This window comes from Desulfobotulus sp., from assembly GCF_034006065.1.
Taxonomy (GTDB): Bacteria; Desulfobacterota; Desulfobacteria; order Desulfobacterales; family ASO4-4; genus Desulfobotulus.
The window spans coordinates 1-56,927 of sequence record NZ_JAVETM010000007.1 but is presented as its reverse complement, the minus strand read 5'-3'; the positions used below and the strand labels follow the sequence as shown (position 1 = coordinate 56,927).

Genomic DNA, 56,927 nt, shown 5'->3' with positions numbered 1-56,927 from the left:
TTACGGGTTTTTTTGTTCTGCGTTCTTTGAATGGTGCCATTCTCTGGCAGCGTGAAGTGCAGGAATCGGAAGTGTATGCCGTTGGCCGGGATAAGGCGAGTACGGCAAGCAACCGGAGGGACGCCCTGGAAACCCTGGTTCTCCGCATGGCGGAGAATGTGGTGGAGCGCATGGGAGATGATTTTTAAGGCGTTGAATTTGAAAAGGATGGTTGCCTGAAGAGGTGAGGTCCGGTTGATTCCAAAAAACGGGAAAGACCTCCTTGGAAAAAAGGAGGCCTTTCCCGTTAGTTTTCATGGCATGCGCAGGATGGCAAGAAATTCTCTGGGCTTGGCCCGGAGCTTACAATCCTGTACCGGAATTTTTCAGGCGCGGACTTTATTCACAAGCTGGGCCAGACGGGAGATTTTACGGCTGGCGGTATTGCTGTGAAGTACGCCTTTTTTTGCGGCTTTGGCGATGATGGAAGTGGTTTCCTGCATGGTCTTGGCTGCGGATTCCGGATCTTTTTCAATCAGGGCGCGAAGTTTGGTGACAGCGGTTTTTACCTGGCTCTTCACACTGCGGTTCCGCATTCTGCGGACTTCGTTCTGTTTGGCGCGTTTTTTGGCGGATTTATGGTTTGCCAAAGCGATACTCCTTTTTTACTTTTTTAGATTTTCCAGGGTTATTCAAATCAGCGTAGTCTGTCCAGCATAGTCTGCATTTTTCTAAAAATGAAAAAATAGACGGGATTTGCGGAAGTGTCAATTCTTTTTTGCTCAGGATCCAGGGTGGATGGGGAAAGGGTTCAGGGTGCAAAGGGAGGGCTTTTCACGGGAAGTATTCTGGGGTAAAGAAGGTGCGGGAAAATTTCGGACTCAGGCGGGGTGCGGGTTTTATGGGCGTATCGGAAAGAAAACAGGTGGCCAGGGCTGCGGGCGTGGTGGGGGCGGCGACCCTGCTCAGCCGGATTCTGGGTTTTGTGCGGGACATGGTGATTGCCGCAATCTTCGGGGTGTCCATGGCGGCGGATGCCTTTTTTGTGGCCTTCCGCATTCCCAATCTCATGCGTCGCCTTCTCGCCGAAGGTTCCCTGTCCATGGCCTTTGTGCCGGTTTTTCATGCGGAGATGGAACAAAAGGGCAGGGAAGAAGCCTTTGCCTTTGCCCGTTCCGCCTTCCGGATTCTGGCCCTGGTGCTCCTGGCCCTCACCCTTGCGGGTGTGCTGGCGGCACCGCTCATTGTGCAGATCATTGCGCCGGGTTTTGCGGATACGCCGGAAAAGATGGAGCTGACCGTCTGGTTGACCCGCATCACCTTTCCTTACGTCTTTTTCATCTGTCTGGTGGCCCTGTCCATGGGCATGCTCAACAGCCTTGGGCATTTTGCCATTCCTGCCCTGTCACCCGTGGTGCTGAACGTGGCCATGATCCTCAGTGTCTGGCTTCTCGCCACCCGCGTGGAGCCTGCAGTGACCGCCCTTGCCATTGGCGTGCTGGGCGGCGGGGTGTTTCAGCTCTGCATGCAGTTTCCCCCTCTCTGGAAAAAGGGCTTTCGCCTGCGGGGGCGGACCCCCTGGCTGCATCCGGGCGTACGCAGGGTGGGCAGACTGATGCTGCCGACCATTTTCGGGGCGGCCGTCTACCAGCTCAGTATTGTGATTGGCACCCTCCTGGCCTCCTTTCTGGAGGCGGGCAGCGTATCCTATCTTTATTATGCGGATCGTCTTGTACAGTTTCCCCTGGCCATTTTCGGAATTTCCGCAGCCACGGCCGTGCTGCCCACCCTTTCCCGTCAGGTGGCGTCCGGCCGCATGGAAGACCTGGAAGACACCTTTGGCGAAGCCCTGCGCTGGATGCTTTTCATCAACCTGCCCGCCATGGCGGGTCTTGTGGCCCTGGCCCATCCCCTGGTGGCGCTTTTGTTCCAGAGAGGCGCCTTTGACGCGGCCAGTGTGGCGGGTACGGCCACCGCTCTGATCTATTACAGCGTGGGGCTCTCAGCCTTTGCCTGTGTGCGCATTGTGGTTTCGGTCTTCTATGCCATGCAGGACACCCGGACGCCGGTGATCATGGGAGCGGTCTCCTTAGGGGCTGGTGTGGTCTTTTCCCTGATTCTCATGTATCCCATGTCTTACGGAGGTCTGGCCCTGGCCACCAGCCTTGGCTCCATGGTCAATTTCGGACTTCTGAGCTGGGCGCTTTCCCGGAAGATTCCCGGACTGTTCACCCCCCTGCTTTTAAAAAGCGCCTTTTTTTCCCTGATGAACGCCCTGATCATGGGGCTTGGGGTCTGGGGGCTTGATTCGGTCCTTGCCTCCTGGCTGGGGAGCGGAAGCCTTGCCATGGGGCTCCGGGTTTTTGTGGGGGTGGGGCTGGGCGTGGGGCTGTACACGGGGGGGGCTTTTCTTCTGAAAAGTCCGGAGCTGCACCTTGCTCTGCACTGGATCCGGAGGGGCCGGAAATGAGGGTCCTGCTTTTTTACGGTCTCTGGCTTTTTTTACTGGTGTTTGCCGGTCGCACCCTCCTGGGGCCGGATGGATTTTTGGACTATCAGGCCCTTTTGGAACAGCACAGGGCTCTGATTCAGGAAAAGGAAGCCCTTGAGCGGGAAAACCGGGATCTGGTGAGGCGGGTATGGCGTCTGCAGGAGGATTGGGCCTACATTGAAGCCGTGGCCCGGGAGCAGCTGAGCATGGTGCCGCCCAATGCGCTGATCTATCGTTTTGATGAAGCGCAGGTTTCACCCTGAATGTTCGTTCAGGTCGGTATGGGAGGAAGAACGAGCAGTTTTTTTCATGCATAAAGACCAGAGGAGGAAAAGGGGATGAAATCGGAAAGATCTTGGGGGATGCCTGGGACGGAAACCCTCGAAACTCTGCGCATGAAACAGGGTCTTCCGCCTTTGGCGCTGGCGGAAGACCCGACGGTGAAGCTTCTGACCCAGTGGCTCTCGGCCATGCTGGAAGGATGGTCTTCGGTCCGGATCCGGAAGGTCCGGTCCCGTTGTCTCGGAAAAGGGAGAAAATGGGAAAAGAGCTTTTCAGTCCGGGATCTCTGAGGGCCTTTCCAGGCCTTTGCAGCCTTTTTCATAGCAGTGGTCCCCATACCACTGGATCTGGCGGCAGATGCCCCGGAGCATCCGCACCTCCCTTGCCCGGAGAGGCATGCGGGAGATGAGATGGCGGAAATTGTCCAGCCAGTAGTCGGGGTTGTCCGGCCGCATGAAATCAATGCGGATGAGCACTTCCTGCATATGGGCGTAAAGGGCTTCCAGTTCCTGGCGCGTGGCCAGCTTGGGCGAGGGATCCTGCTGGGGAGGCGGGTCATGGGAAAAGAGGGTATAGGCGATCACCATGACAGCCTGGGCGAGATTGAGGGAGGAAAAATCCGCAGTGGGGATACGGACAAAGGCGTGGCAGAGGCGCAGATCCTCGTTTTCAAGCCCTCGGTCTTCGGGCCCGAAGAGAATCCCCACCTCGTTTTCAGGTGCAATGCGATGGACCTGCTCGGCCAGCTGCTGCGGGGTCATGAGGCTGCGCTTGCGGTTTCTTCCCAGTCGGGCCGTGGTACCCACCACATAGCCCATGTCCGCCACAGCGGTGCTGAGGTCTTCATGCCAGACCATGGCGTCTACCACATTCCGGGCCGCGTGGGTGGCCATGCGGTAGATCTTTTCCATGTCATGTTTTTCCTTTGTCACCACCACAAGGCGGGTAAGCCCCATGTTGCACATGGCCCTTGCGGCGGATCCGATATTTTCAGGGAATTTGGGATAACAGAGTACGATGCGGATTCTGTCCGCTGGAAGGGCGCTCATAGGATCAGATATACTCCCGGGTGCTGAAGAAAAAGGCAATTTCCTCCCTTGCGGTGTCTTCGGCGTCGGAACCGTGGACCACGTTTCGTTCAAGGGCCGTGGCCAGTTGTCTGCGCAGGGTGCCTTCTGCGGCCTGGGTATGATCCGTTGCACCCATGACGCTGCGCCAGTGGCGGATGGCATCTTCTTTTTCCAGCAGGAGGGCGACCAGGGGGCCTGAACTCATGAAGTTCACAAGGCTTTCAAAAAAGGGTTTTTTCTCATGCACCCTGTAAAAGGCCATGGCCTCCTTGGAGGAGAGGCGGAGCATCTTCATGGCGCGTACATGAAAACCTTCCTTTTCAATGCGCTGGAGAATGGTCCCCATGCAGCCCTGGCCAACGGCGTCGGGCTTGATGAGGGCGAGGGTCTGTTCCATGGAAAGGCCTTTCCGGATTCTTAACCTTTGGATAAGGGATCCTTTTGGGGTGTTTCCGGTCTGCTCAGGGCGGGCCGGGTTTGTATGTTGTGAAGCTGTGAGGATAGGGATGAAAAGATCCTTAACCGGGTTTTTCCTGAAAAATTTAAGTTCTTTACTGGTAAGGATCACAGCCCTGGGGCAGGGTGCCGGAAGCGGCGATCATCCTTTCCGTGTGTAGCAGAACAGCAGATGAAGGGTCAAGCAGCGTTGCCTTTTGCGTGGTTTTTCCGTACACATGGAGGGCAAACCATAACGGACTTTTTCGGATGGAGGATGGATGAAGGTCAGAATGGGAAAACAGGGCTTTACCCTGATTGAAGTCATGGTGGTCATTGTGATTCTGGGGATCCTTGCGGGATGGATCGCGCCCAAGCTTCTGGGAAGAACCGATGACGCCCGCAGGGTGAAGGCGGAAATGGACATCGCCTCCTTTAATACGGCTCTGAAATTGTATCGCCTGGACATGGGCCGTTATCCCAGCACGGAAGAAGGCCTGGAAGCCCTGGTGCGCAGGCCGGACGCAGGCGCGGATCGCTGGCGTGAAGGCGGGTATCTGGAAAGTCGGCGCGTACCCCTGGATCCCTGGGGTAATGCCTACATTTATCTTTCTCCGGGCATTCATGAAGAATACGACATTCTTTCCTACGGAGCCGATGGCGTTGCGGGTGGTGATGGTGCCAATGCGGATATCACCTCCTGGGAAAAGGAATGATTGCCGTGCTGTGCGCAAAAAGGCCCGGGGGTTTTACCCTCATGGAGCTGGTGGTGGTGCTGGCCCTGATGGCCGTGATTCTGGGTGTCAGCTTTCCAAGAATCCGCCTGGCCATGGATGCGGATCAGGAGCGCAGGCAGCTGGACGCCTTTGTGGCCATGCTGGAAGCAACGGGTCAGGAAGCCTTGGAAAGAAAAGAAGAAATTCTTCTTGAACTGCATGCGGACCATCGCAGCCTTCGGGCAGGGGGGGAAGGCGGCAAGGAATGGCGCTTTGCGCCCAGTCTCGGGGTGAACGCCCTGCGGCGCTCAGGTCGGGATCTGCCGGAAACCCGGGAAATCCGTTTTTATCCAGAAGGATATGCGGACCCTGTTTTTTTCTGGATGGAGGGAGCCATGGGTCGTAAAACCCTGGTGCTGCATCCCCTGCAGGTACGGGTGGAAATTTTAAGTGGCTTTGTGACGCCGGAGGGCTGGGATCATGGGGTCTAAGAGGCAGGATGGGGCGAGCGGCTTTACCCTTCTTGAAGTGATGATCGCCCTGAGCATCCTGGCCCTGGTTTTAACGGCTGTGCTGCGACTTCATGGTCAGAGCCTGTCCCTCCTGGAGCGTTCTTCCAACGAAATTCTGGCTCCTTCCCTGGCAGGGGAAGCGCTGAGTCAGGTGATACGGGAGCTGCCGGAACCCCGGAGCTTAAGGGGAAGTTTTGAGTCGTTTCCGGGTTTCACCTGGGAAGCGGAGGTTTCCCGGGTGGAGGGACTTGCGGGCGAGGGGGAAAACAGCCGCCTTTTCCGTGTTCATGTGCGCCTTCTGAAAAACGGGGTGAAACATTTTTCTCTGGAAACCTTCCATGGAGGTCTGCCATGAGCGGCGATGCGGAGAAACCGGGATGGGCGCGTGCGGGTTTCACCCTCATGGAAATTCTTGTTTCCCTTGTGATTCTTGCCATTGTGATGGGGGCCTCCTATGCGTCCTTTTCCGCCCTGGTGGGAACGGAGCAGGCCATGGCGCCCATGCTGCGCAGCCTCCGGGAAGGGCAGACGGCCATGACGTGGATCACAAGGGATCTGACGGCTGCGGTGGTTTCTCTGCCCCCGGCTTACCGCAGACCGGAACCCCTTGAGGATGAAAAGGACCCTTTCCGGTTTGAGGCCTGGGAAGATCTGGTGGGGAATAAAAGGGTGGCCGGGCTGCGCTTTGCCGCAGACGCCCATCTGCCCTTATACGGATCCGAGCTGAAAGGGGTGGCCCGCATCAGTTATACCGTAGGGGAAGGGCCTGGCGGAGACCTTGTGCTTTTCCGGAGTGATGATCTGCATCCCTATCCGGATCCGGATAAAGACAGAGTGCGGCGTTTTGTGGTGTGCACAGGGCTGCAGGCCTTTACCCTGGAATTTCTGGATGAAAAAGGAGACTGGCGGCGGGAATGGGATTCGGAAGACCAAAGGTGGGGATGGTCCACGCCCCAGGCGGTGCGTATCCGCCTGGAGACGGGAAAGGGTGCGGATTCACGGCGTCTGGAGACGGAAATTCTTATCCCTGTGCGTCGGGCCGCCCAGGGCGAGGTGTGATGCAGCAATCTTCCGGCATGGTGCTGGTGGCCGTTCTTGCCATGATGCTGGTGCTTGTGTCCCTGGTGACTACCTTGCATCGTCAGATGCGGGATACGGTGATTTCCGTTAGAAAGTCCGGAGATATCCAGCAGGCACGGGCTGTGGCTGCGGCGGGTGTGCAGGCGGCCATGGCCCTCCTTGCCCAGGATCGGGAGCTTACGGAAAAGGATACGCTCCAGGATGCCTGGAACGACCCTGAGCTTTTGCACACAGCTCTGACGGCCTCGGGCCTTTCCCCCCTTCCCGAAGTTTTCATTGAAGATGAATTGGGAAAAATTCAGGTGAACGCCCTTGTGAACCGGCCCAATGAGGTCAACGGCGATCAGGTGAAGCTCTGGGATCGTTTTTTAACGGCCCTTATCCTGCACGATGAAAGCCTCATTGGCAGCCGACCTTCGGCCATCATCAATCCCCTCATTGACTGGCTGGATTCCGGAGACGATGACCGCATCACAGGGTTGGATGGAGCGGAAAGGGATTATTACGCTTCCCTGGATCCACCCTATGCACCCCGCAATGGTCCGTTCACGGATTTATCGGAGCTGAGGCGGGTGCGGGGCATCACCCCGGAGCTGTGGGCCCGGGTGGGCGGGGTTGAGGGGCTTGGCCGTGTAATGACCATATGGGGGGAGGAAAGCCGGACAGGCCGGAGTGTGGGGATGAGCGGCCGCATCAATATCAATACCGCGCCGGTGGAAGTGATCGCCACCCTGATCACGGAAAATTCCAGCCTGCACATGGCCGAGGAAATTGTGGCTTTCCGGGATGAAAAAAGCGAAGGAATTTATGTCAATGACCTTGAAGGAAACTGGTATCGCCGCTGCGCAGGATGCGAAGAAGTGCCCCTGGCTGAAAATCTGATTACCCAGCGCAGTGATATTTTCCGCATCGTATCCCGTGCGGTGAAAGATGGAGGGGCTGTGAAAATCACCGCCGTGGTCCGGCGGGAGCGGGACGGGGAGGCAGGTCGTTTTTTCTGCAGGATCTTGCGCTGGCAGGAAGAATAGCCTATAAAACTTTTTCCTTAGCGCATCTTTATTTTAAGAGTTGTTTTTTTGCGCCATGCCGGATACTTCAGAACCATGCGGACACAGAATACCCTGATATTCTGATTTAAAAACCTTTTGTATCCCCGCCGGACTCAGACCGGCTTTCCCAGGTTTTCATCCAAGAAGGGTCTGTCTTTTCCATGTCCCAAGCGTTTTTTGCCCTGGAAATTTCTTCAGACGGTGTCCGGGCCTGCCGTTTTTCCCGGGAGGGAAGGCAGGGAACCCGTCTTCGTGAAATGGTCCTGCGCCCGCCCGAAGAGGACAAGCCTGTGGAAGCCCAGGCCCTTGCGGCTCTGGAAGCCCTGGGGGCGGATAAGGGGCCTGTTCATGTCTGCCTGCCTGCCTGGGACTTCATGATCCGGAACATGACCCTGCCGTTTAAAGGTACTGGAAGAATCTCCCAGATTCTGCCCATGGAAATGGGGGCGGGGCTGGGAGTCAGTCCGGATTCCTGTGAAATTGCCTTCCTGGAGACGAAAAAAAGCGCCACAGGCACGGGGGTTCTTGCCCTGGCGCTGGAAAAGGGCCGTGCGGAGGGGTTGATCCAGACCCTTGGAGAAGCCGGTTATTTTGTGGAAGCCCTTGCGGTGTCCCAGCTCGCTGCCGCCAGCGCCCTTGCGGCCATGGACAAAACCGAAGGGGCCTGGGGGCTTGTGGATACCCGAGGTGCCCTTGTGCTGATGTCGGGATCGAGGGCCCTGGGCCTGCGCGTTTTTCCGGGAGTGGATCAGGGCGAAGACCGGCTGGCTGGGACGGTGTCCACGGTATTGTCTGAAATCTGCGGACTGCGGTATCCTGAGATTACCCTGGATAAACTGCGGATCATGGGTCCTTGCGCGGACGCCCTGGCCTTGACTCTGGAGAGTCGCCTGGGCATTCCCGCCCAGGGCCTGAACCCGGCTGACTCCGAAGGTCCGGACCCGGAAAGGGTGCTGGCCGGAGATGCGGGAGGCGTTTGCGCGGTCTTTGCCTCCTGGGCCGCCATTCGGGGGAAGGCGGCTCCCAGGTTCCGGGAAAGGGGATGGCGGGTGGATCATTTTTTCGCCTCCCACGGAAAAGCCCTCATAGGATCAGGGGTGCTGACCCTTCTTGTGCTGGTGCTTTTGGGCGCTCACCTTGTGTTGGACATGCAGCGGCTTCGACGTCAGGATCGTATGCTGGATGCCGAAATCCGCAGGGTGTTTACCGCAACCCTGCCGGATGTGACCCGCATTGTGGATCCTTTGCACCAGATGCGGATACATCTGGCTGAACTGGAGCAGGCTTCCGCCTTTGCGGCCAGCGGATCCGCAGACCATCGCATGGTGGAGCTTCTCCGTGGCCTGGTCCGGAGTGCTCCGGAGGGGGCTCCCATGCACTTTACCCGCCTGGCCATCACGGGGGATCAGCTTACCCTCTCCGGAGAAACGGACACGTACAACCATGTGGATGCTTTGAAAAACCGGCTTTCGGCCCAACCCTTCTTTTCCGGTGTCACCATCACCCAGGCCACGGCGGATCAGGAAGAAGGCAGGGTGCGTTTCAATCTCCGTTCAGACCTGCGATAGGACATTATGGTTTCTTTGGTGCTTTCCCGAAGGGAAAAGAAAATTGTCATGGCGGCGGGGCTGGTGATTCTCTGTCTCATGGTGGACTGGCTGGTCCTGTCTCCGTGGCGGAACTGGCAGAGCCGCATGCACAGAAGCATTGCCGTCAAAACGGATCAGCTTAAAGAGATGGAAGCCCTTTCTGCCCGGTACCGCAGTATCCGCATGACTAACCAGGGGGCTGCGGCCTCCCTTGCGGCCCGCAGGGAGGATTTCACCCTTTTTGGTTTCCTTGAACGCGTGGCTGGGGAGACGGGGGTTAAGAGAAACATTGCCTCCATGAAACCCGGCAGTGCGGAAGACCGCGCCACGGGAATGCGTTTTTCCCTTGTGGAAATGCGCCTTGAGGATGTGAGCATGATGGACCTGACCCGGCTTCTGTTTCATCTGGAAAATGCTCCTGAAAATGTGAAGATCCGGAGTCTGTCCATCACCCGGAAGAGCGGAAGGGATCCTGCAACCCTTTCGGTGATCCTCAATGCCCAGACTGTGGCGGGATAAGGGGTGAACGTAAGGATGAAATCCTTTTTGAAAGTGAGCGCCTGGTTTCTCTATACCCTGGGAATGGTGCTGTTTTTTACTTATCTGCTTTTTCCATCGGAACCCTTCCGTTTTTTTGCGGAAAAAGAGCTTTTGCGGAGAACGGGCGCGGAAGTGCGGATGGACGGACTCTCGCTGGGTTTTCCGGCAAGCCTCACCCTGAAGGGGGTGAGGGTAGACCAGGAAAAAGGGCTGCGGTTTTTCCTGGAGCAGGTCCGTCTGAAACCCGTCTTCCTGGCCCTGATGACAGCCCAGGTGGGCGCCAGGGTGGAGGTGCAGGGACTGGGAGGGCGTGCGGAAGCTGGGCTGAAGATGCCTCCCACTTCGCCCCTGAAGGCCCGCGGATATCTGAATCTTGAAAACCTCGCCATGGAGGCTCTTACGGATCTTCTGCCCGAGCCCCCTCCTCTGGGGATTCAGGGCAGGCTTTCCGGTCGTTTTGTCTGTGCACCGGAGGAAGAAGGCTTGGGCATTTCCGGCAGCCTGAACCTTGAAGGCGGCGAGCTGGTTCTGGATTTTCCCATGATGGATGGTCTGAATCTGAAGCTTTTGACCCTGCAACTGGAAAGCCGGGTGCAGGAGAAGAACGCTGAGATTAAAAATCTGCTCCTTGCCGGCAGCTTTGGCACCTTGCAGCTTCAGGGAGCCATGGGCCTTCCGGCGGGGCCCGCATCCAGGCTGGATCTTTCCGGCGGCATACGGCCGGATCCTGCGTTTTTGCAGCAATTGACCCGTATGGGCGGGATTGGTCCTGTGATTGGCCGTTTTGTGGGGCAGCGGGAAATCCCGGTGCGTGTGGGGGGAACCCTTGAGCGTCCGCAGGTAACCCTTGCGGGCATGCGGTTGTGAGGCCTATGGTCCGCTATCTTTTTTTATTCTGGAATCTCCTGATGGTGCCTGTGGGGGCCTATGCCCTGGTTTCCCTTGGTTATGGCGTTCTTGCCGAACGCCTGGATCCTCTGGCCGGAAACAGCGTAAAAGCGCCTGTGGCTGCCCAGGTTTCCGGCGGAGAAGCCCAACGGGCCCAGAGGCCGGATGCAGGGCAGTATGCGGTGATCTATGAACGCAACCTCTTTGGCACTCTGGCAGCACCCAAGGCGGAGGAAAAAGCGCCTGCCATAGATCTTGACGCTCTGCAGCGCACCACCCTGCGCCTGAAGCTCTGGGGAACCATTGCTTCGGAAAACGTGCATGAAGCCTTTGCAGTGATTGAGGATACGGCAAAAAAGACCCAGGATCTTTACCGCGTGGGAGACCGGATTCAGGATGCCACCGTGCGCATGATTCTGCGGCAGAAGGTGGTTCTGACCCGCAGAGGCCAGGATGAGATTCTGGAAATGGATCCTGAGGAAGGCCAGAAAACCCTGGCTTCCGCCGCGCGTCTTCCCGCAGGGGCTGCAAGTCTTCAGGAAATTTCACGCCAGACCATTGATGAGTCCCTGCAGGATATCAATGAACTGATGCGTCAGATCCGCATCCGTCCTAATTTTGAGGATGGCAAACCCGCAGGCCTGCGGGTGGATCGGCTGCGTTCGGATTCCATTTTCCGGCAGCTGGGACTTGAAAACGGCGATGTCATCAAGGGTGTCAACGGAAAGGAAATCCAGTCCGTGGACGATGCCCTGACCTTTTACGACCAACTGAAAAACGCCTCTTCCGTTTCCCTTCAGGTGGAACGCAGGGGAGCGCCCCAGACCCTTTCTTACACCATCAGGAACTGAGCGCGGCCCGGACCGCGAATGGAGAGCCACAGCGGATGATTCTGACCCGAGTACGAAATGTCAATGCCCGATGCCTTGTGTTTCCATTCCTCTGCCTTTTTGTGCTTGCCGTGACCGCCTTTCCCGCAAGGGGGCAGGACCGGAGGGTGAACATTGATTTCAATGACGTGGAAATATCGGTTTTCATCAAATACATCAGTGAGGTGACGGGCAGGAACTTTGTCATCGATAACCGGGTGCGGGGTAAAATCACCATTGTGTCTCCGGGTGCTGTGACCGTGGATGAGGCCTGGGATGTCTTTGAATCCGTTCTTGAAGTCCATGGTTTTGCCGCCGTGCTTTCCGGTGAGGTGTACAAGGTCGTGACCCAGCCGGACGCCCGCACCAAGGCCATGCCCACGGGATTCGGAGACAGGGCCTTGGGTGAAACGGACCGTATGATCACCCAGCTGATTCCTCTTCAGTACGCAGACCCTGAGGAGTTGCGTCGGCTTTTTGCGCCCCTTGTGTCCAAGACCAGCGTTCTGCTTTCCTATCCGGCCAGTAAGATGCTCATTGTGACGGATGTGGAATCCAATGTGCGGCGGGTTCTGGAGATTGTCCGCTACATTGATGTGCGGGACATGGGCCGGGAGATCAGCATCACCCCCCTGGCCCATGCGGATGCCGCAGACCTGGTGAAAACCCTGGAGGCCATTTTCCGTCAGACACGACGGGAAGAGGGCAAGAGCGTAACCGACGATCCTGTGAAGTTTGTGGCGGATGCGAGAACCAACACCCTCATCATCCTTGCGAGCAAGGTGGACCTGGATCGGGTGGTGCCCCTGGTGCATCAGCTGGACAGTGCCCTGCCCAAAGGCCGGGGCCGGGTTCATGTCTATTACCTTGAAAATGCCGTGGCCGAAGATCTGGCCAAGGTTCTCCAGTCCATGGTGGGGCGGGGCGGCGCAGGCGCAGGATCTGGCGCGGCGGGTACCGCCAAAACCGAAGCGGTGGTCTCTTCGGACGTGACGGTGACCCCGGATCAGGCCACCAACAGCCTCGTTATCATGGCCAACCAGGGAGACCATGCCGTATTGGGGGATGTGATCCGGAGGCTCGATATTCCGAGAGCCATGGTACTCATTGAAGCTTTGATTGTGGAAGTGAGTGTGAACAGCACCTTTGGCCTTGGAACGGAATGGGCCGCAGGTGACAAGTTTTCCACCAATGGCGCGGATGCAGCCTTTGGCGGGGGCTTTTCCGGTACGGGGGGCACTTCCGCATGGAGCAATACCACAGGCCTTGCGACCAAAGGTCTTCTTCCCGGTGGATTTTCCCTCGGCGTGGCGGCAGCGCCCCTGGTTCTGACCTCCGGAGGCAAGGAAATCATGTTCCCCAACCTCGGGGCTGTGATCCAGGCCTTTCAGTCGGATAAGAACTCCCACATTCTGGCAACGCCGCAGATTACCACCCTGGACAACCGGGAAGCCCACATCACCGTGGGGCGGAACATCCCCTACCTCATCAAGTCCGCAACGGGGGACAATGCCTACAACAACTATGAATACAAGGATGTGGGGGTTCAGCTTAAAATTACGCCCCAGATCAGCAAGGAAGGTCTCATCCGTCTGGATATTTTCCAGGAAGTGACAAGACTTCTTTCCGCAGCAGGCAACCTCAATGAACTGCCCACCACCCTCAAACGCACCATCGATACCACCGTGCTGGTCCGGGATCGCAATACCGTGGTCATTGGCGGACTCATTGACGACAGTTTTGCGGAATCCGAGTACAAGGTGCCCTGCCTCGGGGATATTCCCGGCCTGCGCTACCTTTTCAGCAGCCGGGGCCGGGAGCGGGATAAGACCAATCTCTTTGTCTTTATCACCCCCCATATCATCCGCAACGTGAAGGATGTGGAGCGGGTGACCCGGGATCGTCTGGACACGATCAAGGAACTTTCCCCAGCGGTCATCCCCCTGTATGAGGACAGCCGGGGGGGCAGGGGAATACCACCTGCCATGCCCATGCCAGAAATGTTGGGGGAGCCAGGGGCGCAGGATCGGGTGGTTGAGGAAGATCTTTCCGGAGAAATGCCTGAAAAGAGGCAGAACCCCAGAGAAAAACGGCAGGAGGAAGGGGCAGCCGGGGAGGAAAAACCCGATGCGTGAGGCCCTGATGGACAAACTGGCCCTCTGCCTGGCTTGTCGCAGGGAGGTGCTGGATGAAGTGGCAAACGATGGGGAAGAAGGCTTTGTGGAGGGCCTTTTAAAGCGCAAGGTGGCGGACGAGGACACCCTGCTTGCCGCCTTGTCCCAGGTTCTGGATATCCCCCTTGCATCCGCAGAGGATCTGGGATCTGGGCATACGGATTTTGCCCGCAGGGTGCCGATTCACTTCCTGAAGCGCCACCTCCTTCTGCCCATGCCCCATGCGGGCAAGGTGGCCCTGCGCGACCCCATGGATCTGGAGGCTGCGGGCGATCTCTGTGCCCTTTTGCATATTCCGCCCCTTTTTCCCGTACTGGCGTCCAAGGCCCGCATTCTTTCCGCCATTAACCACGCCTATGACGAGGCCCGTGGCTCGGTGGAGGAGATGGCCCAGAACCTTGAAGAAGAGTCCGGAGAATCCATTTTAAGTGAGATCGAGGAAGCGGCGGACCTTCTGGATGACAGCAATGACGCCCCCATCATCAAGCTTGTGAACCATATCATCGCCCAGGCGGTGAAGGCCAATGCCTCGGATATTCACATTGAACCCTACCAGGATCGTTTTGTCATCCGCTACCGCATGGATGGCATGCTCTATGAGCTGATGCGGCCTGCCAAGTGGATGCAAGCACCTCTGGTGTCCCGCATCAAGATCATGGCCAAGCTCAACATTGCGGAAAAGCGTCTGCCCCAGGACGGGCGTCTGGAAGTGAAAATCGGCGGTCAGTCCGTGGATGTGCGTATTTCCACCGTGCCCACAGCCTTTGGGGAAAGGGTGGTGCTGCGTCTTCTCAACAAGGCCAACACCCTGCTCGGGCTTTCCGATTTTGGCATGGCGGATGATACCTATGCGGCCCTCAATCGCCTGATCCGTCTTCCCAACGGAATCATCCTTGTGACCGGCCCCACAGGCAGCGGGAAAACCACTACCTTGTATGCGGCTCTGGCGGAGATCAACCGTGAGGATGTGAACATCGTCACCATTGAGGATCCCGTGGAATACCGGATTCCTGGCATTGGCCAGATTCAGGTGAATCCCAAAATCGGTCTCACCTTTGCCAAGGGACTGCGCTCCATTGTGCGCCAGGACCCGGACGTGATCCTGGTGGGCGAAATCCGGGACCAGGAAACCGCAGAAATTGCTGTACAATCCGCCCTCACAGGACATCTGGTCTTCTCGACCCTGCACACCAACGACTCGGCCAGCGCCATTACCCGCCTTGTGGATATCGGTATCGAACCCTTTCTCATTGCCTCTGCGGTGAAGGCGGTGATGGCCCAGCGCCTGGTGCGTATTCTCTGCCCGGAATGCAAGGTCCCCTACCTCCCCCTTCCCGAAGAGATTGATACCCTGGGACCGGATGGGGAATGTCTTCGAGGGCGGGAGCTGTTTCAGCCCAAAGGCTGCCCTGCCTGCCTTCAGTCCGGGTACAAGGGGCGCATGAGCATCTATGAGATCATGGAGATGGACAGCGCCCTTAAAAAGCTGGTTTTAAAGACCTCAGACTCCAACCCCATCCAGAACGCGGCGGTAAGGGGCGGCATGGTCACCCTGAGAAAGGATGGAATCCGCAAAATCCGTGAAGGCCTGACCACCATTGCCGAGGTGCTGCGGGTCACATGAGAGCTTGTGCTGGCATGGCTGGCCTGATGTTTAAAAAAAACGTAACTGTTCAGCACAGTTTTCCAAGTACCATACCTGCAAGACAGATGCACAGGCCCCAGGCTATTTGCCCGTGACGCAATCTTATTCTTAGAGCTTCTTGCCCTGTGCGGAAGCGGCAAAAACTCGCCGCCACAGGCAGGACAAGTTTTTTTTATTACCATAGCAGGCCTTGGTACGCTGCCTTTGTGGCGGCTCAGACAGTTTGCCGCTTCTTTCGCACAGGCCTGCAAAACTCTGATCCGAAACGATTGCAATGTCACTTGCAAATAGCCACGGAGCCTTGCAACAGTACGAATCTGCTGCAACTACAGCATTGGCCGTTCGGAATAAACGGTACTGAATAATTACAAAAAAACGGACAAACGATCTGCCCTTTGGCCTGTCTGGGATAGTCAAGGGGCGTATCCATTTTTGGCGATGCGTGCCTTGTCTTTTCTGTATGCGCAGAAAAAGGGAAGGAAGCCGAAGAAAGGACGCGATTCCTTGCAGCTTATCATCAGCGATCTGCGTATTCCCGTTGAAGAGGATGGAATGGATGCCTACCGACGGGCTGTTCTGGAGAAGCTTGGAGAAGGCGCGGGCGCAGACATCACACGGATTCTCAGCAAATCCCTGGACATGAAGGATCCTGAGCAGTTTTTTTATCAGGTCTGCCTGGTGGTGACCGTGGGAAACGATTTTGAGCATGGGGGAAGTTTCCCCTTGTATGCAGAAGAGATCCCAGCCATCCGTAAGAAAATCCGGGAGACGAAAAGGCCCCTTGTGGTGGGATTTGGACCTGCGGGAATGTTTGCGGCTCTGGAGCTTCTGGCCTGCGGTTTCAAACCCCTGATCTTTGAGAGGGGAAAGAGGATAGAGGAGCGTTCTTTCGATGTGGAGCGCTTCATCCGGGAGCGCAGATTGAACCCTGAATCCAATATCCAGTTCGGCGAAGGGGGCGCAGGCGCATACTCCGACGGTAAACTCTTTTCCAGGCGCAACCGCAATACGGGCTATGTCAGCCGGGTGCTGGATACCTTTGTGCGGTTTGGCGCGCCGCCGGAGATTGCTTACATGGGGAAGCCCCATCTGGGTACGGATGTACTCTGCGTCCTTGTGCGGAACATACGGGATTATATCCTCGGGCAGGGGGGAGAGATCCACTACAATGCCAGGATGACGGACATGCTCCTTTCCGAAAACAGGGTTGCGGGAATTGTCATCAACGGAGAAAAAACCTTTTTTTCCGATCAGCTTTACCTTGCCATGGGGCATTCGGCCCGTGACACCCTGAGCCTTCTGCACGAAAAGGGCGTGGCTCTGGAGCGCCGGGGCATTGCCGTGGGAGTGAGGATCGAACATCCTGCGGAAACCATTAACCGGATGCGCTATGGCGAGAAGTATGCCCATTTCAAGCCTCTGGGTGCGGCGACCTACTCGCTGAACCATACCAACCGTGAGATCCGCAGGGGCGTGTACACCTTCTGCATGTGTCCGGGTGGGGAGGTGGTGAACGCGGCATCGGAAGAGGGGAGGCTGGTGCTCAATGGCATGAGCTATTCCCATCGCGGCTCTCCCTTTTCCAACGCCGCGCTGGTGGTGACCTGCCACGCAGAGGATTATCCGGGAGAAGGCCCCCTTGCGGGGCTTGATTTTCAGAGGGTGATGGAGTCCAGAGCCTTCAGGGCCGGGGGGGGAAACTGGAGCGCGCCGGGCCAGACTCTGGGATCTTTTCTCGGGGAAAAGGGAGCCTGGGATCTGCCTGAGCACTCTTACAGAATGGGAGTGAGGCCTGCGGACATGAAAGAGATTTTTCCGGATTTTGTGCTGAATGAGCTGCGGGCGGCCTTTGAAAAATGGAAAAAAGAGGTTCCTGCCTTTGTCTCCCACGGTGCTCTGCTCCTGGGACCTGAGACACGGACATCCTCGCCTGTGCGGATCCGGCGGAACGAGTACTATGAATCGGTGAACATCCAGGGACTTTATCCCATCGGTGAAGGTTCTGGTTATACGGGCGGTATCACAAGCTCCGCTGCGGATGCCATACGCGCGGTGGAAAGGCGGGTGCTCTGATGCAGAAATATGGATTTCTTCTGGTGTGCTTCTGGATGGGGTTTCTTTTGCCGGGCCTGGCTGCGGAAAATCCTTTTTGCCCTGAGGCTTCTTCCCTTGACTACGGAATGCAGCGCTATGGGGAGAAGAAATGGGACCTTGCGGCCCTGGGGCTGGATCGTTTTCTTTTTTTCTGTCCTGGGCATGGGGATCGGGACAGGGCAAGGATTTATCTTGCCCTTGCGTACCGCAACCTTGGAAAAAAGGAGGAAGCGGCCCTGCTTTTAAGGTCTGTTCATCGCGAAGGCCAGGGGACGGAAGCCCCTGCCTCGGCTCTGCTGCTGGCATCCTTTTACGCAGAGGACGGGGAGCCCGGCCAGGCCGTACTCTGGGCGGAGAACGTGGCAAGAACAACGGAAGAGGCGGATCTCAAGGCCGCAGCCCTCTGGATTGCAGGGGGACAGTATCTGAAGGCCGGGGATTTTCAGGGCGCAGCCCTGCGGTGGGAGCATTTGCCGGAAAAAGAGCGCCTGGAGGCTGAAAAGCTCTGGGAGGCCTGGGGACAGAAACCCGAGGCGGGGAAAAAAAGCGTCCTTGCGGCGGGTTTCTGGGGCTTGATTCCAGGGGGAGGCTATGTGTATGCGGGCCGGAGGCAGGCGGGCGCCATGGCCTTCGGGCTTACCCTGGGCATGGGCGCTGCGGCATGGGAAGCCTTTGACCAGGATCTTCCCATTCTGGGAACCCTGTTAGGCCTCATTACCCTTGGCTTCTACGGGGGCAGCATGAAAGGCGGAATGGAGGAGGTGAGGCTCGGTAACAGGAACCTTGACCTGAACCACGAAGCTGAGGTGACCCAGCGGTTCAGAAAGGAAGCTTCCCTTCCCCTGGATGGGGGGAGCATTCGTATTCTTGTGCCTTTCTGAAGATGTTTTTCCCGCGTTTCAGGGAAAACGGCGCACCCATTCCACGGCTTCCCGCATGAGCTCGCCGGATGTGTTCACGTTGAGTTTCTTTTTGATGAGTTCTCTGTAGCTCCCCACGGTTTTTGCGCTGACCCCGAGAAGATCGGCAATGTCCTTTCTCTGAAAGCCTTTGCCCATGAGCTGAAAGACTTCGAGTTCCCTGTCCGAAAGGGTTTGCACAGGATGGGTGGTGGGATCCGCCTTGCGGCTCAGGCGGCCGACCATTCGACTGACCATGGTGTCACTGGCGTAGATGCGGCCGGAGAGCACCTGGCGGATGGCCTGGATAACCGTATCGCTCATCTCCCCTTTCATGATGTAGCCCATGGCTCCGAGACGAAAGGCCCGCTCCGCATAGAGGGACTCATCGTGCATGGAAACGATGAGGGTGGGCAGACCTGGATTTGAGCTCTGGATGTCCCCCAGAAGTTCGAGACCACTTTTGTCCTTGAGGGTGATGTCAATGATGACCATGTCGGGTTTCAGATTCTGGATGGCGATGCGGGCTGCGGCCACGTCTTCGGCTTCCCCGCAGACTTCCATGTCCTTTTCCTCATTGATGAGCTGGGCCAGGCCTTTGCGGAATACGGGGTGATCGTCCACAATCAGGATACGTGCGGAATGTGACATAGGATTTCAACTCCGGGATGGGGATGACGGTTACGGATTTCCAGTTCAGCGCCGATGCGCCGGGCTCTGTGGCCCATGATGCCAAGCCCCATTCCCTCTTTGGGAAGGGGATGGGGCAGACCCTGGCCGTTGTCCTGGATGCACAGGCAGATACCCCGTTCCTTGCTGCTGAGGTTCATGTGAATGCGATCCGCCTTGCCATGGCGCAGGGCGTTGCTGATGGCTTCCTGGGCGATGCGGTAGAGGTTGACGGCGAGGTTGTGGTCCATTTTCATATCCTGGGTGAGGGCTTCCAGCCTGCACTGGACCTGAAACACGTTTTCGATCTGTTCGGCAAGCTGGGAAAGGGCTGAGGCCAGTCCGCCCGCATCCAGATTGACAGGGCAGAGTCCCTTGGCGATATCCCGGGTTTTGGTGGTGGCGGAACGGATGAGTTCTGCAATTTCTCCGGCCAGATCCGCACTGGGGCTCTGGGCTCCGAGCAGGCGTTTGTGCAGCAGACTGGCCATGGCTTCCACGCCCACCAGGTGCTGGCCCAGATCATCATGGAGATCATAGCCGATTTTTCGCCGTTCTTCCTCGCCTGTGCGCAGAATTTCCTTTTCAAGCCGCCTCTGCTCGGTGATGTCGAGAATGGCAGTGAGCATGCAGGGTTGACCGTCAAGATCCACGATGTCTGCGGAAAGGTTGCCGTTTCTTATTTCGCCCCCATGGGTACGATACACGATTTCCCGCTGGTGAAAGCGGCCATGGGTAAGCAGTTCCCTGGCCAGGCTTTTAAAAAGGCCCGGATCCGGCCAGAAGGCCATATCCCGTATTTTTGACCCTGTGATTCCTGCTCTGGGGTAGCCTGTGATTTTTACGAGGGTATCGTTGACATCAATGATGCGACCTTCGGACATGGTGGCGATCATCATGGCCACAGGGCTGGAGTGGAAGGCTTTGGCGAATTTTTCTTCGGATTTTTTCAAAGCCTCCTCAGCCCTTCGCTGCTGGGTGATATCCAGAACCGAGGCAATGCTCTGCTGGGTTCCGGGAATCATGGCAACGGTCATGGTGGCGATGAGGCTTTCCCCTTCTTTATTGCGCAGACGACACTCATAGGTTCGGGGGGCTGCGGTGGGATTTTCCCTGCGCAGGTGATGGTAGCGTTTCATGCGCTCGCGGTCTTCCACGTTTTCCACAAACACCGTCCAGACCTGACGGCCTTCCACCTCTTCCCGATTAAAACCCGAGAGTTTTTCAAATTCCGCATTCACCATGGCGATGGTGGCGTCTTTTTCAATGAGCATGGTGGCGCTGCCCGTATTGGCAAAGACGGTCCGGTAGGTTTCCTCGGATTTGGCAAGGTCTTTCTGGGCCTTGCGCAGCTCTGCGGCATCGCCTTCCAGTATGCGGATGCGGTTTTCCAGGCGTTTTTTTTCCTTGAGGATTTTCAGGCGCTGTTTCTGGAAAGGGTATGGGGTTGGCATGGGTAGGCTCCTTTTACGCAGAAAAAAGAGGCATGAGATCCGGGTTCAGGGCATTGGACCTAAGGGGGTTTTAGGTCTTTGACCTAGGGAAAAAACGGCCTTGCATGGGCCTTGAAAACGGCTTGGGGCGGATTTTTTCAAAGACAAGGATAGCGTAGGTTGTAAAAAATATCAACGTCTCCGAAATCCTTTTCAAATCCAACCCTAAGGAGGGAAGCCCATGGCAAGAATGCAGCCGCGCTTTATGGCCGATGTGGAAGCCTGTGTGGACGCCATCATAGAAACAGTGGGAAAAAATGTGGTCCTGGGTATGCCCCTGGCCCTTGGCAAATCCCACCACGTGACCAATGCCCTGTATGCCAGGGCCAGACGGGATCCTCAGATGCATCTGACCATTCTCACGGCCCTGGCCCTGGAAAAGCCCTCGCCTTCCAGCGAGCTGGAGCGTCGCATGCTGGAGCCCATTGTGCAGCGAATCTGGAATGGGGTTCCGGATTTCGATTATATGAAGGATTACAGGCAGGGAAAACTTCCGGAGAACGTGACGGTCCGGGAGTTCTTTTACAAGGCGGGCAGCTACATGAACGTGCCCGAAGCCCAGCAGGAGTACATCAGCAGCAACTACACCCATGTGGTGCGGGACCTTGAGGTCAATGCCATCAATGTCTATTGCCACATTGTGGCCAAGGGAGAGGAAAAGGGCCAGCTGGTGTTCAGTGATTCCTGCAATGCGGATCTGGGGCGGGATGTGATTGCGTATATGGAAAGGGCCAAGGCGGAAGGTCGTAAGGTCATGCATGTGGCCCATGTGAATCGTCATCTGCCTTTCATGTACGGGGATGCGGTGAATACCCCCGATGTCTTTGATATTGTGCTGGAAGGGGAAGAACTGCACACCCCGCTGTTTTCTGTTCCTAAGGCCTCCGTGGCACTGGCGGATCATGCCATAGGCCTGCATGTGAGCAGCCTCATCAAAGACGGCGGTACCCTTCAGATCGGCATTGGCGCCCTTGGTGACGCCATTGCAGACAGCCTTGTGTTGCGGCAGGAGAACAACGAGATCTACCGGGCCTTGCTGGCGGATGCGGGCATTGAAGAACATTACGGGACCCTTGTGGATCGGATCGGTGGCAGGGATCCCTTTGAAAAGGGTTTGTACGGAGCCACGGAAATGCTCGTGGAAGCCTTCATGTATCTTTATCATGCGGGTATTCTGAAGCGCAGGGTGTATGGTCATGAAGGGGTGCAGCACCTTGTTAACGAAGGTCTCCTGCAGGAGACCCCCAGCCCGGAGGCCCTGGAAATCCTTTTTTCCGAACGCCCCTTTTATCCCATGCTGACAGAAGAAGATTTCACGATTCTCCAGCACCATGGGCTTTTGTCTGAGGATCTGCAGTATGGGAATTTTGAAATCCGGGACCGTGAAGGCCGTGTCTGGAGTGCGGATCTGCGGGATGGGGATCACCGCAGGAAACTGGCCGTAGACCTCTGCGGGGATCGTCTGAAAAACGGTGTGCTGCTCCATGGGGGGTTTTTCATCGGATCCAATGATTTTTACGAAAGTCTGCGCACCATGGACCCCGAGGAGAGAAAACTCTTCAGCATGACGGGGGTTGATGTGGTGAACCAGCTTTACGGCAATGAAAAACTCCGGGCTCTGCAACGAAAGGATGCCCGATTTGTGAATACGGGCATGAAACTTTCTCTGCTTGGCAATGTGTGTTCCGACGGTCTGGAAGATGGGCGCGTGGTCTCTGGCGTGGGCGGGCAGTATAACTTCGTATCCATGGCCCATGCCCTGAAGGATGCAAGGCTGATCATGATGCTCCGGGCCACGGGTTTCAGGGGAGGAAAAACCGTTTCCAACGTGGTTTTCAATTATGGGCACACCACCATTCCCCGCCATCTGCGGGACATTGTGGTGACAGAATACGGCATTGCGGATCTGAGAGGTCGCTCTGACAAGGAAATCATTGCGCGGATTCTGGCCATCACGGATTCCCGCTTCCAGGAAGGGCTTTTGCAGAAGGCAAAGGACGCAAAAAAAATTCCCCAGCACCACATGATTCCCGATGCGTTCCGGAACAACACGCCAGAACGCATCGCCGCCCTTGCGGCCCGATACCGCAAACAGGGCGTGTTTGCCCCCTTCCCCTTTGGTTCGGAATTCACCCACGAAGAACAGATTCTGGGAAAATCCCTGCGGGGTCTGAAACAGAGCCTTGCAAGGAAAAAATGGGCCACCCTGGGTGGCATTCTGGGGCAGCTTGTGAAGTCTTCCCCGGAAGCCGCAGCTCCTTACCTGAAACGCATGGGCCTGGATGTGCCCGCTGGTCTGAAGGAAAAGCTCCTGCGCAGCGTGGTCACCCATGCCCTGGTTTCCGGGGGCAGCCTTGGCGGATCTTCGGAAGCCCGCAAGACTGAATCCGCAAAGGGACTGGTGACGCCTCGCACACAGCGGCGGGCCAGTGTCCGTTGATCTGAAAAGGACAGGGCAGGCTGGGGGTGAAAGATGAAAAAAGGGGGAAAGGGGATGACCTTTCCCCCTTTGGTATGCAAGGGGCAAAAAAGAAAGAGGTGTGTTTTTTTTTAAGATTTTTCCGGTTTTTCTGTGATAAGCATGGGTCTGCCTTTTTGATGAAAAACATGAGGTTAAAAGTTTTTTTAAAGTATCCGGTTTTAAGAGGTTGCAGATCTCACCATTTCCAAGAAAAGGAGGCAGGCCATGGAAAAGGACAGGCATCTTTACATCCTGTGGACCAATGATAACCCCGTTACTGCGGAAAAGATGGTTTTCATGTATGGTGGCAACAGCCTGAGAAATGGGTGGTGGGAGGAAGTGACCCTCATTGTCTGGGGAGCCACCACGGAGCTTGTCAGTAAAAACGCAGCCATTCAGAAGCAGATCCTGGAACTCATGGAAGGCGGGGTGAAGGTATCGGCATGCAAGGCCTGTGCGGATCAGTTGGGGGTGTCGGATCAGCTGGAGGCCCTGGGGCTGGAAGTGAAATACTGGGGCAAATCCCTCACCGCCCTTTTGCAGTCGGACGCCAGGCTCTTAACCATCTAATCCGCTGAACCCAGGAGAAAAGACGCATGTCTCTGCCCTTCACATCCGGTCTTCCGGGGCTGGATAAGGTTTTTAAAGGTGTCATGCCCGGCGACAACATCGTCTGGCAGATCGACAGCATTGAGGATTACGAGGCTCTTGTACTGCCCTTCACCGCCGCTGCCGCCAGCCAGAGGCGGCGGATGATCTATTTTCGCTTTGCCTCCCACCGTCCCCTTCTGCCGGAGGACAGCCCGGCGGAGGTCTACCGTTTTGATCCCTCCTTTGGTTTTGAAAGCTTTGTCACCCAGATCCATGAGGTGATTGAGGAGGCGGGTCACGGGGCCGCCTATGTGTTTGACTGTCTTTCCGGACTGGCTGGGGCCTGGAAGTCGGATCAGATGCTCGGTAATTTTTTCATGCTCACCTGCCCAAGACTCTATGAGCTGGAGACCGTCACCTATTTCGCCCTGCAGCGCAATGCCCATTCCTCCTTTGCCACGGAACCCATCACGGAAACCACCCAGTATCTTCTGGATATTTTTCAGTACAACAACCGCCTCTACATCCGGCCCATCAAGGTGCAGTACCGCTCCACTTCTTCCATGAACACCATCCATTTCTGGGAGACCCCTGAAAGCTTTCCCCCTGTCACCCGCAGCGCCCTTATTGCGGAAATCCTCGCTTCGGCCCGCTGGCCGGGTCTGCATACGGACAGGCGCATGGGCTTCTGGCGACGTATGTTCAGCGAGGCACCGAGAATTCTTGCGGAAGCCAGGGCCGGCTTGTGTCCCCAGGAAAAGGAGATGAACCTCTTCATGCGCCTTGCCCGCATGATGCTCTCACGGGATGAGCGCATGCTGGAGCTTGTCCGGAAGTACCTTAGCCTTGAGGATGCCATGAACGTGCGGGATCGCATGGTGGGCATCGGGTATATCGGCGGCAAGGCCGTGGGCATGCTGGTGGCGCGTGCCATTCTCGAAAAAAAGAATCCGAGATTTCAGAGCCTTCTTGAAACCCACGATTCCTTTTATATCGGTTCCGATGTCTTCTATACCTTCCTTGTGATCAACGGCATCTGGTGGATACGCCAGAAACAGCGCCAGCCCGAGACCTTTCTTGCGGACATCGCCGAAGCACAAGCGCGTATCAAGCAGGGCCGTTTCATTCCCCACCACATGGAACAGTTCATGAAGATCATCGATTATTTCGGTGAATCTCCCTACATTGTTCGCTCAAGCTCCCTCCTTGAGGACAACTACGGCAATGCCTTTGCCGGGAAATATGACAGCATTTTCTGTGTGAACCAGGGCTCACGGGAAGCCCGGCTGGAGATGCTTGTCAGCGCCATCCGCTGTGTCTATGCCAGCGCCATGAGTGAAAAGGCCCTCCGTTACCGGAGCCACAGGGGACTTCTCGATCAGGACGAGCAGATGGCGCTTCTCATCATGCGGGTCTCGGGTCAGCCTGCGGAAAATGTTTTTTACCCCCATGCCGCTGGGGTGGGTTTTTCCTACAATCCCTATGTATGGAGCAAGGACATTGATCCCAAAGCAGGGGTGATCCGCCTTGTGTTCGGTCTCGGCACACGGGCTGTGGACCGGGCGGACGACGATTACACCCGTGTGGTGGCCCTCAATGCGCCCATGCGAAGGCCGGAGGCCAATTTTGACGAGGTCTGTGAATATTCCCAGAAACGCATGGATTATCTGGATCTTGCGGCCAACAAGCTGGTTTCCGGTGAATTTGCCAAAGTAGGGGCGAAAAACAAAGAGCTTCCCATGCCTCTTGTGGCCTCTCCGGCCAGCACGGAACCTCTGGGATCTGGCCCCAGGCACTGGATTGTGACCTTTGACCGTTTTCTTCGGGATACTCCCTTTGTGGCGGATATGCGGGAAATCCTCGAAACCCTGGAGGCGGCCTATGAGCATCCTGTGGACATCGAGTTCTCCTTAAACTTCATGGAAGACCAGTCTTACCGGATCAACCTTCTCCAGTGCAGACCCCTTCAGGTGGAAGGCGTGGATGAGGTGGCCCTGCCGGAGGTGGAGATTGCGCCGGAAAACCGCATCCTTGAAGCGAGGGGGGCTGTGGTGGGCAGAAGCCGGATTCTCACCATCGACCGCATCGTCTATGTGGTGCCAAGGCTTTACGGAGAGCTTCCCATCCGGCAGCGCTATGAGGTGGCCCGGCTCATCGGTCAGATCAACCGCCTTACGGACATGGACACCTGCAACCTTATGGTCATGGGACCGGGCAGATGGGGCACCAGCAGCCCGGATCTGGGGATTCCAACCCATTTTGCGGAAATCGATCGGGTCCGGGTGCTTTGCGAGATCGTGACCATGCGGGAAAACCTCATCCCCGATGTTTCCCTCGGCACCCATTTTCTCAATGAGCTGGTGGAGATGAACATGCTCTACCTGGCGCTTTTTCCCAAAGGAGAAGGCAACAGCCTCAAGGAATCTCTGATTCTCGGGGCTCCCAATCATCTGACCCGCCTTGTTCCAGGAACGGAAAAATGGGCGGACATGGTTCGGGTGGTGGATACTGCCCAGGTGCTGCCCCAGGATGCCCGTATCACCCTCATGGCCGATGCGGTGGAACAAAGGGTGGTGGCCTTTCTCGACAAACGATCCCAGGGGCTGGAACATCAGGCTTAGGGAAAAAAAGGGGCATCCCCTTGCTTCCAGCGCCCATGGAGATGGGCTCTGGAGAGCGCGGAGTCCGGCGTTTGTTCTAGAGAAATGGGGTTCAGTCCTGGTCCTGGGCAAAGAGTTTTTTATCGATGGCCTTTTCATAGGCGGCTTCCCGGCTGATCCGCTTGTCTTTGATCAGCTGGGCGAGGTGCTGATCCATGCTCTGCATGCCACGGGTGCTTCCGGTTTGGATGAGGGAGCTGATCTGGGCGATTTTGCCTTCCCGGATGATACTGGCGAGGGCGGGAGATCCCAGCAGCACCTCATTGGCGGCGCAGCGGCCCTTGCCGTCTTTGGTTTTGAGAAGCTGCTGGGCGACCACGGCGACCAGGGCATCGGCCAGCATGGTGCGGGTCTGGGGCTGCTGATCCGTGGGAAAGGCGTTGATGATACGGTCAATGGTTTTGGCGGCACTGTTGGTGTGCAGGGTTCCGAAAACAAGGATGCCCAGCTCCACACAGGTCAGAGCCAGGGAGATGGTTTCAAGGTCCCGCATTTCGCCCACAAGGATGATATCCGGATTTTCACGACTGGCCACGCGCAGGGCGTCGGCAAAGCTTGTGGCGTGGGTTCCGATTTCCCGTTGGGTGAATAGGCAGCGTTTGTTGGGGTGGACAAACTCCAGGGGATCCTCGATGGTGATGACGTGGGCGTCCCGGGTGTTGTTGATGTGGTCGATAATGGCAGCAAGGGTTGTGGATTTGCCGCTGCCCGTAGGGCCTGTGACCAGAACCAGGCCCTTTCGCATCTCGGCGATGCGCTGCATCACAGGGGGAAGATGGAGCTGGGCGAGAGTCATGATTTCCGTGGGAATGATGCGGAACACTGCGCCGATCCCCCGGTGCTGAAAAAGAAAGTTGCAGCGGAACCGGCCTACGCCGTCCAGGGCATAAGCCATGTCGCAGTCAAGATTTTCTTCCAGATAGGCCCGTTTATCCGGCGGCATGATTTCCGTGAGAATATCCCTGTTGGATTCAGCGGTCAGGGCAGGCTGATCCATGGGAACCAGCTCTCCGCGCAGACGCAGAAGGGGCGGGAATCCCACGACCATGTGCAGATCACTGGCGCCCCGTGCTTTCATTTCCCTGAAACAGGCGTCAATCATCGCCATTGGTATTCTCCTTGTCCACAAAGGTTTTGAAACGATCCGGGTTTGAAGCATTGGCGAAGGCTTCCGCAGCGGAGATCTTTTCCGCCTGGAGCAGCTCCAGAATGGATTCATCCATGATGCGCATGCCCACGGATTTGCCGGTCTGCATGATGGAAGGGATCTGAAAGGTTTTGGCGTCTTTGATGAGATTGGTAAGAGGCAGGGTGCCGATGAGGATTTCCAGGGCCATGACCATGGATTTTCCATCCTTTGCCGGTATGAGACGCTGGGTGATCACGGCTTTCAGCGATTCGCTGAGCATGGCACGGATCTGGGCCTGTTCCCTGGAGGGATAGGAATCAATGATGCGGTCAATGGTTTTGGCTGCACTGGATGTGGAGAGGGTGCCAATGACCAGATGCCCGGTTTCTGAGGCGGAGATGGCAAGGGAAATGGTTTCAAGGTCCCGCAATTCTCCGATGACGATGACATCCGGATCCTGGCGCAGAGCGCCCTTGAGGGCATTGGCATAGGAAAGGGTGTTCCGGTTCAGATCCCGCTGGTTGATGGCGCATTTTTTCAGGGGGTGCACGAACTCGATGGGATCTTCCACGGTGAGTACATGGTGGGACCGTGTGGCATTGATGTGGTTCACCATGGCGGCCAGGGTGGTGGATTTGCCATGGCCCGTGGCCCCTGTGACGAGGATGAGGCCCTGGTGATTGTCCAGCACTTTTTTCACCGTATCCGGCATGCCCAGGTCTTCCAGGGTGGGAATGGTCGGCGGGATGACCCGGAAGGCGGCGGAAAGGCCTCTGCTGTGGACCATGGCGCTGCCCCGGAATCTCCCCAGGTTGGGAATTTCAAGGGCAAAATCCAGTTGCTGATGGGTTCTGAGCATTCTTTGCTGGGCTTCTGTCAGCACTTCACAGATGAGCTGTTGGCTTTGTTCCGGTGTGAGGGGCGGGGATCTGAGTTTCTGGAGCCTGCCCAAGCGTCTCAGAATAAAGGGTTCTCCGGGAGCCACATGGATATCGGAGGCCTTGTGATCAACGGCGGCCTTAAAGAGTTTGTGAAGGGTGGCCATGGTGTCCTTTCTGATAGATAAGGGGCAGCAAGGGCTTGGGGGGCATAACCGTTCATGACAAGAGGATGCGGGCTTTTCCCCGCACTCTTTCCATGCGGTCGATTTTTGACTTTAACTCCAGAAATCGTTTTTTTTGCGTCTGATCGCGTTCTTCCAGCTGACGGATCATGGCTTCTGCGCCCTTCAGCGCGCATTCTGTTTCATGGAGCTGTTTTTTAAGGTCAAAGAGTTCCTTTTCCGCATTGGAAAGTCGGCTGGTGGTTTGGGCAAGCCGTTCCCGGGTCAGCTGCGCGAGGTTGCGGCAGAACACTTCCCGGCTGATTCTGTTTTTCAGTTCAGGATGGTCCAGAACGGACATATCAAGGGCAAAACAGAGGGTGGGGACGAGGGCATCCACGCAGGCGGAGCGGGCGTCACCGCCCAGGATGCTCATTTCTCCGAACATATCGCCGGTGCGCTGAAAACAGGCGATCATGACGCCCTCTTTGATTACCGCCACCTTTCCTTCAATGAGCCAGTAAACCCAGTTGTCATACTGACCTTCAAAAAGAATTCTTTCTCCGGTTTCGTATTCAACGATCCGTGCATAACCTTTTTTGAAAAAATGATCGTTGATCTGTCCTGGGGTGAAGTTTTCCAGGACATCAAGCCCAGCCAGCATTTCGATGAGCTTGCCCTTGATCATGCACACGACCTTGTCAGGAGGTGGAAGAAAGAACCTGCCAGGGGCTTATTTGAACCAGGGACAGGTCTGTTTTTTTAAGCGTGGTATGGGATAGAAAATACAGGGGCTTGGGGATGGGGGTCAAGGACAAAGTGGAGATTCGGTTTTGCGGGGCATAAAAATAAGGATGGACAGCCAGGGGCTGTCCATCCAAAGGGAATGCCAATAAAAGGATGGGCCGGGTTTAGATGGCTTTCATGCTGGTCATGTAGTGACGCAGGGTGCGGCCGATTTCTTCCACAGGATGGTTGCGGATGGCCTCATTGATGGCAATGAGCTTTTTGTTGTCCACGCCATTGTCCTTCACGGTCATGCCTTTTCCGATCACATCCGTGTCGATTTTTGCCATGAAGTCCTTGAGCAGGGGAACACAGGCCTGGGTGAAGAGGTAGTTGCCGTATTCCGCCGTATCGGAAATCACCACGTTCATTTCATAGAGCTTGTTGCGGGCGATGGTATTGGCAATGAGGGGCGTTTCATGCAGGGACTCGTAGTAGGCGGATTCGGGCTGCATGCCGGCTTCGGTCATGATTTCAAAGGCCAGCTCCACACCGGCTTTCACCATGGCGATCATCAGGATGCCGTTATCAAAGTATTCCTGTTCGGGAATGGGGGCTTCCTGGATGGGGCACTTTTCAAAGGCCGTTTCTCCGGTTTCCGCACGCCATGTGAGAAGGTTTTTGTCGTTGTCCGCCCAGTCCTTCATCATGGTTTCGGAGAAAACGCCTTCCAGAATGTCGTCCATGTGTTTTTCGTACAAAGGACGCATGAGGGTTTTCAGCTCTTCGGCCAGTTCAAAGGCCTTGACCTTGGCGGGATTGGAGAGACGATCCATCATGTTGGTGATGCCACCGTGTTTGAGGGCCTCGGTGGTGACTTCCCAGCCCTTCTGCACCAGTTTGGCCGCATAGGCCTTGTCAACGCCCTTTTCCACCATCTTGTCAAAGCACAGCAGAGAGCCGGTCTGGAGCATGCCGCAGAGGATGGTCTGCTCACCCATGAGGTCGGATTTTACCTCGGCGATAAAGGAGGAGTGCAGAACACCTGCGCGGTCACCGCCCGTACCGGCGCAGTAGGCCTTGGCGATCTCCAGGCCGTCTCCGTTGGGATCGTTTTCCGTGTGTACGGCAATGAGGGTGGGAACACCGAAACCGCGCACGTATTCGGCCCGCACCTCAGAGCCGGGGGACTTGGGAGCCACCATGATAACGGTGAGGTCTTCACGGATTTTCATGCCTTCTTCCACGATGTTGAAGCCGTGGGAATAGGAAAGGCAGGCACCTTTTTTCATCAGGGGCATAACTCTGGAAACCACGGGGGTATGGTATTTATCCGGAGTGAGGTTTAAGACAAGATCCCCTTTGGGAATGGTTTCCTCGTAGGTGCCGTAGGCAAAGTTGTTCTCAGAGGCCAGTTTCCAGGGGAGCAGCTTCTGGGAGATTTCCTCATCCCGCAGGGCGTAGGTGACATCAAGGCCGCTGTCTCTTAAGTTGAGGCCCTGGTGAAAACCCTGGGCGCCGCAGCCCACGATGACAATCTTTTTGCCTTTGAGTTTTTCAACGCCGTTGAACTCGGAGGGGTTCATGAAACGGCACTGGCCAAGCTGCTTGATTTTTTCACGGAAGGTGAGGGAGGTAAAATAATTCATCGGTCTGGCTCCTGATGGGATAGAGGGTTGAATCCAAAGGGCTTAATCCATGCATTCGGGGCACTGTATTGCATTTGTCATATTGCGTAAAGTGAATTAAAAGAAAGCATAAGTTGCATATTGTGCAATGTCTGACTAAGAGGTGGCCCATGCAGATGGATGAACTGGAACTTTTTCTCACCCTGGCCCGAACACGCCATTTTCAGCAAGCCAGTGTGCAGAGCAATATCAGTCCTTCGGCCCTGTCCCGGGCCATCCAGCGCATTGAAAACGAGGTGGGTGAAAAGCTCTTTGACCGGAACAACAGGAATGTGTCCCTGACGCCTGCGGGCCTTGTTTTCCGCTCCTATGCGGAACAGATGCTTAAAATCTGGAAAGAGGGAAGACAGGCCCTTTCCCAGGAAAAGGGCGTGATTTCCGGCGAGCTGGGCATTTACTGTTCCGTGACCGCAGCCTATGGCGTTCTGCCGGAAATCCTCGATGGCTTCCGTAAGGCCTATCCCCATGTGCACATCAAGCTGCGTACCGGAGACGCGGAAAGTGCCCTGGAACAGCTTCAGAAAGGGGATACGGACATTGCCATTGCCGCCATCCCGGAGCAGATGCCAGAACCGATGGAATCCATTCTGGTGGCCAGAACGCCGCTTGTCTGGATTTCTTCTTGCAACAGCGAGATCCGGAGCGGCCAGGACATAGACTGGAAGACCACACCTTTGATTCTGCCCAAGCAGGGGATTGCCAGGATGCGCTTTGACCGCTGGCGCAAGGAGATGCGGATTCAACCCAGCATCTACGCCCAGGTGACGGGCAATGAGGCCATCATCGCCATGGTGCATCTGGGCTGCGGCATCGGCCTTGTACCGGAGATGGTGCTGGAAAAAAGTCCTGTGACCCACACCATTGATATTCTTGAAGTTGTCCCGCCTCTGAAACCCTATGGGATCGGCATCTGCGTGAACAGAAAAAGCCTTGGCAACGGCGTCACCAAAGCCTTCTGGGACACGGCCCGGACCTATTCCCTGCCCCATGGCGGGGAATAGGGCGCTGAATCCGGACTGGGCCAGGTTTCGACCTCAGCCCTTTTTCGTGTACCATGCGGGAAGCAGCCAGCATCCGGGATCGTGCAGGGGCGGCCTGGAGGGAATCTGAAGCTGGGCGGGGTCTATGCCGCGTCTTTGGATAGATTCGAGAAATTCCTTTTGTTCAAGGAGGGTCTTGGCCTTTTCCTGCATATGCTGGGGAAGATTTTTGAATTTCTCCTGGAGGTGATTTTCCAGAAAATCGAGGGTCAGTGTTTGTACATGGCTGAGCCCCACATTGTATGCGGAACCGCCATAGGTCATCATGGCGCTTGTCAGTTCTCCCGCAGCACCTGCCGGTGCACCGGAAAGTCCCGATGCGCCAATGCGGATGGCTTCGGAACTGAAGGCGTCCGGTTCCTGGCCAGCGGTGAGGGCTTTTCCGAAAGAGACCAGGGCATTGCCGAGGCCCAGGCCAATGCCGATGGGATTTCCCGTGCCTGCTCCGCCTGCTATGGCAGAAAGGCCCCGGAAGGTCATGAGGATCTGGTAGTCTCGGATGGCCTTTTCTGCTTCCTCAATTTTTTCATCAAGACCATTCACGGAAGATTCCAGGGATTTCAGCCGGACGCCCAGGCGGAAAGCCGCATCGCCCAGAATATAGTCGTTGGTGAGGCAGACGATGGCTCCGTGAAAGCATTGATTGATTTCCGCATACCAGGAATAGGGGCTGATGATGTGCCGGATGTCCGGATAACAGGTTTTGGTTGTGTAGGGTGCGGTGCCCGTGGTGGGATCCTGGGAAGAGGCCAGTGCGGAAATCACGCATGCCGATTCTTCCACTTCCGTATCTTTCTGAATTTCAATGCCCAGGGCCTGGGTGAAGTGCTGGAGAAAATCGGGTTTGAAAACCTGGCCGCTGGCGATGATCCGAGCGAGTTTTTCTTCCGCACTCTCTTTGCCCTGATCCGGAAACAGGCTGAGATCCGATGTCAGATAGGGGGTGAGGTCCAGGGAAACCACATACTGCCGGGTTATGATGTCCATGCCCGTTCTCAGATAAACCGCGACCCTCTGATACATTTCCTGTAAAAGCTGCGGATTCTGTGTAAGTTTGATGAACTGCCCGCCTGCATAGATTTGGTTCTGATCGGATATGAAGTCAAGGATGTAGGGAAGGGCATAGGCCTGATTCTGTTCTGGCGTGTAGGCTTCCTGGGCTGCCAGCAGCTGGGTCCGCAGCGTGTCTGTGATGCCGAACATTTCATTAAACTGCTGCACAAAAGCTTCAAGGGCCTGGGAGCTGTAGTTTTCCGTTGTGATGGCGTGGTCCTGGTCATCAGGGGTATGCTCTGGAGCGGTTTGCTTTTTTTTCGGAGCTTCGGAAGCCTGGGCATGGTTTTTTGGGGAAACACTGCCGGGGTATCCGCCGAATAGGACGATGGCTGGCAGGGCAAAACAAAGAAAGGCGAAAGGCACTTTCCATCTCATACGGTCCTCCTTTTTTTGAGGGCAGTCGGGGGCTGATTTGTAAAGGATATGGATGAAAACCTTGCATATTTTCATGCACTTTGCAATGCCATAGCGCATCTGGAGCCCAGGAGATGAGAAAGCGCTGCCCTTGTTTACGATCGCCGTCTTCTGAATCGGGTAATGCCGTCTTCCAGCAGCATCTTAATGATGGATGCCCAGACATTTTCATGGGGCCTTGGCTTCAGACCCCTGGCAAGGTAGCCCATCTGCCGCTCATACCAGGTGATCTCCAGCATGGCGATGTTGTCCACAGCGGCTATCCCTGTGGATTTCGGCGTGACAGGGCTTTTGTATGCCATGCCGCTCTCTCTGGCGATGGTTGCGGGAAGATCCGGATCCAACACCATGGGACGGCCCAGCCCCACCATGTCCGTATCCCCTGAGGCCAGGGCCTGCACCATGCCGGAAGCCGTCCGGAACCCGCCGGTGACCACCAGGGGGATGGCCGCCATCTGGCGTACTTTCCGGGCGTACTCCAGGAAATAGCCTTCCGAACCGCCGGGCATACCCGCCATCATCACAGGTTTTTCATAGCTGCCTCCGGAAATTTCCAACAGATCCAGCCCTTCTGCGGCCAGAGCCTTTGCCACTTGGGCGGCTTCTTCCGGATGATAGCCTTCCTTGCGGAAATCCCCGGAATTGAGTTTGGCCCCAACGGGAAAATCCGGCCCCACCTCTTTGCGGATGGCCCGGTACACCTCCATGAGAAAGCGCATGCGGTTTTCAAGGCTGCCGCCCCAGGCATCCTTGCGCTGGTTGTGCAGGGGAGAAAGAAACTGGGAAACCAAATACCCGTGAGCCGCATGGATCTGCACGCCGGTGAAGCCTGCTTTTTTGGCAATGCCTGCGGATCTGGCAAAGGCGGCGATGATCCCCAGAATTTCTGCTTCCTCAAGGGCCTTGGGTGTGGCAAAAAAACGCTGAAGCCCCGGATGCAGGGGGATGGCCGAGGGCGCCACGGGTCTGGGCGAGAGGTTTTTCGGGCTTTGTTTTCCCGGATGATTGAGCTGCACCCAGATTTCAGACCCTTCTTGTTTACCGGCTTCGGCCCAGGAACTGAGCAGCGGGAGATCGTCTTCCGTATCCATGACCACGTTGCGGGGTTCTCCCAGCGCCTTTTTGTCCACCATGACATTGCCCGTTACAAGAATCCCGGCCCCGCCTTTGCCCCAGCGCTCGTAAAGACGCACCAGGGCCTGGGTGGGACGGTTGTCTTCGGTTCCGAGGATTTCGCTCATGGCGGATTTGAAAAAACGGTTTTTCACCTCCCGGCCGCAGGGCAGGGTGAGGGGGGTAAACAAGCGCTCTTTCGGGGTGTCCTGCATGGTGTTTCTCCCTGTTTTTGAGGAAAGATGGGGGGATGTCCGGCTCACATCCTGGAAAAAGAACCGGACTCCCAGAATTTTCAGGATGGGGATGTCATGCGGTAGGTATAGGCAATCATCATCTGGTTGCGGTCTTCCATCTGAAGGGCCGCCTCCAGTCCGCCCACATCGAGGTTGGCGTTGATGGCTTCCTTGGTCATGCGGATGCCCATGGGATTTTTTTCCATCATGGTTTTTGCAAGGCCTTCGGCGGTCTCGATCAGGGCCTCACGGCTCACCTTGCGGCTGGCAAAGCCCAGAGCCATGGCCGTGTCCGCATCCATCCAGTTGCCCGTGAGAAGATACTCGTAGGCCCGGCCTGCGCCGATGAGCCGGGGCAGGAAATAGCTGGAGGACATGTCCGCACCGCCAAGGCCGATGTTGATATAGGCTGCGGAGAATTTTGCGGTATCGGCAAGGATGCGGATATCGGAAGCCATGGCAAGGGAAAAGCCGATGCCCGCTGCAGCGCCGTGTACGCAGGAGATGATGGGCTGGGGAATGCGGCGCATGGCAAGAAAGAGGCGGCTCAGGCGGGCCTGGGCGTTGTAGGCATCCACAGGGCTCATGGCCATGATGGCCGGGGCATAGGTTTCCACGTCAAGGCCCGCGCAAAAGCCCCTTGAGGCTCCGCCATCGAGAATGATGACACCCGTTTCATTGTCGTAGCGCCTTGCCTGGAGAAAGGCCTCAAATTCATCCATCATTTCCAGATCAAAGGCATTGTATTTGTCGGGTCGGTTCAGGGTGAGGTAGCCGATGCGGCCTGCCTGACGGAAGTTGAGGGTCTTCATTTTTGCTCCTTTAGGTGAAGTATTCGGTGGGGATACCGAGGGTCAGGGCTTCTTTTGTCATGAGACGATGGCACAAAGCGGCCTGTTTAGGAAGGTGATAGGCGAAAAAATACCGGCAGACGCTGATTTTTCCCTCGTAGAAGGAAGCTGTCGCTCCCTTCGCGCTCCCAAGCTTTTCACGGGCCGAGAGGGCCTGCTTCAGCCATTGCCACCCTACGGTGACAAGGCCGAAGGCCTCCAGATAAAGGGTGGCATCGGCAAGAAAGGCTTCGGCTCCCGCTTCTAAGGCCCAGAGCCCCAGCGTTGCCGTGGTGGTTTCCAGGGTCTGAAGGGCTTCTTCAAGACTTTTTGCCATGGCGGCAAGGCTGTCATCCTCTCCTGCCCTTTGCAGGGTGGCGCGGATCTCTTTTCCCAGAAGGCGCAGGGGAAGACCGTTTTCCATCATTACCTTGCGGCCCAGAAGATCCATGGCCTGAATACCGGTGGTGCCTTCATGGATGGCGTGGATGCGCATGTCCCGGAAGTGTTGCTCCACGGGAAAATCCTCGCAGTATCCGTATCCGCCAAAACACTGGAGACTCTGGCTGACACTGAAAATTCCCTGTTCCGCAGCATAGCTTTTGGCGACAGGCGTGAGAAGATCCAGAAGCAGATGACGCTCTCTGGCAGCCTCGTCTTTCAGGGTGTGCAGGCCGTCTTCGTAAAGGCCGCATTGCAGCACCAGCGCCATGGCCCCTTCGGCAATGGCCCGCTGGTCGAGGAGCATGCGTTTCACATCCGCATGTTCAATGATGGCCACAGGCTCGGATTTGGAGGAGGCCCCCATCCTGCGGCCCTGTTTCCGGGATTTGGTGTATTCCAGAGCTGCCTGATAGGCTGCCGTGGCAATGGCCGCGGCCCCCATGCCCACTTCGAGACGCGCGCCGTTCATCATCTGGAACATGGCGGCAAGCCCCCGGTTTTCCTTTCCGATGAGATACCCCAGACAATCGTTTCTTTCGCCCATGGAAAGCTCGGCAATGGGAGCGCCCCTGTAGCCCATTTTATGGAAAATCTGGGTGACGGTGATGTCGTTATCCGCAAGGCCGCCCAACTCGGGTCTGAGTTTGGGCACCACAAAGAGGGAAATTCCCTTCACTCCGGGAGGGGCTCCGGCAATGCGCGCCAGCATGAGGTGCACCACGTTTTCCACGCCGTCGTGATCCCCGGCGGAGATGAAGACCTTGCGGCCCTGGATGCGGTACACGCCTTCGCCCGCGGGAGCGGCCGTGCAGGTCAGATCTCCTAAGGAGCTGCCCGCTTCCGCCTCGGTGAGGGCCATGGTGCCCTGCCACCGACCCGCAAGGAGCGGAGGCAGGTAAAAATCCCGCAGGGCTTCGCAGCCATAGGTGGCGATGAGCCGTGCCGCACCCATGGACAGGGCGGAATAGACGCTGGCGGAATAGTTGGCAGAGGCGAAAATGGCCGTGCAGGCATGGAGCAGCATGGCAGGAAGCCCGTCGCCGCCCTGATCCTGGGGCAGACCTGCGGAGATCCATCCGTCCTTTCCCATCTGGCGGAGCAAAGGCCCGATGGCCGGATGCACATGCACCTTTCCGTTTTCAAGGTGCGGGACTTCCTTGTCCATTTCCGAGAACAGGGGATGCAGGGCGGTTTTTGCGAAATCATAGGCGGCATTGAGCACCAGATCCCAGCTTTTCATATCCTTTTCGGAGAAGATGTTCTTTCCTTCTTCGGCAAAGACTTCACGGAGCAGAAAGCGGAGATGCTGCATATGGATGAATCGTTCGGCCATGGAACCTCCTTGGGGTGTGGGATGAAGAACCTGTTTCAGGAAAAGGGCTTTTCACATTCCGGGCCAGAGGGGATTGTTTATTGAAATACCTGTTTTAATAAGAATAAATAAAATGACCTTAAAAAGCCTCGCCAAAAGCCGTGAAATGTCGTAGAAAAATCCGTGAAAAAATAAAATTCCACGAAATATCAAGATTTTTATACGGGAGCTTTTCATGGAGAAGGATGCCGCAGCACTGATCACCGAACTCACGGGCCATCTTTTCAGCAGTCTCGACATGGAAACGGCCCTGCACCGCACCTTTGCCTGCCTTGCCCGGCATTTTCCCCTGGATCTCATCCATCTCCTCACCGTGGATCTGACTGCGGACACCCTTCGGTATCTGGCCGAAGCCACGGAAAACCGGGGGATTCTTCTGGATGAAAAGGTGCAGGTCTCCCCGCAGGCCATGGCGGACATCCGCAGCCGTGTGGAAGCCCCCATCTGGCGCATGAACCGCAGCGAAAGCCCTCTTCTGGAAGAGGTGTATCAGCGTTTCCGAAGCCATGTGGCGGGGCCTGAAATCCGCAAAGGAAACAATTATTCCGTGCTGGTGCTGGGGTTCGGCATGGGCGGGGAGCTCATCGGGGCCTTTGGCATGGTGGCCCGCGGCAAGGACAGCTATGACAGAGGCCATGAAAGCCTTCTGCGGGAGATCCGGAAACCTCTCCTTGCCGGACTCCTGAACCTTTTTCGCCACAGGGATGTGCTCTGCCGCAATGAACGGCTGGCGGTGGAAAAACAGCAGCTTCAGGACAGGCTGGGCTATCCCGGCGGCATGGTGGGCCGCTCTCCGGCTCTTCAGGCCGTGCAGGCCATGATCCGTCAGGTGGCTCCTTTGCGGGTGCCGGTGCTGCTTTTCGGGGAAACGGGTACGGGCAAGGAGGTGGCCGCCTCAGCCATCCACAGGGCTTCGGGCAGGGCCGATGGCCCCATGATCCGGGTTAACTGCGGAGCCATCGCGGAAAACCTTCTGGATTCGGAGCTGTTTGGCCATGAAAAGGGGGCCTTTACCGGAGCCATGGAGAGAAAGCGGGGTTTTTTTGAGCAGGCCGACGGCGGTACCCTTTTTCTTGATGAAATCGGAGAGCTGCCCCTTGCCGCCCAGGTGAAGCTTCTCCGTGTGTTGCAGTCCATGGAGTTTTTCCGGGTGGGTGGCCAGCGGCCCATTGCAGTGGATACCCGGGTTATCGCCGCCACCCACCGGGATCTTTACCGCATGGTGGAAGAAGGGCATTTCCGGGAGGATCTCTGGTTCCGGCTGAATGTCTTTCCCATCCGAATTCCGCCCCTCAGGGAAAGGCTTCAGGACATGGAGGCCCTGGCCCTTCATTTCATCCGTAAAAAATCCCGGGAGATGAATTTCGACCCGCCGCCGGAGCTTTCTTCCGACAACCTGCAGGCCCTGCAACGCTACGCCTGGCCGGGAAATATCCGGGAGCTGGAGAACGTCATGGAGCGGGCGCTGATTCTGGGCAGGGGGAGGGGGCTTTCCTTTGCCCATCTGGGGGGCGGAACGCAGAACTTTTCGGAAAGGCCGGGCGAGGCGCAGGAGGCAGAAGAAACCGGCAGGACATCCGAAGGCATAAAGGATTTTCTGACCCTGGAAGAAGCCATGCGCCGCCATATCCTTGCGGCTCTGGATCTCTGTTGCGGAAGGATTGACGGCCCGAAGGGCGCTGCGGGGCTTCTCGCCATCCATCCTTCCACCTTAAGAAGCCGGATGAAGAAGATGGGGATTGTGCTGGAAAGGCGGGCGGAGACCCATCGGCCTGATGCCTTTTGGGGCTGAGGAAGCGCCATGCAAGGGTCCCATGGCGCTTTTGGGGAGAGCAGGGGCTAGTCCTCGGGCAGGCAGCCGATTTCCCGGAGGCCCGAGGCAATGCTTTCCCAGCAGGCCTGGGGATTTTCCAGGGGAAAAAGATGGGCGTGATGGAGGTTTTCCCTGAACACGGTACCCGGACAGCGTTTTTTCCATTCCCGCCACATGGCTTCCGTGAAAAACATGGAGGGTTTGCCCCGGACAGCCACGCAGGGCACGGTGAGTCTTGCAATGTTTTTCATTACATTGGGCGGCTGGGTGTAGTTGTGGGCTTCCCAGATGCTGGGGAAAATCAGGTGCAGCCTGCCGTCTTCTCCCCAGGTCACTCCGGCGGCGAGACTTTCCAGAGCTTTGTCATCGAAATGACGGTAAATCCTGCTTTTTTTGCAGGACTCCAGATAGGATTCCATATCTGGCCATGTGTCGGTTTTACGCAGTGTACCTCTGGCAGGTTCCATGTGATTGATGAGGGCCTTGGGGCTGAGACGGCCAAAAAGCGCGAGCGGACGTGAGACCATGGCCGGTTCGATGAGTACCACTGCCCGGAACAGATCCGGCCGTTTTTCCGCAGCCAGGATGGTGCAGGTGGCTCCCATGGAGTGGCCGATGCCGATGACGGGTTCCCGGCACTGGCTTTCGAGAAAAGCGATGAGGTCATCGGCGTACATCATCCAGTTCCGGTTCCGGGGAGGCTTTCCCGCTCCCGGCCATGTGGCCCTGTAGCCCAGGGCGCTGACGTGCAGTTTCTGGGCAAGCCTTGACAGGAGAGGCTCATAAACGGCCGGTGGAAAGCCGTTGGCGTGGTAGAAATGGGTTTCTATCCCTTTGGTTCCGAAACGGAGCCAGGTGGCGTTTTCCGGGAGTTTTTTCCGGTTCTGGTTGGATCTCATCGGCGCTTTCTTCCTTTTCTTTCTGACAGGAATCATGGGATGCTGTTGAACGGGCCGCTTTTGGCCCTTTACGGATCAAGACCTTATGCCTTGACGCTTTTTCCGGGTAGAGGCATAAGTGACATATTGAGGGTCAAAAAGGACATGGCTGTTTTTTATACTCGGCACGGTCATTTCTGAAACCAAGGGATGAACATCGTGGTTGTTTATTGCTTTCTGCCCTCACCCCCGGCCCCTCTCCCACAGGCTGGGCTTTACCCACAATTTTTATCAAGCCTGTTGAGTTGCAAAAATGTAGTTTTGAGGGTGTCTAAATGCTCTTTTTCCCTCTCTTTCCTTAATGACCTTAAAGTCCTTAAGGTCCTTAAGGTCATTAAGGTCATTAAGGTCATTAAGGTCATTAAGGTCATTAACGACAATACTAACGACCGGCCTCAAGGCCATAAAGGAGCAGGTGGGGCAGACACAATCTGTACCTGCGAATGAATTGCGCAGCCCCTGTTTTCTAAAGGAAGGCCCCTGTGCCTGCTGCCCACCATTTCCTCTATATTCGTACCTCTGATTTCATAATTCCGGACTTATGGGTAAAGATAAGCCCACTGGGAGAGGGTTGGGGTGAGGGTTTCATTAAAAAAATTCAGAACAAAAGTCCCATTTTCAGATGTTTCACAGCTGGGCATCTGGAGTAATAAAAAAGGCCTGCGGGCAAGTAAGGGAGAGAAGGGATGGTTCAGATCCTGCTCATGGCCGAAGAGCGCATGATGGCTTCCCATTTTTTTGGTTTTATGGATGCCTTTTCCATTGCCAACATGCTCTGGCAGCGGATGGAGGAGGGAAGCGCCGGGCTCTTTGCATTCCGGACGGCTTCTCTGGACGGCCGATCCGTCCGGGCGAACGGAGGCCTTGAAATCCGGCCGGATGGCCCGCTGGATGCCTTCTCGTCTGCGGATCTTGTCATTGTCCCCTCATTTTTCATGCCCATGACGATGGACAGCGCACAGTTAACGCGGATCTGCGGATGGCTGCGGGCGCGGCACAACGAAGGCATTCCCATTGCCTCCAGCTGCACCGGCGCGTTTCTGTTGGCGGAGGCGGGGTTGCTGACGGGCAGAACGGCCACCACCAACTGGATGTTCGCTACCTTGTTCAACAGAACCTATCCTGATGTAAAGCTTCAGATTGACAGGATTTTCACCGAAGACAGCGGGGTGTACTGCACGGCCTCATCCACGGCTTATCTGGATCTGTGTCTCCATCTGATCCGTAAATTCGGGTCTGCGGAGCTGTCCCGTCAATGCGCCAGAGCCCTGCTTGCGGATACCTCCAGGTCTTCCCAGCTTCCCTTTATGGTGGCGGATTTCAGGAAGCACCATAAGGATGCGGCGGTTCTGAAAAGCCAGCTCTGGATGGAAAACCATTATGCGGGCAGTATCTCCATGGAAGAAGTTGCGGAGAAGGCCGGGATCGGCAGCCGTCACTTCAAGCGGAGATTCAGACAAGCTACGGGCATGACGCCCCTTGGATACCTCCAGAGTGTCCGGATTGAGAAGGCAAAGGAGAGGCTTGAGACAACGGACGATTCCGTGCACGAGATCATTTTTCAGGTGGGGTATGAGGACATCCATTCCTTTCGCAGACTTTTCAGGCAGCATACGGGGATGACGCCAAAGGAATACCGGAGCCGGTTTTCGCATACCCAGTGGGGGATGGGGCACCCAGCCCCATAATAATCTGAAGGGAATCTGCCATGGGAGTAGAAATACGAGTGCTGTCCACACCAGAAGAGCTGGACGCATGTGTGGCTTTGCAGAAAGCCATCTGGGGACTTGATGATCAGGGCGCAACCTCTCCCATCAGCCTTAAGGTCTGGACCATGCAGGATGTGCAGACCGGGCTTGTTCTGGGTGCGTTCATGGAAAACCAGATGGTGGGGATGATTATTATCCTTGCTACCATGGAACCCGGTCTGGCCTATGGGCACATGCTGGGAGTGCTGGATGCGTTCCGGGATCAGCGTGTGGGCGACCTTCTGCATGGGACCGCGGCAAGGCAATTGCTTGCCAGGGGAATCCGGGAAATGGCCTGGACCTATGATCCCATGGAAAGCCGCAACGCCTATTTTTATCTGAGTCTTCAGGGAGGCAGGGGGATCCGTTACATGGAAGACTGTTTCCATGTTTCCTGTGCCATGCATGCCGGTATGCCCATGGACAGACTTTTGGTGCGATCTTCTATTAAAGAGTCCTTGCAGCACAAAGACGACATCACAGCAGCCGAGGCCATGATCCGCTATCCCCTGGCTTCCCCGACGCACATGCCCCACGCCGATGCCGTGCTTCTCGAAATTCCGGGAGATCTCAAAACCCTGAAAATCCATGACATGGAAAGGGCGTTGCGTTGGCAGCAGGATATACGCCTGATTTTCACAGAATACCTGAATCGGCGCTCCTATATTGCCACCAGTTTTTTTTCAGAAATAACCGGCCTAGGCCGCAAAAGCTATTACCTTCTTTCCCGAAGCGCCTGATCCTCTCTGATCATAAAGTTCATTGGAAGGTGGCATGCGTATGGAAGAAAGCCTTTCCCGTCTTACCCGTCTTGCCTTTGCCAGAGAATCCAATGATTATCTGCACAAGGATGTGGATGAGCTCAGCCTGGTGGAAGACCTTAAAAAAAAGTATGGCCTGAAAAGGGTGCATCGCTTGGATGTGGGCAAAAACATCGACGGTTTTTCTCCGCTGATTCAGGATGTGCTGGAAACCCCTGAGCTTCTGGGTCTTGTCACAGGCAGTCTGACGGAATACCCGGAAAACAGCTATCTGCGTCTTCGCAGGCAGCTTGCACTGCACCACGACATCCCTCCGGAGTGGTTTGTCTTTGGAGCCGGTCTGGAGTCCGTCATTGACCACATCGCCCGTGCGGTGCTGGATCCTGGGGATTTTGTGCTGATCCCTGTCCCCAATTTTGATGTTTTTGAAAACGTATCTTTCAGGATGGGGGCATCTCTTTGCTTTACGGAACTTTTCAACCTGCGCTGGGACGGGAATACCGTGGAGCGTCTTTGTGGGCAGATGAGGGATGGCGCATACAGGCTTTTATGGATCAGCAATCCCATCAATCCCACAGGACAGCACATTCCTGCGGATGCAATTGAAACGCTGCTTTCCCTTGCCTCCAAAACCGGGACTCTGCTGGTTGTGGACGAAGCCTACGGAGAATATGGCGACACCCCGGATCGTATACGAAGCGCCAGTGCATTGCTTAAAACATACCCGAATCTCATGGTGCTGCGAACCTTCTCAAAGATCCATTGTCTGCCCAGCGCAAGGGTCGGCTATATGGCCTCTTCCTCCGAGGCCCTCAGAAGGGCTGTCAATACCTATCGCCCCATGTTTCCTTTTTCATGGTTTTCCCTGTACATGGCCCAGCTTGCGGTTCTGGATACGGACTATGTCAATGAAATTCGCAGGCGTAACCAGGAGCGCAAAGATCGTTTCTGGGCCCGCATCCAAAGGGAGGATTCAGGGCTTCACGCGTTTGAGTTTCTGGATTCGGACACCAATACGCTGATGTTTCGCCACGCAGATCTGGGAGCGGATGCACTGCATGGTTTTCTCGCCGCCCATGGTTTTCTGACCGCCAACCTCAATCGACTTACCGGCATCCGGAATCAGGGTTTTTTGCGAATGACCTTGCATGGGGATGCGGTGAACGAAGAGTTTCTTGATGCCTGTCGCAAGGTGACGTGTTAATAAAAAGAAATTCTTTTTTTGCTGATGATCGCCCTTTTGTATGAGTTGGATGTTCTGATGGTTTAAGGGGCGCATGGGACTCAATACCGGCTAAAAACCCTCCCATGGTAGGGCTGCGGCAAGCGGCGGGGAGATGTAGTGGATCCAAGAGAGATTGGAGGGAAAATGCAAAGGAAGATTTTTGTCTTGTGGCGAGTGCTTGCGGTGGTCTTCTTTCTTTCTACAGGCCTCTGGGCCGGGGAGATCCGGGAGCTCATCGTGCTGCATACCAACGACATGCATGGTCGTGTACTGCCAGGGGATGCCGATGGCATGGGGCTTTCACGGCTTAGCACTCTGGTGAGGGATATCCGTGCGCAGCATGCCCATGTTCTTCTGCTGGACGCAGGGGACGCCCTGCATGGCATGCCCATCGTGACCCTGGAAAAGGGAGCCACCATGGTGACCCTCATGAATGCCATGGGCTATGGAGCCATGACCACGGGCAATCATGAGTTTAATTACGGAGCCAAGCGGGTCCTGGAGCTTGCCGCCATGACAGACTTTCCCATTCTTGCGGCCAATGTGAAAAAAGAAGACGGCTCCCTTCTTTTGCAGGAATATGTGCTGAAGAACTATGACGGCTTGCGGGTGGCGGTTTTTGGTATCGCCACACCGGAAACCCTCACCAAGGCCCATCCCGACGGGGTGAAGGGGCTGCGCTTTGAAGACCCGGTGGCAACGGCGCAACGCATGGTGGATACCCTGAAAAAGGAGGCGGATATCCTCATTGCCCTGGTGCATCTGGGGCTGGATGTGGGCACCCGGCCCGAATACAGAAGTTCGGCCATTGCGGAGAATGTGACGGGCATCCATCTCATTGTGGACGGTCACAGCCATGATCGTCTGGAGCATGGCCTGAGGGTGAAAGATACTTTGATCGTGAGCGCCCATGAATACAACAAGGCCCTGGGAAAGGTGGTCATGCGTCTGGATGGGGAAGGAAATGTTTCCGTTGACGCTTTGCTGATTTCCAGGGAGACGGGCATGGCCGCACCGGAAGATCCGGAACTGAAGGTCCTGATTGATGCCATTGTGGCAAAGCAGGAGGCGGCCCTTTCCGAGGTGATTGGCCGTACGTCCATTCGTCTGGATGGAGACCGGGAACAGATCCGGGTGGGGGAAACCAATCTCGGCAACCTTGTGGCGGACGCCGTTCTGGAAGCCTCCGGCGCGGAGCTTGTTTTTATCAATGCGGGCAGCATGCGGACCTCCGTTGAGCCGGGGGATATCACGCTCAGAAATCTCATCGAAATCCTTCCCTTTGGCAACAATATCGTGGTCAAGAAAATTACGGGAAAGACCCTGAAGGAAGTGCTGGAAACCGGGGCGGCTGTGTTTCCCAGATCCGACGGCTCCCTTCTCCATGTGGCGGGAATGGTTTATGCCATTGACCCTTCAAAACCTAAGGGAAGTCGGGTGCATGATGTCCTCATTGCAGGCAAGCCCCTGGATCCGGAGAAAAACTACCTTGCGGCCACCAATGATTTTCTCGCCGCAGGCGGCAGTGAGATGACGATGCTGAAGGATTTGCCCACCACAAGAGAAGCCGGTGCCGTGGATGCGGCCCTGGAAGCCTATGTCCGAAAGCGGGGCCTGATTCACCCGGTGGTGGAAGGAAGGATTGCGGAAAAGGCGGTGGAAGAAAAAGCCCGGAAGCCGGAAGCCTGTTTTCTGGACAGCCTGAGTCTGTTTTTCCGGACCTTTTCCCCAGCATCTGCGAGAACTGCCGTACCCTGATGAAGGCTGCTCCGGTTCCGTGTAATGGTCAGGGGGGCCTCAGACATGCTGATGCAGGAGTTTTTCCAGTTCCTGCACGAGACTTGTGATGGCTTTTGCGGATTTTCCGGTTTCATCGGCAAGATTTTTCACCTCATCGGCAATGACGGTGAATCCCTTTCCCGCATCCCCCGCTCTGGCGGCCTCAATTCTTGCGTTGAGGCTGAGAAGCTTCAGCGTATCCAGCATCTCAAGGATGTTCTGGGTCTGCTGGATGATCTGCTTGCTCGCTTTTCCGATGGCGGCCATCTGGATGTGGCGTTCCTCTTCTATTTGTTTCCGGGCGCTGATATCCGTTACAACACCTTCGAGAAACAGCACCTCACCGTTTTCGTTCATGACCGCTCCGCCATGCTCATTGACCCAGCGCAGGCTCCCATCGGCGCAGCGGATGCGGTAATCCATATTCCAGTTGCCGTTCCGGCTGATGGCTTCCGCAATGGCCTGATCCACGGATGCGATGTCGTCCGGGTGCATGAGGGAGGCATAGGCCACCCGGCTGTTGCCCTGAAGTTCCGCAGGGCGATAGCCGGTCACCTCACGGGTCATGCCGCTGATAAAGAGCATGGTGTAGTTGGCGTCGTTGAGGCAGCGATAAAGAAAGCCATTCATGCGGTTGGTGATGCTTGCATAGATGTGAAGATCTTCTTCGCTCATGGGTCTTCCTTTGTTTTCAGGATGCCTGGGGCAAGGTTCTGCGTACATGGAGATGTGAAAACGCCGCTTGGCTGGCTCTTTTCCTTATGATGGCGCAGTCCGGTGGAGAGCCCTTCTTTTTTCAGGGTATTTCAGTCCTGAAGAGTCCTGATGGAAGGAGCCGGGCCCTTGAGGGCTGGTGGACGTTAGGGGGAGAGCGTCGAAGCTGATTCCAGAGGAAGGCGGGACAAGGGGTCCATGGAAGCTTTGGAAAAAAGAACCATTAAAAAACAGCTTTATGGTAGATTAGGCCGAATCAGAGGGCAAGGAGATTTTCATGGGGGAAAAAAGGCGGGGATTTTTACGGTGCAGGGGACGCGGTGCGTCCCCTGGTTGCGAGGAATCAAGCCTTGAGAGCGGCCTTCAATGCATTCTCCAGGCTGGAAAAGGAAAAGGTGAAACCTTCGGCGAGAAGCCTTTCCGGAGTCCCCCGCTGACTTGCCAGAAGCACTTCACCGAAGTCTCCGAGAAAAAGGCGCAGGGCAACGGCCGGTACCCGGAAAAAATCCGGCCTCTGAAGGAGTTTTGCCAGGGTCCGGGAAAAGGTGGCGTTGGTCACACTTTCCGGGCCTACCAGGTTGTAAGCGCCCCTTGCCTCCTTTTTTTCCATAAAAAAATCCACAGCCCTTACAATGTCTTCCACATGAATCCAGGGCATCCACTGCCCGCCTGATCCCAAAGGCCCTCCCAGGCCCATGCGGTAGGCGGGGATCATTTTGGAAAGAGCGCCTCCCCGGTCTCCCAGCACAATGCCAAAGCGCATGCAGATCACCCGTACCCCCTTTTGTTCCGCAGCCAGAGCCGCTGATTCCCACTCCACACAGAGCTTTGCGAGAAAATCGTCCCCAGGCCCGTGATCCTCTTTGAGTTTTTCATCCCCGCAGGAGCCGTAGTAGCCGATGGCGGAGGTGGAGATGAGGGTCTGGCCTTTTTTGCCGGACAGGGCGGATACGAGGTTTTCTGTGGTGAGGATGCGGGAGTTTCGCATTGCTTCCATGGAGGATTTTGTCCAGTAGTGAAAAATGCTGCGACCCGCAAGGTTGATGACAAGATCCGCATCCTTTGCTGCCTCCTGCCAGGGACCGGGCTGGGTGGTGTCCGCCTGGATGTAGGTGAGCCTGTCGTGGGAGAGAACTGGGTGGGATGGGGCCAGATCCGTTGCTGAAACCTCCACGCCCTTTTCCAGAAGAGAAGAAAGGATGCGGGTACCCACAAAGCCCGCTCCGCCGGTGATAAATGCACGCATAAGACCTCCTTATGTCCAGGAATCATGGTTTACTGCCGGAGTTGTCCGGATGGATCTTCGACAATATTTGGCGATTTTTGACAAGCTTTGTCTGCTTTTTCTGGATAACAGTAATATGAGCCGTTTTCAGAAATGCTTTTCTGTGCAGGAAGACGAAGCGCCACCGGGTTTTCGGTTTGAGTCAACGACACCGGAAGAGCTCCGGAGAGTTTGGCTTTGGAAAAATCTTCGACGGTAATATGTGCGTGATGCGTCTATGAAAAACAAGCATACAGAAGGTGGCGTTTTGATACAAAGAATTTAAAAGAGTTTGCAAAATATTCTGTGGCATACTCCTTGTATGCATGGCGATGCTCGGGGTATTTTGGGAAACGTCTGCAAACGAAGGAAAGAATAGCATGATTTTCAGGATGAAAACAAAACTGGCGCTTATTACGGCGGGTATGTTGTTGAGTACAGGCCTTTGCCTGGGGCTGGTTGCCTTTATGAATGCGGACACAATGGCAGAAACTCTTGTGGGGACCACCCTGCAGAGCAAACTTGAGGGAGATATACGATCCTCCCGCCTTTACCTCAGGGAATACTACGGAAAGGTGGGTTTTGTGGATGGAGAGCTTGTGGATAGGGAAGGTCTCTCCATCCGGAATCGTTTTGACCTTGTGGATGCCATTCAGAGGGATCTCGGGGTTGTGGCAACGGTTTTTGTGCGGGATGATCGGGATTTTAAGCGGATTGCCACCACGATTTTAAGGGATAACGGTGAACGCGCCGTGGGTACCCTGCTGGGAGTTCAGAGTGCTGCCTATGGGTCAGTCATGGAAAAACGGCGTTATACGGGAAGGGCGGAAATTCTCAATGCACCCTATCTGACGGCCTATGATCCCATTTTGGATGAAAACCAGGAGCTGATCGGCATTCTTTTCATCGGTATTCCCGAAGCGGATGTGCGCGCCATTATCAAAAGGGGGCTTCAAAGCCTTGTCACAGGCGTTGCTTCCTTTTTTCTGTTTTTTCTTCTCCTTGCCCTGATCACCCTGCATTTTGTTCTGGGGAAAATTGTGGCGCCCATCCTTCAGGTAAGCCGGGGGCTTGCGGATATTGCCCAGGGCGACGGCGACCTCACCATGCGGCTTGCCGTGCACAGCAGGGATGAGGTAGGGGATCTGGCCGGATGGTTCAATACCTTTGTGGAAAAGCTCCAGGGGATTGTTCGGGATATCGGTGAAGGGGTTGAAACCCTGGCCGCATCGTCAGCAGAGCTTGCTGCGATCTCGGATCAGATGCAGGGCGGTGTGGTGGAGGTTGCCGGACGGACGGGTAAGGTGACTCTGGCTTCGGAGGAAATGAGCGCCAGCATGTCCCGATCCGCCGCAGCACTGGAACAGTCCAGGATGAACACCAGTCTTTTGGCTGCGGCTTCGGAAGAAATGTCGGCAACCATTGGAGAGATCGCAGGAAACGCGGGACGGGCCAGGGGAGTTTCCGATGATGCGGCGCGGAAGGCTTTCAGCATGTCCTCTCACATGGACAGCTTCAAGGGGTCGGCTGACAGCATCGGAAAGGTCATCGAAACCATTACGGAGATTTCGGAGCAGGTGAATCTTCTGGCGCTGAACGCCACCATTGAAGCGGCTCGCGCCGGAGAAGCGGGCAAAGGCTTTGCTGTGGTGGCCCATGAAATCAAGGAACTGGCTAGGCAGACCGCCCAGGCCACCCAGGATATCCGCTTGAAAATCGAGGATATTCAGAACACAGCTGCCGTCACCATCCGAGAAGTGGGCGAGATTACCAGGGTGATCAGGGATGCCAGTGATGCCGTGGGAAGCATTGCCGCTTCTGTTGAGGAACAATCTTCCGTGGCAAGGGAAATTTCGGGTAATGTGGGCGATGTGGCCGGGGGCATTGATGTGGTTCATGAAAACGCAAACCGGAATGCCTGCGCTGTGGATCAGGTCGCCAAGGATATGGCGGGCATACGCCATGCCATGGACGCCATGGAAGAAAATGGCAGCCAGGTGAGTGCAAGTGCAAAGGGGCTTTCGGAGCTTTCTGAAGCGCTGAAAAAGATGGTGGGACAGTTCAGGGTCTGAAAAGGAGGGCGACAGGCCTTAAAAAATAACAGCCTGTCGCAAACCCCTATACGTGATTACGCAGGGCCAGTTCCGCAGGATGGGGGTTCATGTAGGTCTGGCGGGCCAGATAGGCCACATCATATTTACGGACATGGTGCCCGAAAAGGGTCATGGGAACAATGAGGGGAAGCTGACCCTTATGGTAGCGGGTGATGAGATCGAGCAGTTCCTTTCGTTCCGCATCGGGCAGAATCTGTTTGAAGTATCCCAGCATGTGCTGAAGCACATTGGTGTTTTTCCTGGCCGTACTTTTACGGCTTAAGGCCTGGAGCAGCAGGGTTTCATATTCCCTGAAAAGATCCTTGGCCTCCATGGCCTTGCCCTTTGCCACCAGACGGCCCATTTCCCGGTAATGCTCCGTGCTGTGGGCCAGGATGAGCAGCTTGTTGTCCGTGTGAAAGGCCACAAGATCCCCAAGCTTCATGGCTTTTCTGGCTTCCCGCCAGCGGGTGAGGGCAAAGATCCGGATGATGAAATTTTCCCGCAGCACAGGGTCGTGCAGCCTGCCATCCTCTTCCACGGGGATGAGGGGAAAACGCTCCATGAAAGCCTTTGCAAAAATCCCGACCCCGGTCTTGGTGACCATATGTCCCTTCTCGTTGTACACCTTGACCCGCTCCATTCCGGAGCTGGGCGATCCTCCCTTGAAGATGAATCCGCAGAGATTTTCCTTTTCCAGTGCATCCAGGCGTTTCCGGGCCCAGGCCTGCATGGCTTCCGTATGATCCTCGCCGGTTTTGCGGGTTAAAAGCCGAGGGTTTTCAGGAGGCCCCACAAGGCGCAGGGATTCTCTGGGAATGGGCATGCCACATTCCACTTCCGGGCATACGGGCAGATACCGTACGTATTGGCCCAGGGTCTGGATGATGTAGGGATCCCGTTGATGCCCGCCGTCATAGCGGACGGGATTTCCCAGAAGGCAGGAGCTGACGCCAAGGAGGATGGACTGGGGCATGGGATTTTCCTTAAAGAAGAATAAGGGTGAGGAGGGCTCCGGTTTTGATTTCAGGCCCCCATGGGAATGATCAGATTCCCGAATTTAGCACAGGCGGAAGGGGAGAAACAAGAACCATGGGGGGATACGGGTAAAACCCGAAGAAAATGCAGGGGCTGATTTTTCCATACACATTGACTTTTTGTATTGTATTTTGATTTTTTATCGAAAAAATCATTTTGACCTCTGCCTCCCATAGCAGGTAACCATGCTTTGATTTTCCGGGTATAGAAAAAACCAATTGCATGGGCAGAGACCTCGGATTTCCATCGGATGCTTACGGAAAGGTGAGGGACAAGGTTAGCCTGAAAAATTAAAATCAATGACATAAGGAGCGGGGAGAATGAAAAGGTCAGTGGGATGTCTGGTACTGGGTCTTCTCATGATGGTCACAACGGCCATGGCAGGAGAGAAAACGGGGCAGGGCCTTAAAATCTGGTTTGATGTGGGCGGCCCTGTGGGCGGCAGCTACAACACGGTGGTGCAGAACGGAGCCAAGGCCGCAGCCCAAGACCTTGGGGTGGATTTGACTCTGGTGTATTCGGACTGGCATCCGGAAAAAATGATTGAAAACTTCAAAAAGGCCGTGGCCGTGAAGCCGGATGGCATTGTTGTCATGGGCCATCCCGGAGATGCCGCCTATGCGCCTTTCATTGACGAGGCCCGCAAAGCCGGGATTCTGGTGACTTCCTGCGACACCCCCCTTCCCGAAGCCCAGGGAAAATACCAGGCCGAAGGTTTCGGCTACATCGGCCCGGACAATTACAGTCAGGGCAAGGCCATGGCCGAAGAATCCATCCGGCGTTTCAGCCTGAATAAGGGAGACCGGGTTTTTGTCTGGGGCCTGAAACGTCTTCCCACGCGGGGACGCCGGGCTGTGGGCATTCTGGAAACCCTGGAAGCCCATGGCATCGTGGTGGATTATTACGAGATTTCACCTGAGGTGGATCAGGATCCTTCCCTGGGTGCTCCTCTGGTGACGGGATATCTGGCCTCCAGACCGGATGCAAAGCTCATGATCATTGACCATGGCTCCCTGACGGCACAGATGGAAAGCATTCTGCGCACCGCAGGGCAGAAGCCGGGTGCTGTGGCTGTGGCGGGTTTTTCCCTGTCTCCTGCCACGGCAGCGGCCATCAAGAACGGGTATGTCCATCTGGTGGGGGATGCCCAGCCCTTTTTGCTGGGCTATCTTTCCGTTGCGCAGATTGCTCTGACGAAAAAATACGGATTTTCCGGCCTCACCATTGATACGGGCAGCGGTTTTATCCACGCAGGCAATCTTGGTCTGGTGGAGCCTCTGGCGAAAAAGGGCCTGCGGTAATTTTTTAAGTTCTGCATGGGTTCCCATTTTTCAGTGGGAGAGGGAGTTTTTGAAATAAGTTCCACAGCAAGCATGAAGCCAGAACATTTCATTTTTGAGCAGTCGCTTGTTGAATAATCAATTTTTCAAATCACATGCTGAATTCCATGGGCTTTGTCCTTGATTAAAAAAGGGCAGAGCTTCATGGCTTTCAGGCTTTCTGGAACACAAGGCCGGAACGTCCGGCCTTCGCCAAAGTTATGGAGACCCATGGAGCCTCTGCTTTTGGTGCGCAGTCTTAAAAAAAGATATGGTCAGGTCATCGCCCTTGCGGGTGTGGATCTGGATCTTATGCCTGGGGAGGTTCTCGGCCTTCTGGGGGATAACGGAGCCGGAAAAACCACCTTCATCCGTCTGATTTCCGGGGTGGAAACTCCGGACGGGGGCAGCATGCACCTTCAGAACCGCAGCATCGACTGGAAACGCTATACTGTTTCCAGTGCAAGAAAGCTTGGGGTTGAAACCGTGCATCAGGATCGCGCCCTTGGGGAAAAACAGCCCATCTGGAGAAATTTTTTCATGGGCCGCCATTACAGCAATGCTTTGGGTTTCATTGATGCAAACCGGGAACGACGGGAAGTGGCGGAAGTGCTGAAAAAGACCCTGGGCCTTTCCGGAGCGGGTCTGCACCCGGATGCGCCGGTCTCCGTTCTTTCCGGAGGGGAGCGTCAGGGCCTTGCCATTGGAAGGGCCATGTTTTTTGATGCGGATCTGGTCATTCTGGATGAACCCACCACGGCGCTGGCCCATGGGGAAGTGGAAAAGGTGCTGCGCTTTGTGGAGGAAATCCGGCAAAAGGGAAAGGCTGCGATCATGGTATCCCATAATCTGGCCCATGTGCATCGCTGCTGCGACCGCTTTGTCTTTTTTGACCGGGGCCGTACCGTGGGCAATTACAGAAAAGAGGACCTCTCCCTTCCGGAACTCATCGGTCTTTTTACGGGTTTTGCGTCCGAAGGAGGCCTTGGATGATGGGGTTTCTCTATGAAAACCGCATCCAGGCGGCGGTGACCTTTATCCTTTTTTTTCTTGTTTTTCTCTTCATGCTCTTAAGTCCGCAGACCTTTCTTTCGGGCAGGATCTACATGGCCTACATGGCCACAATTCCCTTTGCCGGTATCATGGCCCTTGCCATGACCTTCGTGGTAACCGCAGGGGAGATTGACCTTTCCTTTCCTTCCGTACTGGCCGCTTCAGGCTATGCCTTTGCCGTTTTTTTTGAACTCACGGGTATGCCCCTTGCCGGGGTGCTGGCGGGTCTTGCCGTGGGCGTTCTTGCGGGGCTGCTCAACGGCCTTCTGGTGGTGGGAATGGGCGTGCCTGCCATCATCGCCACCATCGGCACCCAGTTTTTCTGGCGGGGGGCGACCATCCTTGTTGCGGACGGTCTGGCCCTCAGCCTTACGGAAATCCGGGGAACCCTTTTCCATGATCTGGTGGCGGGACGTCTCTGGGGGATTTTTCCCGCTCAGTTTCTCTGGTTTGCGGGCCTCTTTGTGCTGTTTGCTCTGGTGCATTCCCGCCATGTTTTCGGCGATGCGGTGCGTTTTGTGGGGGACAACGCCCTTGCCGCCCGCACCATGGGCATTGCCGTAGCCCGGACCCGGATTCTGGTGTTTGTACTCATGGGCCTGTGCGCAGCCCTTTCCGGTATCCTGCTGACAACGGAAATGGCTTCCTGGTGGCCCACCCAGGGCGAAGGCTATATGCTCATTGTCTTTGCCTCGGTGTTCATCGGCGGCACGTCCGTGTACGGAGGTGCGGGAACCATGTACGGCACCCTGGTGGGGGCCATCATCATCGGAATCATTGAGGCGGGTATTCTGGCCTCTGGTCTTTCGGGTTTCTGGACCCGGATGGTGCATGGCTGTGTGATTCTTTTTGCCGTATCCCTTTTTGCCTGGATGCAGGCAGGATCAAGGAGATTGTGATGACAAAGGACGATCTTGAAGAGAGGGTCCGCTCGGCCCTTGCGCCCTTTGCGGCGCTGGGGGAGGGCTGTCTTCTGGAAATGGCGGAAGCCCAGGAAAAGGGCATCGGCGTGGTGGGACTTTTCTGCCTTTTTGCTCCGGAAGAGCTGATCCGGGCCGCAGGCCTGATTCCCGTCAGCCTCTGCGGTAAAAAGGAAGATCCCATTGCCGCTGCGGAGGTGGACCTGCCAGCGGCCCTCTGTCCCCTCATCAAATCCAGTTATGGCTATGCCATCACAGGCACCTGTCCTTTTTTTGCGGCTTCGGATCTCATTGTGGGGGAAACCACCTGTGACGGCAAAAAAAAGATGTTCGAGTTTCTTGGCCAGAGCCGGGATGTCCATGTGATGCAGCTTCCCTATGACAACAGGCGTGAAGGGGCGTTTGCATTCTGGCAGGGGGAGGTTGCGGTTTTACGGGATCGCCTGGAAGGGCTTGCGGGAAGAAAGATTGCAGACCGGAACCTGAGAGAAGCCATCTGCCTTCTCAACAGACGCCGGGAATGGATGCGGAAAATCGCATGGATGATGGCTTCCGATCCTCTGCCCCTTTCCGGCTCTGAGATGCTGCTGGTGACGGAAAGCCGCAATTACGGGCTGGATGTGGAGGCCTACATCGGGCTTCTGGAAAAGCTGTACGATAATCTTCAGGAAATCGTTGAGGCGGGCGGGCGAAAGTCCTTGAAAGGCCGTAAGCGCATCCTCCTCACGGGATGCCCCATGGGAAAAGGATCGGATAAGATCCTGAATCTCCTTGAGGCTTCCGGCGCTGTGGTGGTGGTTCAGGAACACTGCTCGGGCGTGAAGGGTTTTTACCGCAGCATTCCTGAAACGGATGATCCCTTTGCCGCCCTGAGCCGTTACTATCTGGACACCCCCTGCGCCTGCATGAGCCCCAATCCGGAACGGATGGCCCTGCTGCGCGACCTTGCAGATACCTTCCGCGTGGATGCTGTGGTGGATGCCTGCCTTTTCCACTGCCACCCCTATATTATGGAAAGTCGCCACGTGAGCCGTATCATGGAGGAAACGGGCCTTCCCTGTCTGCATCTGGAGACGGGGTATTCGTCTTCAGATACGGAAAACCTGCGGGTGCGGGTGGAAGCCTTTCTTGAAATGCTGTGATCCTTTCACATCTCAAGGGATACGGCTTTCTTCATCTGACCGGAGGGTTTTGCCCAGGCGGTACACCCGCAGGCCCCCAAGCAGCCAGGCCCTGGACGAGATTCTTTCCTGTTCATATCCCATACGCTGATACAGGCGAAGCGCCGCTGCATTGCCCGAAGATACATCCAGGGTGATGCGGTGCGCGCCACAGCTTTTTGCCCTTTCTTCGGCCTTGGCAAGGAGCCTTGATCCCGTCCCTTTTCCCCGCAGCTGCTCCGATACGGCCAGAGCCTGAAGATACCAGTCTTTTGGATTGTGTTCTGACATGGCTTCGAAAAGGGGGAGGGCGGCGAGGGCCAGAATACCCGCCCGCCAGATCTGTCTCCCTGCGGCCCAGCGCAGTACAGGGGAAAAATCGGCCATGACTGCTGCTTGCATACCGCTGAGTACGGCCACGGGTTTTTCGTCAAGTTCCGCGATCAGCACATGCTCCAGGGAAAGGTCATGACCGGGAATCAGGCTGGTCTGTGCAAGAATTTCTTCGTACTTCGAGCCGAGCAGAAAACGCGGGAGACCATCACTGGCGATATTGAGGCATTGCGCAAAGAACAGAGCATCCTCCAAAGTGGCAGCGGCCGGTCGAAAATCAAGGGGCAGATCCTGGGGTATTTTCATGGTCATTCAAAAAGGGTCACCTTTTTTGCTTTTTAGAAGTTTATTCCCATCTTGATTGACACTTCTGGCGTTGTCCGGACCTTGAACGTGTCTGTAGCGAACGGGATGTCTTTATCGCCGCCGATGGGTATGTGGACGGCCGCCCAAGGATTCAAATAGAAATGGTCATTGAAACGGAATGTGTAGCCCCCTCCGAGAGTAAGAATGTCAGTCCTGTAGGTTTTTTTGATGCCGCTGCTCTTTTCCTTAACTTTTCCATCCCAGGTCTCGTAACCCGGACCAATCCACCAGCCTTTGAATCCATCTTTAAAATAGTAATCCACAATGTAGGCATTAACGTTCAGTTCATTGTCCTCGAAGCCAGATTGAGTTGCAAAGCCTGGGGTGGTTATGTTTGTGCGAACAAATCTCGTTCGCCATTTACCATAGCCAGCCACGGCGGATAGGTAATATCCATCGAATGCATATGGAACCAGATCCAATTCCGTTCCAATCATCCATCGTTTGGGTACCTGCTCATCTGCTACAACGGGCGATGTAACAAGTAGACAAACAAACATCGTCGACAAGACCGTGAGTAATTTTTTCATTCGTCCTCCAGCATAATGAACTGAGCGCGGACTGCTTCCGGTTGATTATTTCATGGGGACTTTCACACTTCCCTATGAGCTGAGAGAACTTGCATACCGGAATCAAAAGAAGGTGTACAGATTCTTTTTTTCATGTGTTTCCAGTGCACTGAAAGACTTTGGTCTAACTCCGAAAAACCTTGGAACAGAAATTGGCATGACCATAGTGCTTCATACCCATTCGAGAAAACTTGAGTATCATCCCCACCTGCATGTGGTGGTTTCGGGTGGAGGAATTGATACAGACAGGAGACAGTGGAAGAAAAAAGACCGGAAGTATCATTTTCAATGAAAAGGCCCTGACAAAGGTTTTTGGTGCCCGCTTCCTTGATGCTCTGAACAAAGAAAGTCTGACGGTACCGGCAGGAATCCGGTCGGAATGGGTGGTACATTGCACGCGGGTTGGAAAGGGCCTCCCCGCCATCAAATACCTCTCACGCTATCTCTACCGGGGAGTGATATCGGAAAAAAATATCCTTTCCAGCAAAGAAGGAAGGGTAACCTTCCGGTACACCGAAAACACGGGGAACATTCAGTACAGGACGCTGAAGGGCGAGG

52 protein-coding genes (1 of these 52 running past the window's edge) are annotated in these 56,927 nt (G+C 55.8%); 33 read left to right on the top strand and 19 right to left on the bottom strand.

What is annotated here, in order from left to right; genetic code table 11:
- A protein-coding gene (gene lptE, locus RBR60_RS04785) for an LPS assembly lipoprotein LptE (RefSeq protein ID WP_320354741.1) crosses the window boundary here: on the top strand, window positions 1–188 show its 3' end. The gene continues 349 nt to the left of window position 1, outside the view; only the last 188 of its 537 coding nucleotides appear in the window; its start codon lies off the left edge, out of view; the stop codon is at window positions 186–188.
- 177 nt (window positions 189–365) lie between these two features.
- Here lptE and rpsT read toward each other — a convergent pair whose 3' ends face one another.
- The gene (gene rpsT / locus RBR60_RS04780) at window positions 366–629 is read right to left on the bottom strand and encodes a 30S ribosomal protein S20 (RefSeq protein ID WP_320354740.1); all 264 of its coding nucleotides are present in this window, start codon (window positions 627–629) and stop codon (window positions 366–368) included.
- Window positions 630–841: 212 nt separating this feature from the next.
- On the opposite strand from rpsT, the gene murJ reads away from it, so the two are divergent.
- From murJ to RBR60_RS04765, 3 genes are all read left to right on the top strand, one after another.
- Window positions 842–2,449, top strand: coding sequence for a murein biosynthesis integral membrane protein MurJ (murJ, locus tag RBR60_RS04775; RefSeq protein ID WP_320354739.1), 1,608 nt, complete (start codon window positions 842–844; stop codon window positions 2,447–2,449).
- Entirely contained in the window at window positions 2,446–2,733 is a 288-nt protein-coding gene (locus RBR60_RS04770) for a septum formation initiator family protein (RefSeq protein WP_320354738.1), read from the top strand. Before murJ ends, RBR60_RS04770 begins: the two co-directional genes overlap by 4 nt.
- 75 nt (window positions 2,734–2,808) lie before the next feature.
- Window positions 2,809–3,042 carry a hypothetical protein gene (locus tag RBR60_RS04765; RefSeq protein ID WP_320354737.1) on the top strand — a complete coding sequence of 78 codons (234 nt, stop codon included), beginning with the start codon at window positions 2,809–2,811 and terminating at the stop codon, window positions 3,040–3,042.
- Here RBR60_RS04765 and RBR60_RS04760 read toward each other — a convergent pair.
- Window positions 3,025–3,801 (bottom strand): RNA methyltransferase, encoded by a 777-nt coding sequence (locus tag RBR60_RS04760; RefSeq protein ID WP_320354736.1) that lies wholly within the window; start codon window positions 3,799–3,801, stop codon window positions 3,025–3,027. The genes RBR60_RS04765 and RBR60_RS04760 overlap by 18 nt on opposite strands.
- A gap of 4 nt (window positions 3,802–3,805) precedes the next feature.
- Complete coding sequence (gene ndk, locus RBR60_RS04755) at window positions 3,806–4,219, bottom strand: nucleoside-diphosphate kinase (protein WP_320354735.1); 414 nt, start codon at window positions 4,217–4,219, stop codon at window positions 3,806–3,808.
- A gap of 319 nt (window positions 4,220–4,538) precedes the next feature.
- Here ndk and gspG point away from each other — a divergent pair, with 319 nt between their 5' ends.
- The 13 genes from gspG to RBR60_RS04690 all read left to right on the top strand — a co-directional run bounded on the left by gspG (window position 4,539) and on the right by RBR60_RS04690 (window position 18,294).
- Window positions 4,539–4,973 (top strand): type II secretion system major pseudopilin GspG, encoded by a 435-nt coding sequence (gspG, locus tag RBR60_RS04750; protein WP_320354734.1) that lies wholly within the window; start codon window positions 4,539–4,541, stop codon window positions 4,971–4,973.
- 5 nt (window positions 4,974–4,978) lie between these two features.
- On the top strand, window positions 4,979–5,464 hold the full coding sequence (locus RBR60_RS04745; protein WP_320354733.1) for a type II secretion system protein: 486 nt from the start codon (window positions 4,979–4,981) through the stop codon (window positions 5,462–5,464).
- Complete coding sequence (locus tag RBR60_RS04740; protein ID WP_320354732.1) at window positions 5,454–5,840, top strand: prepilin-type N-terminal cleavage/methylation domain-containing protein; 387 nt, start codon at window positions 5,454–5,456, stop codon at window positions 5,838–5,840. Before RBR60_RS04745 ends, RBR60_RS04740 begins: the two co-directional genes overlap by 11 nt.
- The gene (locus tag RBR60_RS04735; protein ID WP_320354731.1) at window positions 5,837–6,544 is read left to right on the top strand and encodes a type II secretion system protein GspJ; all 708 of its coding nucleotides are present in this window, start codon (window positions 5,837–5,839) and stop codon (window positions 6,542–6,544) included. The genes RBR60_RS04740 and RBR60_RS04735 overlap by 4 nt, the downstream gene beginning before the upstream one ends.
- Window positions 6,544–7,593: a general secretion pathway protein GspK gene (locus RBR60_RS04730; RefSeq protein ID WP_320354730.1), complete on the top strand. Its 1,050-nt coding sequence runs from the start codon at window positions 6,544–6,546 to the stop codon at window positions 7,591–7,593. The genes RBR60_RS04735 and RBR60_RS04730 overlap by 1 nt, the downstream gene beginning before the upstream one ends.
- Window positions 7,594–7,775: 182 nt before the next feature.
- Window positions 7,776–9,182 carry a PilN domain-containing protein gene (locus RBR60_RS04725; RefSeq protein WP_320354729.1) on the top strand — a complete coding sequence of 469 codons (1,407 nt, stop codon included), beginning with the start codon at window positions 7,776–7,778 and terminating at the stop codon, window positions 9,180–9,182.
- A gap of 6 nt (window positions 9,183–9,188) precedes the next feature.
- On the top strand, window positions 9,189–9,722 hold the full coding sequence (gene gspM / locus RBR60_RS04720; protein WP_320354728.1) for a type II secretion system protein GspM: 534 nt from the start codon (window positions 9,189–9,191) through the stop codon (window positions 9,720–9,722).
- Window positions 9,723–9,737: 15 nt separating this feature from the next.
- Window positions 9,738–10,610 (top strand): type II secretion system protein GspN, encoded by an 873-nt coding sequence (gspN, locus tag RBR60_RS04715; RefSeq protein ID WP_320354727.1) that lies wholly within the window; start codon window positions 9,738–9,740, stop codon window positions 10,608–10,610.
- 41 nt (window positions 10,611–10,651) lie between these two features.
- A complete protein-coding gene (gspC, locus tag RBR60_RS04710) occupies window positions 10,652–11,482 on the top strand; it encodes a type II secretion system protein GspC (protein WP_320354726.1) in 831 nt (276 codons plus the stop codon).
- A gap of 35 nt (window positions 11,483–11,517) precedes the next feature.
- Window positions 11,518–13,635 (top strand): type II secretion system secretin GspD, encoded by a 2,118-nt coding sequence (gene gspD / locus RBR60_RS04705; protein ID WP_320354725.1) that lies wholly within the window; start codon window positions 11,518–11,520, stop codon window positions 13,633–13,635.
- Window positions 13,628–15,298, top strand: coding sequence for a type II secretion system ATPase GspE (gspE, locus tag RBR60_RS04700; RefSeq protein WP_320354724.1), 1,671 nt, complete (start codon window positions 13,628–13,630; stop codon window positions 15,296–15,298). Before gspD ends, gspE begins: the two co-directional genes overlap by 8 nt.
- A gap of 525 nt (window positions 15,299–15,823) precedes the next feature.
- Window positions 15,824–17,392 (top strand): NAD(P)/FAD-dependent oxidoreductase, encoded by a 1,569-nt coding sequence (locus RBR60_RS04695; RefSeq protein ID WP_320354723.1) that lies wholly within the window; start codon window positions 15,824–15,826, stop codon window positions 17,390–17,392.
- Window positions 17,392–18,294 carry a hypothetical protein gene (locus RBR60_RS04690; RefSeq protein ID WP_320354722.1) on the top strand — a complete coding sequence of 301 codons (903 nt, stop codon included), beginning with the start codon at window positions 17,392–17,394 and terminating at the stop codon, window positions 18,292–18,294. The genes RBR60_RS04695 and RBR60_RS04690 overlap by 1 nt, the downstream gene beginning before the upstream one ends.
- Before the next feature lie 18 nt (window positions 18,295–18,312).
- On the opposite strand, the gene RBR60_RS04685 is transcribed toward RBR60_RS04690, so the two are convergent.
- Window positions 18,313–18,963: a response regulator transcription factor gene (locus tag RBR60_RS04685; RefSeq protein WP_320354721.1), complete on the bottom strand. Its 651-nt coding sequence runs from the start codon at window positions 18,961–18,963 to the stop codon at window positions 18,313–18,315.
- Complete coding sequence (locus RBR60_RS04680) at window positions 18,939–20,435, bottom strand: PAS domain S-box protein (RefSeq protein ID WP_320354720.1); 1,497 nt, start codon at window positions 20,433–20,435, stop codon at window positions 18,939–18,941. Before RBR60_RS04680 ends, RBR60_RS04685 begins: the two co-directional genes overlap by 25 nt.
- 220 nt (window positions 20,436–20,655) lie before the next feature.
- Here RBR60_RS04680 and RBR60_RS04675 point away from each other — a divergent pair, with 220 nt between their 5' ends.
- From RBR60_RS04675 to RBR60_RS04665, 3 genes are all read left to right on the top strand, one after another.
- Window positions 20,656–22,914 (top strand): acetyl-CoA hydrolase/transferase C-terminal domain-containing protein, encoded by a 2,259-nt coding sequence (locus tag RBR60_RS04675; protein ID WP_320354719.1) that lies wholly within the window; start codon window positions 20,656–20,658, stop codon window positions 22,912–22,914.
- Window positions 22,915–23,160: 246 nt separating this feature from the next.
- Window positions 23,161–23,505, top strand: a complete 345-nt coding sequence (locus RBR60_RS04670; protein ID WP_320354718.1) for a DsrE family protein — start codon at window positions 23,161–23,163, stop codon at window positions 23,503–23,505.
- Between the two features lie 26 nt (window positions 23,506–23,531).
- A complete protein-coding gene (locus tag RBR60_RS04665; RefSeq protein WP_320354717.1) occupies window positions 23,532–26,147 on the top strand; it encodes a PEP/pyruvate-binding domain-containing protein in 2,616 nt (871 codons plus the stop codon).
- Window positions 26,148–26,238: 91 nt separating this feature from the next.
- Here RBR60_RS04665 and RBR60_RS04660 read toward each other — a convergent pair whose 3' ends face one another.
- From RBR60_RS04660 to ilvC, 4 genes are all read right to left on the bottom strand, one after another.
- Entirely contained in the window at window positions 26,239–27,294 is a 1,056-nt protein-coding gene (locus tag RBR60_RS04660; protein WP_320354716.1) for a type IV pilus twitching motility protein PilT, read from the bottom strand.
- Window positions 27,281–28,360, bottom strand: coding sequence for a type IV pilus twitching motility protein PilT (locus RBR60_RS04655; RefSeq protein ID WP_320354715.1), 1,080 nt, complete (start codon window positions 28,358–28,360; stop codon window positions 27,281–27,283). Before RBR60_RS04655 ends, RBR60_RS04660 begins: the two co-directional genes overlap by 14 nt.
- 52 nt (window positions 28,361–28,412) lie before the next feature.
- Window positions 28,413–29,045 carry a Crp/Fnr family transcriptional regulator gene (locus RBR60_RS04650; RefSeq protein WP_320354714.1) on the bottom strand — a complete coding sequence of 211 codons (633 nt, stop codon included), beginning with the start codon at window positions 29,043–29,045 and terminating at the stop codon, window positions 28,413–28,415.
- 223 nt (window positions 29,046–29,268) lie between these two features.
- Window positions 29,269–30,732 (bottom strand): ketol-acid reductoisomerase, encoded by a 1,464-nt coding sequence (ilvC, locus tag RBR60_RS04645; protein ID WP_320354713.1) that lies wholly within the window; start codon window positions 30,730–30,732, stop codon window positions 29,269–29,271.
- A 149-nt stretch (window positions 30,733–30,881) separates the two neighbouring features.
- Between ilvC and ilvY the strand changes: the two genes are divergently transcribed.
- Window positions 30,882–31,772 carry an HTH-type transcriptional activator IlvY gene (gene ilvY, locus RBR60_RS04640; RefSeq protein WP_320354712.1) on the top strand — a complete coding sequence of 297 codons (891 nt, stop codon included), beginning with the start codon at window positions 30,882–30,884 and terminating at the stop codon, window positions 31,770–31,772.
- Between the two features lie 33 nt (window positions 31,773–31,805).
- Here the strand turns inward: ilvY and RBR60_RS04635 are convergent, their stop codons facing one another.
- From RBR60_RS04635 to RBR60_RS04620, 4 genes are all read right to left on the bottom strand, one after another.
- Window positions 31,806–33,242, bottom strand: a complete 1,437-nt coding sequence (locus RBR60_RS04635) for a hypothetical protein (RefSeq protein WP_320354711.1) — start codon at window positions 33,240–33,242, stop codon at window positions 31,806–31,808.
- Between the two features lie 134 nt (window positions 33,243–33,376).
- Window positions 33,377–34,609: an NADH:flavin oxidoreductase/NADH oxidase family protein gene (locus RBR60_RS04630; protein WP_320354710.1), complete on the bottom strand. Its 1,233-nt coding sequence runs from the start codon at window positions 34,607–34,609 to the stop codon at window positions 33,377–33,379.
- 80 nt (window positions 34,610–34,689) lie between these two features.
- Window positions 34,690–35,442 carry an enoyl-CoA hydratase/isomerase family protein gene (locus RBR60_RS04625; RefSeq protein WP_320354709.1) on the bottom strand — a complete coding sequence of 251 codons (753 nt, stop codon included), beginning with the start codon at window positions 35,440–35,442 and terminating at the stop codon, window positions 34,690–34,692.
- Window positions 35,443–35,452: 10 nt separating this feature from the next.
- Window positions 35,453–37,237, bottom strand: a complete 1,785-nt coding sequence (locus RBR60_RS04620; protein WP_320354708.1) for an acyl-CoA dehydrogenase — start codon at window positions 37,235–37,237, stop codon at window positions 35,453–35,455.
- 214 nt (window positions 37,238–37,451) lie between these two features.
- On the opposite strand from RBR60_RS04620, the gene RBR60_RS04615 reads away from it, so the two are divergent.
- Window positions 37,452–39,068, top strand: a complete 1,617-nt coding sequence (locus tag RBR60_RS04615) for a sigma-54 dependent transcriptional regulator (RefSeq protein WP_320354707.1) — start codon at window positions 37,452–37,454, stop codon at window positions 39,066–39,068.
- A 47-nt stretch (window positions 39,069–39,115) separates the two neighbouring features.
- Here the strand turns inward: RBR60_RS04615 and RBR60_RS04610 are convergent, their stop codons facing one another.
- Entirely contained in the window at window positions 39,116–39,988 is an 873-nt protein-coding gene (locus RBR60_RS04610; protein ID WP_320354706.1) for an alpha/beta hydrolase, read from the bottom strand.
- 725 nt (window positions 39,989–40,713) lie between these two features.
- Between RBR60_RS04610 and RBR60_RS04605 the strand changes: the two genes are divergently transcribed.
- From RBR60_RS04605 to RBR60_RS04590, 4 genes are all read left to right on the top strand, one after another.
- Complete coding sequence (locus tag RBR60_RS04605; protein ID WP_320354705.1) at window positions 40,714–41,715, top strand: GlxA family transcriptional regulator; 1,002 nt, start codon at window positions 40,714–40,716, stop codon at window positions 41,713–41,715.
- 20 nt (window positions 41,716–41,735) lie between these two features.
- A complete protein-coding gene (locus RBR60_RS04600; RefSeq protein WP_320354704.1) occupies window positions 41,736–42,515 on the top strand; it encodes a GNAT family N-acetyltransferase in 780 nt (259 codons plus the stop codon).
- 40 nt (window positions 42,516–42,555) lie between these two features.
- On the top strand, window positions 42,556–43,740 hold the full coding sequence (locus RBR60_RS04595) for a histidinol-phosphate transaminase (RefSeq protein WP_320354703.1): 1,185 nt from the start codon (window positions 42,556–42,558) through the stop codon (window positions 43,738–43,740).
- Between the two features lie 165 nt (window positions 43,741–43,905).
- Window positions 43,906–45,519, top strand: a complete 1,614-nt coding sequence (locus RBR60_RS04590; RefSeq protein ID WP_320354702.1) for a bifunctional UDP-sugar hydrolase/5'-nucleotidase — start codon at window positions 43,906–43,908, stop codon at window positions 45,517–45,519.
- Window positions 45,520–45,558: 39 nt separating this feature from the next.
- Here RBR60_RS04590 and RBR60_RS04585 read toward each other — a convergent pair whose 3' ends face one another.
- Complete coding sequence (locus RBR60_RS04585) at window positions 45,559–46,215, bottom strand: PAS domain-containing protein (protein WP_320354701.1); 657 nt, start codon at window positions 46,213–46,215, stop codon at window positions 45,559–45,561.
- 382 nt (window positions 46,216–46,597) lie between these two features.
- A complete protein-coding gene (locus RBR60_RS04580; RefSeq protein WP_320354700.1) occupies window positions 46,598–47,500 on the bottom strand; it encodes a TIGR01777 family oxidoreductase in 903 nt (300 codons plus the stop codon).
- Window positions 47,501–47,898: 398 nt separating this feature from the next.
- On the opposite strand from RBR60_RS04580, the gene RBR60_RS04575 reads away from it, so the two are divergent.
- Complete coding sequence (locus RBR60_RS04575; RefSeq protein WP_320354699.1) at window positions 47,899–49,590, top strand: methyl-accepting chemotaxis protein; 1,692 nt, start codon at window positions 47,899–47,901, stop codon at window positions 49,588–49,590.
- 46 nt (window positions 49,591–49,636) lie between these two features.
- On the opposite strand, the gene RBR60_RS04570 is transcribed toward RBR60_RS04575, so the two are convergent.
- Window positions 49,637–50,587 (bottom strand): DUF523 and DUF1722 domain-containing protein, encoded by a 951-nt coding sequence (locus tag RBR60_RS04570; RefSeq protein ID WP_320354698.1) that lies wholly within the window; start codon window positions 50,585–50,587, stop codon window positions 49,637–49,639.
- 382 nt (window positions 50,588–50,969) lie between these two features.
- Here RBR60_RS04570 and RBR60_RS04565 point away from each other — a divergent pair, with 382 nt between their 5' ends.
- From RBR60_RS04565 to RBR60_RS04550, 4 genes are all read left to right on the top strand, one after another.
- Window positions 50,970–51,950, top strand: a complete 981-nt coding sequence (locus RBR60_RS04565) for a substrate-binding domain-containing protein (RefSeq protein ID WP_320354697.1) — start codon at window positions 50,970–50,972, stop codon at window positions 51,948–51,950.
- A gap of 249 nt (window positions 51,951–52,199) precedes the next feature.
- On the top strand, window positions 52,200–52,961 hold the full coding sequence (locus RBR60_RS04560; protein ID WP_320354696.1) for an ATP-binding cassette domain-containing protein: 762 nt from the start codon (window positions 52,200–52,202) through the stop codon (window positions 52,959–52,961).
- Window positions 52,958–53,920: an ABC transporter permease gene (locus RBR60_RS04555; RefSeq protein ID WP_320354695.1), complete on the top strand. Its 963-nt coding sequence runs from the start codon at window positions 52,958–52,960 to the stop codon at window positions 53,918–53,920. The genes RBR60_RS04560 and RBR60_RS04555 overlap by 4 nt, the downstream gene beginning before the upstream one ends.
- A complete protein-coding gene (locus tag RBR60_RS04550) occupies window positions 53,920–55,083 on the top strand; it encodes a double-cubane-cluster-containing anaerobic reductase (protein ID WP_320354694.1) in 1,164 nt (387 codons plus the stop codon). The genes RBR60_RS04555 and RBR60_RS04550 overlap by 1 nt, the downstream gene beginning before the upstream one ends.
- Window positions 55,084–55,095: 12 nt before the next feature.
- Here RBR60_RS04550 and RBR60_RS04545 read toward each other — a convergent pair whose 3' ends face one another.
- Together RBR60_RS04545 and RBR60_RS04540 are read right to left on the bottom strand one after the other, a co-directional pair.
- Window positions 55,096–55,746 (bottom strand): GNAT family N-acetyltransferase, encoded by a 651-nt coding sequence (locus RBR60_RS04545; protein WP_320354693.1) that lies wholly within the window; start codon window positions 55,744–55,746, stop codon window positions 55,096–55,098.
- 26 nt (window positions 55,747–55,772) lie between these two features.
- On the bottom strand, window positions 55,773–56,330 hold the full coding sequence (locus RBR60_RS04540; protein WP_320354692.1) for a hypothetical protein: 558 nt from the start codon (window positions 56,328–56,330) through the stop codon (window positions 55,773–55,775).
- A 196-nt stretch (window positions 56,331–56,526) separates the two neighbouring features.
- Between RBR60_RS04540 and RBR60_RS04535 the strand changes: the two genes are divergently transcribed.
- Window positions 56,527–56,661, top strand: coding sequence for a transposase (locus RBR60_RS04535; RefSeq protein WP_320354691.1), 135 nt, complete (start codon window positions 56,527–56,529; stop codon window positions 56,659–56,661).
- Window positions 56,597–56,927: transposase (locus RBR60_RS16795; protein ID WP_413815449.1), on the top strand; the 331-nt coding region annotated here is incomplete at its 3' end. The genes RBR60_RS04535 and RBR60_RS16795, both read left to right, overlap by 65 nt.

Bases quoted from the DNA above. Each gene is read 5' to 3' on its own strand.
- RBR60_RS04615 (WP_320354707.1), top strand. From the start codon at position 37,452: ATGGAGAAGGATGCCGCAGCACTGATCACCGAACTCACGGGCCATCTT.
- RBR60_RS04605 (WP_320354705.1), top strand. From the start codon at position 40,714: ATGGTTCAGATCCTGCTCATGGCCGAAGAGCGCATGATGGCTTCCCAT.
- RBR60_RS04545 (WP_320354693.1), bottom strand. From the start codon at position 55,746: ATGACCATGAAAATACCCCAGGATCTGCCCCTTGATTTTCGACCGGCC.
- RBR60_RS04735 (WP_320354731.1), top strand. From the start codon at position 5,837: ATGAGCGGCGATGCGGAGAAACCGGGATGGGCGCGTGCGGGTTTCACC.
- ndk (WP_320354735.1), bottom strand. From the start codon at position 4,219: ATGGAACAGACCCTCGCCCTCATCAAGCCCGACGCCGTTGGCCAGGGC.
- RBR60_RS04650 (WP_320354714.1), bottom strand. From the start codon at position 29,045: ATGATCAAGGGCAAGCTCATCGAAATGCTGGCTGGGCTTGATGTCCTG.
- RBR60_RS04565 (WP_320354697.1), top strand. From the start codon at position 50,970: ATGAAAAGGTCAGTGGGATGTCTGGTACTGGGTCTTCTCATGATGGTC.
- gspN (WP_320354727.1), top strand. From the start codon at position 9,738: ATGAAATCCTTTTTGAAAGTGAGCGCCTGGTTTCTCTATACCCTGGGA.
- RBR60_RS04725 (WP_320354729.1), top strand. From the start codon at position 7,776: ATGTCCCAAGCGTTTTTTGCCCTGGAAATTTCTTCAGACGGTGTCCGG.
- ilvY (WP_320354712.1), top strand. From the start codon at position 30,882: ATGCAGATGGATGAACTGGAACTTTTTCTCACCCTGGCCCGAACACGC.
- RBR60_RS04550 (WP_320354694.1), top strand. From the start codon at position 53,920: ATGACAAAGGACGATCTTGAAGAGAGGGTCCGCTCGGCCCTTGCGCCC.
- gspD (WP_320354725.1), top strand. From the start codon at position 11,518: ATGATTCTGACCCGAGTACGAAATGTCAATGCCCGATGCCTTGTGTTT.
- RBR60_RS04740 (WP_320354732.1), top strand. From the start codon at position 5,454: ATGGGGTCTAAGAGGCAGGATGGGGCGAGCGGCTTTACCCTTCTTGAA.
- RBR60_RS04660 (WP_320354716.1), bottom strand. From the start codon at position 27,294: ATGGCGATGATTGACGCCTGTTTCAGGGAAATGAAAGCACGGGGCGCC.
- RBR60_RS04675 (WP_320354719.1), top strand. From the start codon at position 20,656: ATGGCAAGAATGCAGCCGCGCTTTATGGCCGATGTGGAAGCCTGTGTG.
- RBR60_RS04585 (WP_320354701.1), bottom strand. From the start codon at position 46,215: ATGAGCGAAGAAGATCTTCACATCTATGCAAGCATCACCAACCGCATG.
- RBR60_RS04765 (WP_320354737.1), top strand. From the start codon at position 2,809: ATGAAATCGGAAAGATCTTGGGGGATGCCTGGGACGGAAACCCTCGAA.
- RBR60_RS04570 (WP_320354698.1), bottom strand. From the start codon at position 50,587: ATGCCCCAGTCCATCCTCCTTGGCGTCAGCTCCTGCCTTCTGGGAAAT.
- RBR60_RS04540 (WP_320354692.1), bottom strand. From the start codon at position 56,330: ATGAAAAAATTACTCACGGTCTTGTCGACGATGTTTGTTTGTCTACTT.
- RBR60_RS04680 (WP_320354720.1), bottom strand. From the start codon at position 20,435: ATGCCAACCCCATACCCTTTCCAGAAACAGCGCCTGAAAATCCTCAAG.
- RBR60_RS04625 (WP_320354709.1), bottom strand. From the start codon at position 35,442: ATGAAGACCCTCAACTTCCGTCAGGCAGGCCGCATCGGCTACCTCACC.
- RBR60_RS04655 (WP_320354715.1), bottom strand. From the start codon at position 28,360: ATGGCCACCCTTCACAAACTCTTTAAGGCCGCCGTTGATCACAAGGCC.
- RBR60_RS04555 (WP_320354695.1), top strand. From the start codon at position 52,958: ATGATGGGGTTTCTCTATGAAAACCGCATCCAGGCGGCGGTGACCTTT.
- RBR60_RS04590 (WP_320354702.1), top strand. From the start codon at position 43,906: ATGCAAAGGAAGATTTTTGTCTTGTGGCGAGTGCTTGCGGTGGTCTTC.
- RBR60_RS04575 (WP_320354699.1), top strand. From the start codon at position 47,899: ATGATTTTCAGGATGAAAACAAAACTGGCGCTTATTACGGCGGGTATG.
- RBR60_RS04560 (WP_320354696.1), top strand. From the start codon at position 52,200: ATGGAGCCTCTGCTTTTGGTGCGCAGTCTTAAAAAAAGATATGGTCAG.
- RBR60_RS04535 (WP_320354691.1), top strand. From the start codon at position 56,527: ATGACCATAGTGCTTCATACCCATTCGAGAAAACTTGAGTATCATCCC.
- RBR60_RS04580 (WP_320354700.1), bottom strand. From the start codon at position 47,500: ATGCGTGCATTTATCACCGGCGGAGCGGGCTTTGTGGGTACCCGCATC.
- gspG (WP_320354734.1), top strand. From the start codon at position 4,539: ATGAAGGTCAGAATGGGAAAACAGGGCTTTACCCTGATTGAAGTCATG.
- RBR60_RS04630 (WP_320354710.1), bottom strand. From the start codon at position 34,609: ATGCAGGACACCCCGAAAGAGCGCTTGTTTACCCCCCTCACCCTGCCC.
- RBR60_RS04685 (WP_320354721.1), bottom strand. From the start codon at position 18,963: ATGTCACATTCCGCACGTATCCTGATTGTGGACGATCACCCCGTATTC.
- RBR60_RS04595 (WP_320354703.1), top strand. From the start codon at position 42,556: ATGGAAGAAAGCCTTTCCCGTCTTACCCGTCTTGCCTTTGCCAGAGAA.
- ilvC (WP_320354713.1), bottom strand. From the start codon at position 30,732: ATGAATTATTTTACCTCCCTCACCTTCCGTGAAAAAATCAAGCAGCTT.
- RBR60_RS04770 (WP_320354738.1), top strand. From the start codon at position 2,446: ATGAGGGTCCTGCTTTTTTACGGTCTCTGGCTTTTTTTACTGGTGTTT.
- RBR60_RS04670 (WP_320354718.1), top strand. From the start codon at position 23,161: ATGGAAAAGGACAGGCATCTTTACATCCTGTGGACCAATGATAACCCC.
- RBR60_RS04600 (WP_320354704.1), top strand. From the start codon at position 41,736: ATGGGAGTAGAAATACGAGTGCTGTCCACACCAGAAGAGCTGGACGCA.
- gspE (WP_320354724.1), top strand. From the start codon at position 13,628: ATGCGTGAGGCCCTGATGGACAAACTGGCCCTCTGCCTGGCTTGTCGC.
- RBR60_RS04690 (WP_320354722.1), top strand. From the start codon at position 17,392: ATGCAGAAATATGGATTTCTTCTGGTGTGCTTCTGGATGGGGTTTCTT.
- RBR60_RS04760 (WP_320354736.1), bottom strand. From the start codon at position 3,801: ATGAGCGCCCTTCCAGCGGACAGAATCCGCATCGTACTCTGTTATCCC.
- RBR60_RS04730 (WP_320354730.1), top strand. From the start codon at position 6,544: ATGCAGCAATCTTCCGGCATGGTGCTGGTGGCCGTTCTTGCCATGATG.
- RBR60_RS04665 (WP_320354717.1), top strand. From the start codon at position 23,532: ATGTCTCTGCCCTTCACATCCGGTCTTCCGGGGCTGGATAAGGTTTTT.
- RBR60_RS04610 (WP_320354706.1), bottom strand. From the start codon at position 39,988: ATGAGATCCAACCAGAACCGGAAAAAACTCCCGGAAAACGCCACCTGG.
- gspM (WP_320354728.1), top strand. From the start codon at position 9,189: ATGGTTTCTTTGGTGCTTTCCCGAAGGGAAAAGAAAATTGTCATGGCG.
- RBR60_RS04620 (WP_320354708.1), bottom strand. From the start codon at position 37,237: ATGGCCGAACGATTCATCCATATGCAGCATCTCCGCTTTCTGCTCCGT.
- RBR60_RS04635 (WP_320354711.1), bottom strand. From the start codon at position 33,242: ATGAGATGGAAAGTGCCTTTCGCCTTTCTTTGTTTTGCCCTGCCAGCC.
- gspC (WP_320354726.1), top strand. From the start codon at position 10,652: ATGGTGCCTGTGGGGGCCTATGCCCTGGTTTCCCTTGGTTATGGCGTT.